General features: G+C 62.4%; 43 protein-coding genes (2 of these 43 only partly in view). 19 read left to right on the top strand and 24 right to left on the bottom strand.

Annotated elements, in window-relative coordinates; translation table 11 throughout:
- Nucleotides 1-1146: the 5' portion of an acyl-CoA dehydrogenase family protein gene (locus tag HG718_RS15385; RefSeq protein WP_160586481.1), read on the bottom strand. 33 nt of this gene lie to the left of the window's left edge; only the first 1146 of its 1179 coding nucleotides appear in the window; the start codon lies at nucleotides 1144-1146; the stop codon falls past the left edge of the window.
- Between the two features lie 59 nt (nucleotides 1147-1205).
- Between HG718_RS15385 and HG718_RS15380 the strand changes: the two genes are divergently transcribed.
- Nucleotides 1206-2225: an NADP-dependent oxidoreductase gene (locus tag HG718_RS15380; RefSeq protein WP_160586480.1), complete on the top strand. Its 1020-nt coding sequence runs from the start codon at nucleotides 1206-1208 to the stop codon at nucleotides 2223-2225.
- 6 nt (nucleotides 2226-2231) lie between these two features.
- Nucleotides 2232-2846, top strand: coding sequence for an NUDIX hydrolase (locus tag HG718_RS15375; protein WP_244624765.1), 615 nt, complete (start codon nucleotides 2232-2234; stop codon nucleotides 2844-2846).
- A gap of 18 nt (nucleotides 2847-2864) precedes the next feature.
- On the opposite strand, the gene HG718_RS15370 is transcribed toward HG718_RS15375, so the two are convergent.
- Entirely contained in the window at nucleotides 2865-3230 is a 366-nt protein-coding gene (locus tag HG718_RS15370) for a hypothetical protein (protein ID WP_205345614.1), read from the bottom strand.
- Between the two features lie 141 nt (nucleotides 3231-3371).
- Here HG718_RS15370 and HG718_RS15365 point away from each other — a divergent pair, with 141 nt between their 5' ends.
- The 6 genes from HG718_RS15365 (at nucleotide 3372) to HG718_RS15340 (ending at nucleotide 8983) form a co-directional block, all read left to right on the top strand.
- Nucleotides 3372-4007: a glutathione S-transferase family protein gene (locus HG718_RS15365; protein ID WP_160586479.1), complete on the top strand. Its 636-nt coding sequence runs from the start codon at nucleotides 3372-3374 to the stop codon at nucleotides 4005-4007.
- 10 nt (nucleotides 4008-4017) lie between these two features.
- Nucleotides 4018-5046 carry a glutathione S-transferase N-terminal domain-containing protein gene (locus tag HG718_RS15360; RefSeq protein WP_160586478.1) on the top strand — a complete coding sequence of 343 codons (1029 nt, stop codon included), beginning with the start codon at nucleotides 4018-4020 and terminating at the stop codon, nucleotides 5044-5046.
- A 32-nt stretch (nucleotides 5047-5078) separates the two neighbouring features.
- Entirely contained in the window at nucleotides 5079-5957 is an 879-nt protein-coding gene (locus HG718_RS15355) for a crotonase/enoyl-CoA hydratase family protein (RefSeq protein ID WP_027840554.1), read from the top strand.
- Between the two features lie 29 nt (nucleotides 5958-5986).
- Nucleotides 5987-6412, top strand: a complete 426-nt coding sequence (locus HG718_RS15350) for a DUF1330 domain-containing protein (RefSeq protein ID WP_160586477.1) — start codon at nucleotides 5987-5989, stop codon at nucleotides 6410-6412.
- A 125-nt stretch (nucleotides 6413-6537) separates the two neighbouring features.
- Nucleotides 6538-8058 carry a CHASE2 domain-containing protein gene (locus tag HG718_RS15345; RefSeq protein WP_160586476.1) on the top strand — a complete coding sequence of 507 codons (1521 nt, stop codon included), beginning with the start codon at nucleotides 6538-6540 and terminating at the stop codon, nucleotides 8056-8058.
- A complete protein-coding gene (locus HG718_RS15340; protein WP_160586475.1) occupies nucleotides 8033-8983 on the top strand; it encodes a hypothetical protein in 951 nt (316 codons plus the stop codon). Before HG718_RS15345 ends, HG718_RS15340 begins: the two co-directional genes overlap by 26 nt.
- Nucleotides 8984-9020: 37 nt before the next feature.
- Here HG718_RS15340 and HG718_RS15335 read toward each other — a convergent pair whose 3' ends face one another.
- From HG718_RS15335 to HG718_RS15325, 3 genes are read right to left on the bottom strand one after another with little or no spacing between them, the layout of a single operon-like run.
- Nucleotides 9021-12071, bottom strand: a complete 3051-nt coding sequence (locus HG718_RS15335; RefSeq protein WP_160586474.1) for a CHAT domain-containing protein — start codon at nucleotides 12069-12071, stop codon at nucleotides 9021-9023.
- Nucleotides 12068-16372, bottom strand: a complete 4305-nt coding sequence (locus HG718_RS15330) for a beta strand repeat-containing protein (RefSeq protein WP_160586473.1) — start codon at nucleotides 16370-16372, stop codon at nucleotides 12068-12070. The genes HG718_RS15335 and HG718_RS15330 overlap by 4 nt, the downstream gene beginning before the upstream one ends.
- Complete coding sequence (locus HG718_RS15325) at nucleotides 16372-18159, bottom strand: ShlB/FhaC/HecB family hemolysin secretion/activation protein (protein ID WP_160586472.1); 1788 nt, start codon at nucleotides 18157-18159, stop codon at nucleotides 16372-16374. The genes HG718_RS15330 and HG718_RS15325 overlap by 1 nt, the downstream gene beginning before the upstream one ends.
- 395 nt (nucleotides 18160-18554) lie before the next feature.
- Here HG718_RS15325 and HG718_RS15320 point away from each other — a divergent pair, with 395 nt between their 5' ends.
- Nucleotides 18555-18989: a tellurite resistance TerB family protein gene (locus HG718_RS15320; protein WP_160586471.1), complete on the top strand. Its 435-nt coding sequence runs from the start codon at nucleotides 18555-18557 to the stop codon at nucleotides 18987-18989.
- 78 nt (nucleotides 18990-19067) lie between these two features.
- Nucleotides 19068-19853, top strand: coding sequence for a hypothetical protein (locus tag HG718_RS15315; protein WP_160586470.1), 786 nt, complete (start codon nucleotides 19068-19070; stop codon nucleotides 19851-19853).
- An 18-nt stretch (nucleotides 19854-19871) separates the two neighbouring features.
- On the opposite strand, the gene HG718_RS15310 is transcribed toward HG718_RS15315, so the two are convergent.
- Together HG718_RS15310 and HG718_RS15305 are read right to left on the bottom strand one after the other, a co-directional pair.
- The gene (locus tag HG718_RS15310) at nucleotides 19872-20960 is read right to left on the bottom strand and encodes a M14 family metallopeptidase (protein WP_160586469.1); all 1089 of its coding nucleotides are present in this window, start codon (nucleotides 20958-20960) and stop codon (nucleotides 19872-19874) included.
- Between the two features lie 126 nt (nucleotides 20961-21086).
- A complete protein-coding gene (locus tag HG718_RS15305) occupies nucleotides 21087-23024 on the bottom strand; it encodes an alkyl/aryl-sulfatase (protein ID WP_160586468.1) in 1938 nt (645 codons plus the stop codon).
- 132 nt (nucleotides 23025-23156) lie between these two features.
- On the opposite strand from HG718_RS15305, the gene HG718_RS15300 reads away from it, so the two are divergent.
- Nucleotides 23157-23741 carry a class I SAM-dependent methyltransferase gene (locus HG718_RS15300; RefSeq protein ID WP_160586467.1) on the top strand — a complete coding sequence of 195 codons (585 nt, stop codon included), beginning with the start codon at nucleotides 23157-23159 and terminating at the stop codon, nucleotides 23739-23741.
- 57 nt (nucleotides 23742-23798) lie between these two features.
- Here the strand turns inward: HG718_RS15300 and HG718_RS15295 are convergent, their stop codons facing one another.
- The 4 genes from HG718_RS15295 to HG718_RS15280 form a co-directional block, all read right to left on the bottom strand.
- Nucleotides 23799-24986, bottom strand: a complete 1188-nt coding sequence (locus HG718_RS15295) for an acetyl-CoA C-acyltransferase (protein ID WP_160586466.1) — start codon at nucleotides 24984-24986, stop codon at nucleotides 23799-23801.
- 65 nt (nucleotides 24987-25051) lie between these two features.
- Nucleotides 25052-25894, bottom strand: a complete 843-nt coding sequence (locus tag HG718_RS15290) for a hypothetical protein (protein WP_205345613.1) — start codon at nucleotides 25892-25894, stop codon at nucleotides 25052-25054.
- A gap of 6 nt (nucleotides 25895-25900) precedes the next feature.
- Nucleotides 25901-26296, bottom strand: coding sequence for an MAPEG family protein (locus HG718_RS15285; RefSeq protein ID WP_160586465.1), 396 nt, complete (start codon nucleotides 26294-26296; stop codon nucleotides 25901-25903).
- A gap of 110 nt (nucleotides 26297-26406) precedes the next feature.
- Complete coding sequence (locus tag HG718_RS15280) at nucleotides 26407-27651, bottom strand: Glu/Leu/Phe/Val family dehydrogenase (RefSeq protein ID WP_160586464.1); 1245 nt, start codon at nucleotides 27649-27651, stop codon at nucleotides 26407-26409.
- 297 nt (nucleotides 27652-27948) lie between these two features.
- Here HG718_RS15280 and HG718_RS15275 point away from each other — a divergent pair, with 297 nt between their 5' ends.
- Both HG718_RS15275 and HG718_RS15270 read left to right on the top strand, forming a co-directional pair.
- A complete protein-coding gene (locus HG718_RS15275; RefSeq protein WP_160586463.1) occupies nucleotides 27949-29058 on the top strand; it encodes an efflux RND transporter periplasmic adaptor subunit in 1110 nt (369 codons plus the stop codon).
- Between the two features lie 91 nt (nucleotides 29059-29149).
- Entirely contained in the window at nucleotides 29150-32275 is a 3126-nt protein-coding gene (locus HG718_RS15270; RefSeq protein ID WP_160586462.1) for an efflux RND transporter permease subunit, read from the top strand.
- On the opposite strand, the gene HG718_RS15265 is transcribed toward HG718_RS15270, so the two are convergent.
- Nucleotides 32276-34648, bottom strand: coding sequence for an efflux RND transporter permease subunit (locus tag HG718_RS15265; protein ID WP_244617566.1), 2373 nt, complete (start codon nucleotides 34646-34648; stop codon nucleotides 32276-32278).
- 179 nt (nucleotides 34649-34827) lie between these two features.
- Between HG718_RS15265 and HG718_RS15260 the strand changes: the two genes are divergently transcribed.
- Nucleotides 34828-35922 (top strand): carboxylesterase family protein, encoded by a 1095-nt coding sequence (locus HG718_RS15260; protein WP_244617565.1) that lies wholly within the window; start codon nucleotides 34828-34830, stop codon nucleotides 35920-35922.
- Here HG718_RS15260 and HG718_RS15255 read toward each other — a convergent pair.
- Nucleotides 35919-37148 (bottom strand): porin, encoded by a 1230-nt coding sequence (locus HG718_RS15255; protein WP_160586461.1) that lies wholly within the window; start codon nucleotides 37146-37148, stop codon nucleotides 35919-35921. The genes HG718_RS15260 and HG718_RS15255 overlap by 4 nt on opposite strands.
- A 161-nt stretch (nucleotides 37149-37309) precedes the next feature.
- Between HG718_RS15255 and HG718_RS15250 the strand changes: the two genes are divergently transcribed.
- On the top strand, nucleotides 37310-38923 hold the full coding sequence (locus HG718_RS15250; protein ID WP_160586460.1) for a BCCT family transporter: 1614 nt from the start codon (nucleotides 37310-37312) through the stop codon (nucleotides 38921-38923).
- 81 nt (nucleotides 38924-39004) lie between these two features.
- Here HG718_RS15250 and HG718_RS15245 read toward each other — a convergent pair whose 3' ends face one another.
- The 9 genes from HG718_RS15245 to HG718_RS15205 all read right to left on the bottom strand — a co-directional run bounded on the left by HG718_RS15245 (nucleotide 39005) and on the right by HG718_RS15205 (nucleotide 51465).
- Entirely contained in the window at nucleotides 39005-40267 is a 1263-nt protein-coding gene (locus HG718_RS15245; protein WP_027840239.1) for a cytochrome P450, read from the bottom strand.
- A gap of 312 nt (nucleotides 40268-40579) precedes the next feature.
- Nucleotides 40580-41845 carry a cytochrome P450 gene (locus tag HG718_RS15240; RefSeq protein ID WP_160586459.1) on the bottom strand — a complete coding sequence of 422 codons (1266 nt, stop codon included), beginning with the start codon at nucleotides 41843-41845 and terminating at the stop codon, nucleotides 40580-40582.
- An 81-nt stretch (nucleotides 41846-41926) separates the two neighbouring features.
- Entirely contained in the window at nucleotides 41927-42115 is a 189-nt protein-coding gene (locus tag HG718_RS15235; protein WP_160586458.1) for a hypothetical protein, read from the bottom strand.
- Nucleotides 42115-42873: a hypothetical protein gene (locus HG718_RS15230; RefSeq protein WP_160586457.1), complete on the bottom strand. Its 759-nt coding sequence runs from the start codon at nucleotides 42871-42873 to the stop codon at nucleotides 42115-42117. The genes HG718_RS15235 and HG718_RS15230 overlap by 1 nt, the downstream gene beginning before the upstream one ends.
- Nucleotides 42874-43034: 161 nt before the next feature.
- Nucleotides 43035-44012, bottom strand: a complete 978-nt coding sequence (locus tag HG718_RS15225; protein WP_027840235.1) for an NAD(P)H-dependent flavin oxidoreductase — start codon at nucleotides 44010-44012, stop codon at nucleotides 43035-43037.
- Nucleotides 44013-44149: 137 nt separating this feature from the next.
- Nucleotides 44150-45610 (bottom strand): efflux transporter outer membrane subunit, encoded by a 1461-nt coding sequence (locus HG718_RS15220; RefSeq protein WP_205345612.1) that lies wholly within the window; start codon nucleotides 45608-45610, stop codon nucleotides 44150-44152.
- 168 nt (nucleotides 45611-45778) lie between these two features.
- Nucleotides 45779-46906, bottom strand: coding sequence for an acyl-CoA dehydrogenase family protein (locus HG718_RS15215; protein WP_160586456.1), 1128 nt, complete (start codon nucleotides 46904-46906; stop codon nucleotides 45779-45781).
- Nucleotides 46907-46937: 31 nt separating this feature from the next.
- Nucleotides 46938-48146 (bottom strand): acyl-CoA dehydrogenase family protein, encoded by a 1209-nt coding sequence (locus tag HG718_RS15210; RefSeq protein ID WP_160586455.1) that lies wholly within the window; start codon nucleotides 48144-48146, stop codon nucleotides 46938-46940.
- Nucleotides 48147-48159: 13 nt separating this feature from the next.
- Nucleotides 48160-51465: a carboxyl transferase domain-containing protein gene (locus tag HG718_RS15205; protein WP_192928057.1), complete on the bottom strand. Its 3306-nt coding sequence runs from the start codon at nucleotides 51463-51465 to the stop codon at nucleotides 48160-48162.
- A gap of 266 nt (nucleotides 51466-51731) precedes the next feature.
- On the opposite strand from HG718_RS15205, the gene HG718_RS15200 reads away from it, so the two are divergent.
- On the top strand, nucleotides 51732-53270 hold the full coding sequence (locus HG718_RS15200) for a flavin-containing monooxygenase (RefSeq protein WP_160586454.1): 1539 nt from the start codon (nucleotides 51732-51734) through the stop codon (nucleotides 53268-53270).
- 121 nt (nucleotides 53271-53391) lie between these two features.
- Here HG718_RS15200 and HG718_RS15195 read toward each other — a convergent pair whose 3' ends face one another.
- Nucleotides 53392-53781, bottom strand: coding sequence for a VOC family protein (locus tag HG718_RS15195; RefSeq protein ID WP_036263707.1), 390 nt, complete (start codon nucleotides 53779-53781; stop codon nucleotides 53392-53394).
- A gap of 169 nt (nucleotides 53782-53950) precedes the next feature.
- On the bottom strand, nucleotides 53951-54436 hold the full coding sequence (locus HG718_RS15190; RefSeq protein WP_027840228.1) for a YHS domain-containing (seleno)protein: 486 nt from the start codon (nucleotides 54434-54436) through the stop codon (nucleotides 53951-53953).
- A gap of 374 nt (nucleotides 54437-54810) precedes the next feature.
- Here HG718_RS15190 and rfbB point away from each other — a divergent pair, with 374 nt between their 5' ends.
- The 3 genes from rfbB to HG718_RS15175 form a co-directional block, all read left to right on the top strand.
- The gene (gene rfbB / locus HG718_RS15185; protein WP_244617564.1) at nucleotides 54811-55827 is read left to right on the top strand and encodes a dTDP-glucose 4,6-dehydratase; all 1017 of its coding nucleotides are present in this window, start codon (nucleotides 54811-54813) and stop codon (nucleotides 55825-55827) included.
- Between the two features lie 126 nt (nucleotides 55828-55953).
- Nucleotides 55954-56826, top strand: coding sequence for a glucose-1-phosphate thymidylyltransferase RfbA (gene rfbA / locus HG718_RS15180; protein ID WP_160586452.1), 873 nt, complete (start codon nucleotides 55954-55956; stop codon nucleotides 56824-56826).
- A 6-nt stretch (nucleotides 56827-56832) separates the two neighbouring features.
- A protein-coding gene (locus tag HG718_RS15175; protein ID WP_160586451.1) for a hypothetical protein crosses the window boundary here: on the top strand, nucleotides 56833-57671 show its 5' portion. 556 nt of this gene lie beyond the right edge of the window; 839 of the gene's 1395 nt are visible here — the first part of the coding sequence; its start codon is at nucleotides 56833-56835; its stop codon lies off the right edge, out of view.

The following is a 57671-nucleotide window of genomic DNA, read 5'->3' as shown; positions in this document are numbered from 1 at the left end:
GTTGCGCTGCATGTTGGACGACCCGCCGACAATCGGCATCCCCAGAATGTCCCGCACATGACGCTCCATGTCATAGCCGTCCGACAGGGCATAGGCCCCCATCACCCGCTGGCAAATGAGCGCGATCTCAACCGCCGTGTCGCCGATAAAGAGCTTGGCCATGCTGGTCTCAACCGAACAGGGCCGCCCCTCCTGCGCCAGCCAGACCGCGTGATAGAGCATGTGCCGGCAGGCCTGCAGTTTGGTCTTGGCGTCCACTAGGGCATGCCGAACCGATTGGTGGCCGGAGATCACACAGCCGAACTGCTCACGCTCCTGGGCATATTGCCAGGCCTCTTCCACCGCTGCCCGCGCCAGCCCGTAGGCCACCGCCGTAATCTCGATCTTCTCCACATCCAGCGTGCGGCCCGCAAGCTGCCCCCAGCCGCGGTTCCACATATCCGGCCCGCCCAGCACGCAGGACGCCGGCACCCGCACATCATCGAAATAGACATCCGACGACAGCGTGTAGCGCAGATTGGCATGCTCGATCGGCTGCATGGTGATACCCGGCGCTGACACCGGCACCAGCACGACTGAGAGGTTCTTGTACTTCTTGCCGTCCGGGTCCGAATTGACCAGGCAGTAGATGACATCCGCAAAATCCGCCCCGGTGCACCAGCGCTTGGCCCCGTTGATGACGATCTCATCCCCCTCCATGCGGGCCCGCGTCTTCACATTGGGAAGGTCGCCGCCCACATCCGGCTCCGACAGCCCATAGGCGAAGAACATCTCCCCCGCCGCAAGCTTCGGCAGCATCTCCGCCTTCTGGGCGTCAGACCCGTTCTCGGCCACATTGGCACCGCCGTAAAAAGCCGCATGGATGAACGGCCCGGCCAGAAACGCCCCCGCCTGCGCCAATTCTTCAATGGCTGCCACCGCCGCCATGAGGTCAACGCCGGCCCCGCCATAGGCTTCGGGAATCGTCAGCCCACAGATACCCAGCTGGCCCAGCTCCGCAAACACATCGCGCGGAAACTGATGCGCCTTGTCCCAGTCGCGCCGCTTCTCGCGCGGGGCTTTTTCGGCGACGAAGCGTTTGAGCGTGTCGCGCAACAGGCCCACATGCTCCGGCTCATCGATGAAACTCTGCGCGGCATTGGTCATTTCCGTTGTCCCTGAAGCTTGCTATGTCGTTTTCAACAACAAAGCAGGGAGACACGAAAATGGGAAGCACGACATCCCGCCGCTGGGTTCTGGCCGAGCGCCCCGCAGGCATCCCCGACGGCAACACCTTCAAGCTCGAGGAAGCCCCGCTGCCGGCACTTGAGGACGGGCAGGTCCGTGTCCGCGTCACCCATTTCTCCCTCGACCCCGGCATGCGCCCTGCTCTGTCGCGCGACACCTATGTGGGTGCCACGCCCATCGGCAGCCTCATCACCAGCGCCGGCGTCGGCGTGGTCGAGGAAAGCCGCAGCGACAGGCTCAAGGAAGGCGACTTCGTATCCGGCGGGTTCGGCTGGCAGTCCGCTTTGGTGGCGCGGGACAAGCATTGCGTCAAGCATGACCCCCGCCTGTTCAACGGCAATGTCACCCCCACCGCAGCCATCGGCATTCTCGGCATCCCCGGCATGACGTCCTGGTTCGGCCTCAAGGACATCGGCCAGCTCGCCGAAGGCGAAACCGTGCTCATTTCCTCAGCCTCCGGACCGGTCGGCGCCACCGCGGGCCAGCTGGCCAGGCTGATGGGCGCAGGCCGCGTCGTCGGCATTGCCGGCTCCAAGGCAAAATGCGACTGGCTGACGGCGGAAGCAGGCTTCGACGCCTGCCTCAACTACCGCGAAGCCGATGACCTTGAAGCCGCCATGCGTGAGGCCTGCGATGGTGGTGCAGACATCTATTTCGACAATGTCGGCGGTGAGATGCTGGACGCCGCCATCAATGTGCTGAAACCCGGCGGGCGCATCGCTGTCTCCGGTCAGCTGTCGGAATATAACCGCGCAGAACCGCACGGCATCCGCAACACCCTGCCCTTCATCACCCAGCGCTTGACCATGCGCGGCTTCGTGGTGCTGGATTTTGTCCGCGAGTTCGGCACAGCCGCCATTCAGATGGTTGAGTGGATCAATGACGGCAAGCTGATCTACCGCGAGGAGATCATCGACGGCATCGAGAATGCACCAGACGCCTATGCCGGCCTGTTCAAGGGCGACAGTTTCGGCCGCCGCCTCATCAAGGTCAGCTGATCGCCCGTGACTGATGCTGACACGCTCCGCACCCGGATGAAGGCGCATTTGGACGCCTTCACCCCCCGCCTCATTGCCGAGACGGAGTTGAAGCGCGCCAGCGTGGCCGTCATCGTCGCGCCGCATGCGGTAACCACAGCCCCTTCCGTCATCATCACCCGCCGTGCACCCCGCCTGAGCGGCCATGCGGGCCAATGGGCCTTTCCCGGCGGGCGGCTCGACGCAGGCGAAACAGCCCTAGAGGGCGCGGTGAGGGAAACCCAGGAGGAACTTGGCCTTACGCTGGAACCGGCGCACCTCCTGGGCCGGTTGGATGATTACGAAACCCGGTCAGGCTACGCGATCGCAGCCTTCGTCTTCTGGCATGACGCCCCGCGCCTCACGCCCAACCCGGACGAAGTGGCCTCAATCCATCATTTCAACGTCACGAGCCTTGATAGGCCGGATTCACCGGAGCTGCTCAAGGGCCCCGACCTCGACCGTCCGATCATCCGCATGCATGTGGACGACACGCAGATCCATGCACCCACCGGCGCGGTGCTGCATCAGTTCCACGAAGTGGCGGTGCATGGCCGCCCGACACGGGTCAGCCATTTCGACCAGCCGGACTGGGCGCGCTAAGCGCGCCAGCGCAATGACCTAGGGGTCAACAAAGGTGTATTCGCCGAGATCACAGAGATTGGCGTCATACTCCACATATTCGCCGCCATCATCCCATACCGCGCGAAGATCATACTCGCAGATGTCGCGCCCATCCGCGACAATCACCACAATCTCATTACCCGACGGCAGGACATAGCCTTCCGGAATGAGATTGCTGTTCCAGACATTGCTCTCCGGATCAGACACCTGGAACTCGACGATGTCAGCGTCTGAATCATTGATGATCAGGAATTCGAGATCTTCAGCCAGGGCACTTCCCGCAGGCAGAACCGCCGCAAGCGCTGCGATCACCGCTGATGTCGCGGCCTTCCCCATCCAGTTGGTCATGGTGCTCCCCCTCATGAACCTGTCCGCCAGCCCAACCGGCCGACATCCTTCACGGTAATCTCACTTACTACCCAAGGCAAAACGGTAAAGAGTCGCCAGCGCGTGTTGGTTCATTTATAACACCCGGCAAACAATTGACACTCAGGGAGCCAATAGATGCCGCTTACATTCTACGACTTCACCCCTGCCCCCAGCCCGCGGCGGGCACGCATTCTGCTGGCGGAAAAAGGGATCGACGTGGATACGGTTCAGGTCGACATGACCAAGGGTGAACAGCTTTCGGACGACTACAAAAAAATCAATCCGAGCTGCACCATTCCGGCCCTCGTTCTTGAAGATGGCACAGTGCTGACCGACAACGCCGGCATTGCCGCCTGGGCCGAGGCCTACAAGCCAGAGCCTGCTTTGCTGGGCACGACGCCTACCGAGAAGGGCATCGTGATGAGTTGGAATGCCCGCATCGACTTCGAAGGCTTCATGCCCGTGGCGGAAATTCTCCGCAATACGTCCAAGGGAATGCAGGATCGCGCCATCACCGGCCCGACGAACTTTGCACAACTCCCGGAGCTGGCGGAACGCGGCCGCGCCCGCCTCCCCCTGTTCTGGGACGCGCTTGAACAGCGCCTCGTAGGGCGTGAGTTCATTGCCACCGACAATTATTCCATCGCCGACATCTCCGCCCTGGTCTGCATCGATTTCTCCGCCTGGGTGAAGATGGCGCCGGGCGATGATCACCCCAACATCAAACGCTGGCACGCGGCGGTTTCCGCACGGCCCAGCGCAAAGGCGTGAGGCAAGTGCCATGACATTGCCAACACCCGTCACGCTCGCCGGCGCGCCGCCGTCGCCCTATACGCGCAAGATGCTGTCGGTGCTGCGCTACCGCCGCATTCCCTACAAGGTGATCTGGAAGCAGCCCCGTGAAATAGACGATCTGCCGCAACCCAAAGTGTCACTCCTCCCCACGTTCTACCTGCCCAACGAGGCGGGTGAACTGGAGGCGGTCGTCGATTCAACACCCCTCATCACCCGGTTCGACGAGGCCGTTACCGAGCGCTGTGTGCGCCCCACGGACCCGGTCATCCGTATGCTGGACGACCTTCTTGAGGACTATGGTGACGAGTGGCTGACCAAGGCCATGTTCCACTATCGCTGGTACTATCAGGCCGACATCAAGCAGGCTGGCGATGTGCTGCCGCGTGCCCGGATCAAGGCACCAAAGGAGAAAGACGCCCGCAAGCTGAGCCAGATTTTCAGTGAACGGCAGATCTCTCGTCTTTACGTAGTGGGATCAAGCGACACGACAGCCCCCGTCATCGAAGACAGCTTCAAGCGCCTCATAGAAATGCTGCGCGATCACCTGACCGCGCACTCCTTTCTGATGGGCGACAGACCCGGTGCGGCGGACTTCGCTTTCTACGGACAACTGACCCAGCTCGCCCAGTTTGACCCGACACCGACCCGCCTCGTGCTGGACATCGCACCGCGCGTCTATGCCTGGGTCCTGTTGATGGAAGACCTGTCAGGCGAAGAGCCCCACGATGATGGCTGGTTCACAGGCGACACGGTACCCGCGACGCTCAAGGCCGTGCTGACAGAAGTGGGCCGCGTCTATGCCCCCTTCCTGCTCGCCAATGCGACGGCTCTGATGGAAGGAGCCGAGGAAGTGCGCACAGAGATTGGCGGCGCCACCTGGGTTCAGAAACCATTTCCCTATCAGGGCAAATGCCTCGACGCCCTGCGCCGCTCCCACGCAGCGCTGAGCGAGGCGGACCGGACACGCTTTGACGATCTCATTGCAGGCACCGGCTGCGAGGCTATTTTCGCCTGAGACGCAATTCAGAACCCCGAAGGAGACACCCAATGAGCGAAACCACTACCGAGTGCTTTGCTGTTTCTATCGAAAACAACATCGCCCATATCCGCCTCAACCGGCCCGAAAAACGTAATGCCATGAGCCGCGCCTTCTGGTCCGAACTGCCGGAAATCGTGAACCGCATCGACCGCGAGGCACAGGCCCGGGTGATCGTGCTATCATCCACCGGCCCGCACTTCACCAGTGGCCTTGATGTCTCTGCGTTCGCAAGCCCGGAGATTTCCGGTGACGGCGACGACGCGGATGCCGACGCCAGACGCAAGGCACGCCTGTCGGCAGGGCAGACCTTTTATCAGAACGTGCTCGGCATGCAGGAGTCCTTCTCGGCCCTGGAGAAGTGCCGCATTCCCGTGCTGGCCGCGATCCAGGGCGGCTGTATTGGCGGCGGCGTGGACCTGACCACGGCCTGCGACATGCGCTACTGCACGGAAGATGCGTTCTTCACCATCTATGAGACCAAGATCGGCATGACCGCCGATGTCGGCACCTTCCCGCGCATCGTGAAGATCCTGCCGGAAGGGGTCGTACGCGAGATGGCCTATACGGGCCGCCGCATGATGGCCGCCGAGGCGAAGGATGTCGGGCTCGTCAACCGCGTCTTTGCGACCCAGGACGAGATGCTGGACGCCGTGATGGACATCGCGCGCGAGATTGCAGCCAACGCGCCGTTGGCCGTTGCCGGCTGCAAACGCCTTATCAATTACTCCCGTGACCACTCGACTGCGGATGCCCTGGACTACATCGCCATCTGGAATGCCTCCCACCTGCAGACGGAGGAAATCATGGAGGCGATGACGGCCAATGCCGAAAAACGCGAGGGCAACTTCGCACCCCTCCCACCGAAGCGAACCATCGGCGCCGCCTAGGTTGGAAACAGGAATTCAGGAGAGAGACCATGAAAGTCGAAAACCGGGTGATGCCGGACGAGAACCAGATCAAGGCCATGATGAACGATCCGGGTCCGGACGGCCCCATTGTCATGGTCAATCTCCTGAAGTTCCGCGACAAGGCGGCCTACAATGACGGCAGCGATGCCGACCTGTCCGGTCGGGAGGCCTATGCGCGCTATGGTGCAGGTGTGGCACCGCTGATCGAGAAGCATGGCGGGCGCCTGATCTTTGCCGGCCCTGTCACCTTTCTCACCCTGGGCTTTGCCGAGGAGAAGTGGGACCAGATCGCGCTTGTGGAATATCCCAACCGCAAGGCGCTGTTCGATATGTCCACCTCGGAGGCCTATCAGGCCATCTCGCATCACCGCGACGCGGGACTAGAAGGCCAACTCAATATCGAGACGACGCCGGACTTCGTGCTCGGCAGTTAACCAGCCCCTTTGATTGCCAGTGACCGCGCCGGTGCCAAGCCCCTGCGCGGGTGCCCTTCCCCGCCCCTTGCGCTAGTCTTGCTTTCGACAGAGAGAACAAGGCCATGCAGGGGAGCGTGGGGCGCGTGACGACGACCGTCGTGGATAACCATCAGAATCCGACAGAGAACAACCCGGACAAGGGCGGCGACACCAGTGGTGTCACGCGGCTGGTTGATACCGGCAAGGGCATGTTCGACGGCAACTTCCTGCTCAGCCTCGTGCTGGCGCTGGTGGTCTGGGCCATCTTGCGGACCCCAGAGGGGTGGCAGACATTTCTGGGTGAAGCTGATCGCGAAGTTCTACAGATCGCCTTCGAACTCAGGGTCAATCAAACCGTAAAGGGCACTGGCCCCATCCTCTTCCTCAATCTGGATGAGAGCGTCTGGCAGTCCGATGAGACCGACGGACCTGCCCTGGCTTACGCACCGCGCAAGGTGGTAGCCGACATGCTGGAAGCGGCCTACGGCATTCCAGGTTTCCCGCGACCGAAAGTCGTCGTGGCTGATATCGACCTCTTCTGGCGCACGCCGGAAGAAGCTGAGGAACAGCGCATCGACGACATTCTTACCCGCTGGGGAAACGACCCGGGCGCCCCCCTACTGGTCATGCAGCGTGAGGTGGTGGACGGGGACGGCCACCGCGACCAGCCGGCACGGGCGCGCGGCAGCGGGCGGGAGGCCATCATGGCCAATGCACCCGCAGGCAATCTCGTCTGGTCCGTTGCGCAGATCACCGGCGACGAGGTGGTCGGTGCCCGCTACATGTCTCACTATCTCTGCATCAAGACGCCCGCGGGCATCGACGTGGTGGCGGCCACACCGGTCTATGCGATCGCCGCACGAACAGCACCGGATGCCCGCAGCGCCGTGGCGCTGGTTAACCGGGCCATGGAAGAGCCGCGCCGCCATTGCCGCGGCGAGCGGCAGGAGACAGCCTTCGTGCTGGAGCGCACGGACCGGGCACCGATCAGCTTCATCCAGCAGGAAAGCTTCATCAATTATTCCGCCCACCCCGGCGGTGACCCGGTATCCGAACCCACCCTCGTTGCCGCGGACATGTTCTATATACCCGCGGGTTTCGCCAACGCGCCAATGGTATCCGGCCTTGCCTCAAGCAATGGCGTGGTCATTATCGGGTCCGCCGCCTCCATGGCTCGCGACCGGCACATGACACCCTATGGCCTCATGGGGGGAAGCATGGTCATCGCAAACATGATCCGCGGCCTTGAGGAAGGCGGCGAGATCGACCGCATGTATTGGCTGGCCGACGCAAGCCTCCTCACAATATTCGTCACGCTTATAGTTGCTTCCTTCTGGTACGCACGTATTGCGCGTGACTGGATTGGTCCGACATCACATCTGCCGTTTTTTGCCAGATTGATACGTTTGCCAATCAAATTGCTGACAAACCCTGTTATTGTTAAGCTCCTGATCGGGGTGGGGATATTCTGGATCAGCACTTTCGCCAGCTATCTCCTGTTGGACAACGGAATCTGGGTGAGCTTCGCCGCACCCGCCTATGTGGCGGCCTTGAACGAAGCGCGCGAGGATTTTGAAGAATTGATGGAGAGCCTGCGCAATGCCCGCAGCGAAGCCGCTTCTTGAGATCACCCGCACCTGCAAGGCCCGGTTGACCGGCACCACTGCCGCAGCGCTGGGTGCAGCCTCGCTCATGGTGCTGGCGGGCAGCATTGCGGCCCCCACAGAAGCTCTGGCCGCTGTTGGCCCGTGCACCTCGCCCACCGTCGCTTTCGTCAAGGATGTTCAGGGCAAGGAAGACAGCGTGCGCATTGCCCGCAATGGTGCCGAGGGAGCCCTTGGCGTCTTTTCGCCGCTGTGCACCGGCGACGTCATCAAGCTGGGGTCTTCCGCTGATCGGGTGGTAATCGCAGTCGCTGGCGCTGCTGGTCCGCGCGAGCTGCGCGGCCCCTCATCCCACACCGTCGGTGATGCCGAAACCGGCTCGCAGTCAGTTTCCGAAATCATCGAAGGCCGGCTGATGCCGCTGGGCGATCGCATGGTGGCGCAGGGGTTGGGCCGCTCCGCCGAGGAGTTCGGCTTCGCCCTTCTGGATCTCGAAGCCGAGTCCGCCCAGATCAAGGCTGGCTTCCGCCCGCTCTGGGTCGGCTGGATGGGTGGCCAGGCACCGTTCGAGCTGCTGGTTCTGGACCCGGAAGACCGGATCTTCGCGTCCACCACCCTATCGGACACATCCACCACCCTGTCGGCCCGTGACATCCTTCCGGGCCGCTATTCGATCGTGGTGAAAGACAGCTTCGGCCGTACCAAGCAGACCTTCTTCGATGCAGTGGACGCGGCACCGCCCGTGCCCGCCGTGGAGGCGCCGACCTGGATGGGTGCAGACACAGCCGCCATGTTCTCGGCCTTCTGTGTTGCGTCGGAAGACCCGTTCACCTGGTCCTATGAAGCCGCGCAAATCCTAAACCAGGCATCCGACAACGGCCTCGACCGCGAAGCTGCGATCGCCCTGCTCGCGTCTGGCGACACAGCCGCCCTCTGCCCGCTCTAGGCTATACGGCGTTTCATCAGCTGCTCCTGAAGAGTGATCAGCCGCCCAGCGTGTGGGTAGCATCGCCGATCACAACATAGGGCGCCCAGTAATAGGGATGTGCCGTCGCTTCAGCGTCCATCAGCTTGCCCTGGGCCTGCTTGAGAGCTTCATGCATGGGGGCTGACCGGGCCTGTGCGAAGAACCGCGTGGTGAGTTCATCGGCCGCCTTGTCGTCTGCCACCCAGTGCGTCGCAAGCACGGCGCGCGCGCCGGCATAGATGAAGCTCCGCACAAGACCGTCAAGCTGCGCCCCGTCAAACAGGGCCGCCAGACCTTGCGCTCCCTCCGCAGCTCGCGCCGTGTCGCAAGCAGCCAGAAAGACGAGATCAGCGGAGATATTCATGTCGAGGATCTCGGTCGCCGACAAAAGCGCGTCCCCCTCGCTCCCGAGGCTTGTCAGAAGCGACGGCTCGGTAATGCAAAACCCATCACCGAAAAAACCATGGGTGACAAAAACCAGCACCTGCTGATTGGCAATCTCCGGGTCCTGAAGCACGCTCTGCTCGGTGAAAGCAGCACCCGATATCGTCCGCCGACGGAAGTTCTGTGCAACACGCGGAGCAAGCGGTGTCAGTTCGGCCTGCAACGCTTCCTGCCCTGCGAAGATGCGACCGCATCGTTCCGGACGACCTTGAGCCACCATGCGCTCCGCATAACGATTGATCCACGGATCCGTTGCGCGCGGCGGCTGCGCAGGTCCGAATACTGTCAGCCCGCCGGTAGCGGCGGCCCGCTCGGCCCGGCGCGTCGCAACGAAACTGCCCGCACTCGGAGACGAAATAAACGCATAGTGCCGCCCCAGAAAATCCACCTGCCGGTAATCGCGGCTGCGCAACCCGCCATCCCCACCGGGCACACCGGCGACCAGCGCTGCAGGAGGCATGGATCCAAGGGAGCCCCGGGGCGAGAAGATGAGCGTTTCGACACCGGAGGCTTTCATCTCTTCATGCACCGGACCGAACACGCCCAGGAACAATTCATGCGCCTGCCCCACTGCGAACGGCACCGTACCGCCGCGACGGCTGCGCAAGGTTAGGCGCACGCGCCGCACAAGCTTGGCGGCATCAGCGCTTGTCAGCTCTGACTTGAACGGCCGCACCTTGCCGTTGAACACCGCATAGCCGAACCCGCCTGACCGCGTTGCGGTGAATGCCACAAAGGCCTCGCCCGGTCTTACTGCATCGACGAGGTCGGTCGCCGTCGCGCCCTTGTTGACCAGCTGCATGTATTTGGGTTGGGCGCGGCGGGCGGCATCCTCTGCCACATGCAACGCGTCCTCCGCTTCATCCACCGCCTTCCGCAAGGCCGCAAGCCGCTCCGGGTCAGCTGACCCGGCTTCTTCCTGCAATGTCTTCTGGGCCTCAGCAAGGGCGCGCTCGGTATCCTGCAGCACACGGATTTCAACAGCCGCTGTGTCCGACGACAGGCGCGCTGCCGCCTGCGCCATGGCGACGGCGGCACGAGGCTCCACCACATCCTCAAAGGCATTGATGAAATCGATCGTGGCGGGCCCGTTGGCCCCGCCATCAGCCCGCGTCACCAGCAGCGACAGATATTCACCTGCCCTATCCGGCGCAACGCCGAAAGACCCTTCGACGCTTGAAAAAAGGTCAAACGCCTCGCGGTAAGAGGCCAGCGCATCGACCTCTCGCCCATCCGCCTTGAGGGCCCGGCCGAGGCTTGTCAGCAATTGGGCCGTCAGAAGTGAGCGTGGCTCACGCCGACGCCAATCCGCCAGGATGGAGGACAGCGACGAAACAGCAGCCCCCGCCCGTCCCTCTTTGAGCGTTGCAAGGGCCTGCTTCTCACCGATCAGCGCCTGCAGCCAGGGCGCCGAGCCCGGCGGTGCGGCTGCTACCCTGCGAGCTGCTTCGGCCAGCGCCTCCGCTCCGCCCTCACGTCCCCGCAGGTCGAGAAGCGATGCAAGGATGTAGGCCCGGTGCGCACGCAGGATAGTGGCCCGGATATTGGGTTCGAGTTCGGTGTCTGAATAAAGCGGTGGCACCTCACTGCCGCGACGTTGATTGACGAACTCCGCCTCCCGCGGGCTGATCACCGTGATTTGCCCGTCATCAACGAAATCATCGAAGGCAGCCACAGCGCCCGTCGTCTCCGCACTGAAGGGGGATTCAGCCAATGCCTGCGCGTCGCGCAGATCCCCCTTATTGAGCAGATGCACCGCGCGATAGTTGGTCAGCTTGTCACGCAACCAGGCGATATTGAGCGTAGCAAGGGCGGCATCCGTATCATCCAGCAGCGTCTCGGCTTCCGCGAACCGACCCTGACCTGAAAGGTTGAGAGCCAGGTCCAGGGCAATATCCGCCCGGCGCTCCGGATCACCGCCAAACAGACCATCCTGGATAGACACCGCGCGTGCAAAGTCATCCGCGGCAAGCGCGAAGCGAAACGAAGCGTTGCGCTTATGCCCGCGCCGCCGCAATACCTCCTGGTCCTGCAACGCCACAACGCCGGGCAGGCCTTCAACCTCGCTCATCGACAATTCGACCGGTGCTTCCTTACCCGCGAGACCGGCCACGCCACGCCGCAGCACCGGCAACAGTGCCGGTAGTCCACGGCCCGCAGTCACAAGGCCATTACCTTCATCACGCACCGCGACGTCGCGGAAAAGCGCGCCGGACGACTTGCCCGGGCAGGTCAACTGATCGGACAGAATGCCGTCTCCATCCGCAACCCCGCCGGTGACGCTCCGCCCCCGGACGCACCCATCAAGAAAACCCTCAAGTGAGGCGGCACTCTCCTGCGGATAGACTTGAATTATTCCTGCAGGTCGCCGCCACGCGCCGCAGAAGACGTCATACTGGGCACCAAGCCCTGCGAGCTGAACATCGATGCGGCGGCTGGCGCGGCAGGCCTCCCCGTCCGCGCTGGCACCCAGATCAAGCGCTTCCGGCAGGCCGCGCCCGGATGCGACACCGCCACCAAATCCGGCACCAGCGCTGATCGTCTCGCACCCCGCAAGGACACCGGCCATCAGCAGCACTTTAACGCGCGAGGCAAGCCCGGCTCTGGAAGCAGCACTCCTCATGGCAGGCCGATCCCCCACAGGCTTTCATTACCCGCACCGGCAACGCCGCCAAGATCATCCTCATCGTCTTCATCATCGAAGTCATTGTCTTCGAAGCCGAGAAGAGTGTTGTTGGTCAGCGAACTGAGCGCGCTGTTACGCGAGCGGGCGCTTTCCTGCGCCTCACGCAGAATGGCGATGGAACAGCTCGCGGAATTGCCGATCACGCAGAGATTGAGCCTCAACTCGCCGTTCTGCACCACGCCGGCGTCAAGTAGGTTGGGTTCCAACCCCGCATCGAAACTGCTGATCCGTTCACCGGCTGCGTTGATCACGACACCGAACAGATTAACCCGGGTGGGACCGCCTTCTGCAGCTTCGATCGTGGCGTCACCACCTGTCGCCTCCTGAAAGACGACGCCCTTGCCTTCCTGGCCGGTACCCGTATTGAGCTGGACGATCTCGCCAGGCGATGCCAGACGCAGCTGATCCGCTGCGATGAAGACATGTCCTTCAGTGGCCTGGAACTGACCCAGATTGGGTTCAGCGAGGGTCGCCAGATCAAGGTCACCATTGGAGGCATCATAGGCGTCGAAGAATGCCTGGGTGCCGATCACGATGTCTCCCCGGCTCGACAGGCGCAGGGATTCGATCCGTCCGCCCGTTGAGTCCTCCCCCAACGAGCCGCTAACGAGGATCAGCTCCGGACGGGCATCGGTCCCGCCCTCCTGATAACCAAGCTGCAGGCTCGGCAGCCCACGCACGTCACCTCCGGCGATGATGCGATAGGCGGCTCCAGTTCCAAGCTGCAGTTCCCGAAGCATCGCTGGGTCGAAGGTAGCGCTCAGCAGGGCAAGGTCATTGTTCCCTGCATTGAATTGGAGCTTCGACGCGCTGATGCGCGTGATCTCCGAAGCATCGAGCGTGAACCCCTGCGGCAGCCTGAAAACAACCCCGTCCGACCCGCCCGAACCGCCCAGAACGATTGTACGTCCCGTGCCTGCCGGCGTCAGGTTGAACTGGTCACCGGCGGAAATCGTACCGGTGAGATCAAGATCAAGCACGACGAGCGATACATCCGAACTCGACGCGATCTCATTGATAACCGCAGCACCGGACGGTGCCTCGATCAGGAGAATGCCGCCGACCGCATTAAGGTCGCCTGCCACATGCACGTTGCCGGACAAGGCCTGCAGGCTCGCAGTCCCGCCCACGGTCGACGACCCGGTGACAGTCACCGCACCGCCAAGAGCACTGAGGTCGTTGCCGATGTTCACATCATTGAGGGTCACGGTGCCGCCAATGGCGCGGGCCGTCAGCCCTGCATTGGGCCCGGTGATGCTGCTCGTGCCGGTGCCGGTGACCGACCCGGTAAACGCCTCGAGAAGGATCTGTCCCTGCGCGACGAGATTGCCGATGAAGGTGACAGCAGCGCCACGCAGGGTGAGATCACCCGGTGACGATACCCCGTCCAGCGACACCACCGCGACCGGGGCGGACACGTCCACAGTACCGCCCGTCGCCGTCAGCGACCCGCCGCTGGCTGTCACACCGCCCGTGGCAGCGTCTATGTCGATACCGCCGCCAGCGGTGACCGGCCCCGACAGCAGAACCGCACCTGCATCAACGTCAAACAGATTGGGCGTCGAGATATTGCCGGCGGTAGCAGTGAGTGACGCGGTGCCCGTGCCGCCATTCACCGCTCCGGTAAGGTCGACGTCCCGGGCGGCGACAGTAACGCCTGTCGCGCCGGAGAGGCTTGTTACATCCACATCGCCATTGGCCGCCTCAATGACGACGGACCCAGTCGTAGACGAGACGGAACCGGTTGCCTGGGCATTACCCGTGCTTGCGGTTACCGCCACATTGTTAGAGGCTGTCACGGGGCCAGAGAGCGAAACACTGGTGCCGTCGACGTCGATCGATGTCGCAGACGAGATGTTGTTTGCCCCGCCGCCACTAGCCGTCAGTGCCACCGCGCCGCCCGTCGCCAGCAGGATACCGCCCGCACCGGTGAGATCGATGTCGGTGCCGCTGACGGTGATGCCGCCTGGTGCCGTGACATTGCCGACATCTACCGCGTCGCCGGTGGAGGTGACAGAGGCTGTAGTCGTGGCCGTCACGTCACCGACAGTGATCGTCCCGGGCGCATTGAGGGCAACCGAGCCGGATGTGGTGGACACCATGTCCCCGGTTGAAGTCGTGGACGAAATCCAGGAGGCAGTGGAATCCACAGTGATATTGTCACCACCGCTCAGATTGCCGTGCAGGGCCACGAAACTGTGCGCGTCGATATCGATAGCACCGGCGGACAAAATGCCATCCGTTGCTGTTCGTGCCGTGAGTTGAACGAAGCCGTTGGCCGACCGGACGGACCCGTTTGTCCCGACGAGATCGATATCCGTGCCAAAGAGGCCGACGCTGGTCGCACCGGAAATGTCGCCCACATCAATTGAATCGGTGTTGAGCCCGGGCCCGCCGATGACAACGGTGCCGCTCGCAGTAACATCGCCCAGGGTGATGTTGACCGGCGTATCAACCCGCACATTGCCGGCAGTCGCCGTGACATCACCGGCCGTCACGTTGCCCACATCAGCCAGGATATCAACGCCTGTCCCCGTCAATGGGCCGGAAAGGGTTACAACGTCACCATCGATATCAATGGCACCCGCGGCAGAAATGTTGTTAGCACCGCCGCCGGTGGCCGTGATAGCAACCGTGCCGCCAGATGACTGCACGGAACCGCCCGCACCCGTGAGGTCCACATCGGTGCCGGAGATAGTGACACCGCCAGGGCCCGTCACATTGCCGACATCTACCGCACCGGCGGATGACACGACCCGTGCTGTCGTCGTTGCCGACACGTCATCCACGTCGACCGCACCAGTTGCATCGATTGACACGCTTCCGGCGGAAGCGGTCAGCCCATTAGCCGCCACACCACCGTTGTCCGCATCAATATCAATGCTGGTCGCCATCACCGGTCCCGAAAGGCTGACGTTGTCGCCGTCGATATCAAGCACACCGGTTGAAGAAATATTGCTGGCCCCACCGCCGGTAGCCGTCAGCGACACGGCCCCGCCGGTCGAAGCGATACTGCGGTTGGTGCCGACAATGTCGATGTCCTGAGCCGTGAGCGTGATATCACCCGTCGCCGTCAGATCACCGGCATCAATAGCGCCGTTTGAAGCGATAAACGAGATCGTGCCCGCCGTTGCATCGAAGTCGCCGCTGGTGGTGATGTCGCCAGATGTGGCCGTGAGCGCAATGTTACCGGTGCTGCTGGCACCACCGCCGGTGCTGGGCGGTCCCGCATTGCCGCCGATGGTGATGGCGGTGCCTTTGCCTGTCGCCGTATCCGGAGCGACGATGGTCATGTTGTCGGTCTTGATAGCGTCTGTGGCCGTGGCGCCGAGGGTACTACCTGTGATGTCCACACCGCCGAGCAGGAAAACGTCTCCGGAAAGGGCGCCCACGTCTTGGGCCTCCACGAGGCCTTCCATGTTGAGGAAGGCGCCGCCGCCGGCCCGGGAGGCATTGGCGATTACCCGCCCGCCAATGGCCCGGCCTGCTGCCGTCTGGTGCACCACATCACCGCCGGCACCAACACCGGAGGACGCAGTATCGATAATGAAATCAGTCACCAGAAGCTCATCAAAGGCCGCGCCGTTGTTGCGTGCCGTACTGACAAATTTCAGCCGATAGGCTTCCGCCCCGCCCAGCAGCACATCGCCGTGGGACGAGGTCAGATCACCAGAATTGGTCACGACTGGCGCCACCAGCGCCATCAGACCCTGCGCATCAAGGTCACCCGAATTGGTGACAGCACCGGCACCACCGGCGAAGGCATAGGTATCTGTGGTCGGATCAAGGGCAATGAACGTGGCCGGGTCAATGTCGGCACTTGTGGCAAGCAGGCCACCCACATCCACATTGGCATTGCTGCCGAAGGCAATGCCGGACGGATTGAGCAGCCACACATGACCGTTGGCCTGCAACACCCCGTCGATGACGCTCTGAGGAATGGGGCCGCCACTGCCGATTACCCGGTTAAGGGCAATGGCCTGATTGCCCGGCTGCAGAAACGTAACGCTCTGCCCGTTGTCGATCGAAAACGTTTCCCAATCGATAGCAATCCGGTCGCTGCCCTGAGTGATGACGACAGCGCCGGGCGCTCCCCCAATGGAATTGGCGGCCGCGTCAGACGCCTGCACGATAGAGCCGCCGCTTGGGTCAGCCAGCGCGGGCGCAGACGGGGCGGCAAACCCCGCTCCGGCCAGCAGCGCCACAACCGATACTCTGTGGAGGCGAGCGCGGCGCATCAGCTTCCCTCCGCCGCGGGAAACAGATCCGCAACCGTCTGATACGCGTCCTTGGCAAGCTGCCCCACATTGGTGGTGAGCGAGAACAGCACGCGCGGACCGGGAACCCCTTCGTTCAGGCCCAACGGCTCGCGCAGCGGCTCCGCATAGGTGAATTCGGCGCGGGCATAGTCATCGATATTGATGCGCACGCCGGTGCCCCACGAAGCCAAAGTGCGGTTCTGCACAGCCAGCCTGTCGCGGTTCCAGTACTCGCCGATATCGAAAAAGCCGAAGAATTCCAAATGGGTGCGGCTGTTGAATGGCCGATAGCCGAGCCCGGCGATTTCTGCCGCGACGGCGATGGCTGCATCGCCGGTGGCAGCGCCGGGGTCATAGCCGCGGACGATGGTGTAGTTGCCGAAGGAGAACTCCTCCACTGCCATCAGCGGGTCACGCGCATGCTGACCTCGCGCGGTCACATCCAGACGCAGGGTTTGGAAAGACGGGGTGGTCACGTTGACCTCGCCCAGCAGCGACCAAGCATTGGGCCGGGCTTCCGTTCGCGCCAGGGTCCGGTCGCCTTTCTTGCTGGCCCGCAAGATACCAACGCCCTTCCGCGCCTCGATATGGCCGCGCGCCGAAAAGCCGTCGACCTCGGCTTCGGCTTCGGCACCCAGATAGGCAACACGCGTGCGGTCATCCGACAGGAGCACTGTCTTCTGGAACAGCTCGCCCTTGAGGTTTGCATAATCAAGGCCGCCATAGAGATCGACGAGCAAATCACGGTCCCGGTAGATCGGGTGGCTGACCTCCAGATTGGCGGTCACGCTCTCCGTGGTCGCGCCCAGGGTCGCCACTGTGCCGGACGGCTCTGCCTGGCCATAGGTACCCTCCACCCGAACCTTGAGCCCGCCGGACGTGAGGGTTCGCTCATAAGCCAGCTGGCCGACAAACTGCTCTCCCCACTCACGCGTGGTAAAGAAGGAGGCCTGAAACTCATCGCCGAACAGAGCAAGGCCCGGCACCCGCACCAGACCGGTAACACCTTCCCGGCCCAGGTTCTCGGCCCCCCAGTTATGCGCGTTGATCAGGAAACGTGGCTCTTCGCGCTCCGCCTCTGCGATGATGCGCATGGTGCCCGGCCCCTCGGTGCCGCGCGCAAGAGACACACGAGCATTAAGCCCCGGCACATCGGAGAGAGCTGTTACGACCTGCTCCACCTCTGATACCGGCACAGGGCCAAGACCATTGAGCCGCGCAAGCTGTGCTTCCGCCTGGCGCTTGGCAGTGGGCGACGAACCCAGGACGACCACACCTTCGATTTGCCCTTCAATGACCTGCAGGCGCACGGTGCCCGCTTCCACACGCTGCGGCGGGAGCACGACACGCACATAGGGATAGCCCTCATCTCTGAAGATCCGCTCCATGCCAGTGGCAATGCCGCGCAGCTCTTCGAGGGTTACGTCCGTGCCCAGCTTGCCGTCCGCAGCAGCAAGCAACTTGTCATCTGTCACCGCGCTTTGCTGCGGCAGCTCACTAACCCGTTCAATGATGATCTGCTTGAGCGGCAATCGCGGCGCGGCTTGCGCGGGCGCTGCGGCAGCTTCGGCCTCGCGGGCCAGCTGTGCCTGCTCCGAGGGCGGAATGGTGCGACGGGCACCTTGGGCTTCACCCCTGTCATCTAGTGCTGCAGAGGCAGGCGCAGGCCCGGCATCGGCAGGCCCCCGGGAGGCGGACAGGGACGTACACCCGGCCGCTCCCGTGGCCAGACCGGCCATCAGTGCCAAAATGGCATAAACCCGCACGAAATTTGCCCCCCAAAGGACCAGAACGCCGTAATGCCTCGCATCTCTGCAAGGCACATACCGTCGTCCCCAGTGCCGGCAGCCATCCCCAAGCGCGGCCACCGAATGCTCGCGCACCCCAAAATGCGCGGCCTGAAGGGCGAAAATGTAAAGAAGTCACAACCGAATCATAGGCGTAAATGAAAAATCTCTTAACGCCGTCTCATTTTTGCACGCGCTATTCATGCGGCGCCCTCCGGTCATTCGCCACATGAATGTCACCAAATCTTCACGCACGACACGCCCCGTGACGCTCGCATGACACAAGCGCTCGCCGGTATAGTCCCGCCGCTTGCCAACTGGCACCAGAGGAAGGCCCGGCCGGGCTTGAATGTGCCGGAAACCGGGGGATCAAGATGATCGAGGCGCTGAAACAGATATTTTCCGGCGCGGCCACGCTGCCGGACGAACACACCGTGGCCGTTGGCCTGCTCCTGGAAGTCATCCGCATGGATGATGATTTCGACGACATGGAACGCGCCGCAGTGGCCCGGATCGTCTCGCGCCGCTTTGATGTGACCGAAGATGAGGCCATGCAGAGCGTGGCCGAAGTCGCAGACATGCCCCGCACCACCTATGACGATGCAGAGCTTCTGAAGGCAATCAACGAAGCCTATTCGCCCGCACAGAAGACTGCACTGGTCGAGAGCCTGTGGGAAATTGCCCTGGCCGACGGTGAACTGCATCGCTTCGAAAACCATGCCATCCTGGCGATTGCCAACAAACTTGGCATGGGCCAGGCAGAGCTCGACGCCACACGGGCGGCAGCCAAGGCGCGCCTCGCGGCGTGAGTCACCGCGCAGCAGAACCACAACAGAGAGGGGACGCTACCCGGCGTCCCCTCTTGATGCCGGAAAGCAAGATCAAGAATGAACTTCGTCAGGATTTTCGACTGGCACGTACTGCTTGTGACGGCATTCGCCTGCGCTGCCACCTATCTGTGCATCGACAACGAGATCGCGGCTGATCTGCCCACAAGCCTGATCGCCGTCGCCATCGTCTTTCCCATCGTTTTCTCGATCAATGCGGCCTATACGCGGCGCGAAGAGGCCTTGCGCTACCTGGGATTGGTGCGTGCCACCATCGCCTCGCTCTACCTCGCCCACCGTGACTGGGTCGGCGCACCCCAAACACACGGGCCTCGCGCTGCAAAGATTGGCCGAAAACTCTATGCGTCTATCTGCGAGGCGCTGGCGGCAGACACACAGGACCAGCCCACCGCCCGCCTGAAGGTGCGCGCCTGTTTCTCCGCTTTTTCACACTCTATCGAGGATTTGCGGGCCGCCGGCCTGTCATCCACCGAGGTGTCGCGCGTCAACAATTACCTCAACCTTGCAATTACAGATTTCGAGAGGCTCCGCGCCATCTCGGACTACCGTACACCGGCGTCACTGCGCGCCTATTCCAAGGTGTACCTCAACATTTTCCCGATGCTGTTCGCACCGCTCTACGCGAGCATCGCTGCCACCGCAGGTGAGCCGTTCGGCTATGCCATGGCCGTTGCTTTCGCCTTCGTTCTGGTGGGCCTCGACAACATCCAGGATGCCCTTGAAAACCCGTTCGACGGCATCGGCGTCGACGACGTAGATCTTGAAGCAGACGGTGAGCTTTACTGGTTACCCGAGGACAAGCCCCACACCCGGGCTCCCGATTGATCGTCAGCCAATCGACAACTAGCTTGCAGAAAGCCCTTGCCGCACCGCATCCCGCGCCAGTTCATGGACGCGAACACGCCAGCGATCATCGTCGGGATGAAACGCCGCTTCGATGGTCGCCTTGATCTCTGCCGCTTTCTGCAAGTCTTGTTTCGCGTTCGGATCGACCTGCGTGTAAAGCCAGTTGTCAAGCCGCAGAGCCTTCAGGACAGCTACGCCATCCACCGTACCGAACTCCAGCGCGATGGCCGTGCCCTGCGCGCCTGCAGGAAGCTCCTCGAAGAAGGGCACGCTGATATCACCGCTGACAGGCGCGGAATTGCTTTCGCCGCCTGCCAGATTGGTGACATCGCTGCCCCATATCCGTCGGGCCCGCTCGATGGCAACCTGGTTGCCTAGACCGATCTTCTCAAGCTCACCAAACGCGCCCAACCCGGTATGGATATCCATCAGCAGGATGTCACGGGCGCTGCCAGCCGCCTCCCTGACAATCTGGCGGAATGTCCTGGCAGACCAGGACGGTGCCGAACCGCCGTAGAACAACCCGTCGGGCCGTGTGTACTGGCCGCTCGAAACGGCTGCCTGAAAGGCTGGAAAACCACGCGCCTTGATCCACTCCCCCACTTGCGCGTCCCAGTGCGCGGGACGCAAGCCATAGTCTTCAGGCGCAAGCACCGGGTGAAGGTCTTCATAGTCAGTGTTGGTTGGCACACCTGCGGCAAAGTCCAGGCAGTTGCGGTTGAGGTCGATATTGTCCTCATTCACCCGCCGCTTGTGGGCAAAGCCATAGGGATTGAGGGCATGAACCAGAACCACCCGTACATTGGATGGCAGGACGTCGAACTCGCCCGCCGATAGGAGCGCGACCTGACACCCCGACCCGCAATAGCCCTCGATTCCATGGGTGCCGGACGACAGGATCACCACCCGATCAGCGTCCGCGGGGCCCTTGACCGCCACATCGGTGACGAGCACCTCACCCTCCGGGCCCGTTGCCCGGTCATTCACGTATTCGGTGAGCGTAAAACCCGCCTGCGTAGCCGCGGCCCGAAATCGCTCGCGCGCCTGGCGGTAGCTGGATGAAAAAGCCGCGTCGAGATCTGCCACGCTGGAAGTTGCCATCCCCGGTCCCCTTTTTGTTTCGGAGCCGAGCCTAGTACGCCCGATGCCGGAACGGAAAGGGGCGGCATGCCCAACAGGCAGCCGCCCCCTTATCACCAGTGTGATCCGGCCTCAGTCCCAGGCAGGCCGCGGCGTCACGATGGGCCAGCGCGGGGAAAACTGGTCGAACAGGCTGCCCAGATCAGCAAAGGCCAGCGCGTCGCCTTCGATCACCAGCCGCCCGTCGCCCATCAGATCGCCCGCATCCCGCACCCGCAACATCAGAAGCTTGAAGTCGAGCGACGAAATCCTGAGCGTTGCCGTGGGGTTGGCGTCATGGCGGCCGGGGAAGGTGTTGAGCACACAGTTTCCAAGGGTCAGCGTGTATTTCTCACCGGTGTCCGTGAAGTCGAAATTGAACGCATACGCCTTGCCGTCCGCCTTCGGCCCGTTGAGCCGCACGGCCATGGCCTGAAACAGGTTTTCAAGCGGCATGCCCGCAGCCATGCCCTCGCTCACCTGCAGCGGCCGGCTTTCCGGCACCCCGTGGCGCAGCTCCATGGCGGCAGACAGATAGAAATTCCGCCAGACGCCGGATTCGGCCTGATAGCCCAGTTGCTCATGGGCATCGGCCAACAGAAGCCGCGCGTCCTGGTTGGTCTCGTCTGCCATCACCACATGGTTCAGCACTTCGGCAACCCAGCGATAATCGCCTTCCTCGAAGCTCTCACGGGCCTGGGCGATGACATTGTCGGCTCCGCCCATGAACTTCACATAGCGGGTGGCCGCCGCCACCGGCGGGTGCGGGAAGAGATTGGCGGGGTTGCCGTCGAAATGGCCCAGATATTTGACGTAAACCGCCTTCGCATTGGCCGCGAGCGCGCCGTAATAGTCCCGGTTATAGAACTCCTTGGCCAGCGATGGCGGCAGCGCCAGCTGCTCCGCCACCTCTTCCTTGTTGTAGCCAAGATTGGCCAGCCGCAGCGACTGGTCGTGGATGTATTTGTAAAGATCGCGCTGCTTCTTGAGGTAGTCGACCGCCCGCTCCCGGCCCCAGATCGGCCAGTGATGGGACGCGAATTCGACCTCCAGCCGGTCACCGAACAGATCAATGCTCTCCTGGATCTGTTCAGACCAGGCAAGCGCGTCGCGCACCTGCGCCCCGCGCGGCGTATAGACATTGTGCAAATGGTGGGAGGTGATCTCCGACATGCACAGCGCTTTGAACTGCGGGAAATAGAAAACCATCTCCGCCGGCGCTTCGGTGCCCGGCGTCATCTGGAACTCGATTTCGATGCCGTCCAGCACCCGTGTCTCACCAGTGGTGCAGATGAGGTCATTGGGCGGCACGAAGCCCGTCGACCCCATGGACAGAGCCGCCCCCAACCCGGTTGTCAAAAAGCCTTTCGGGTCCGGCTTCAGCAGATTGCCGTACATATAGGTGGCGCGGCGCTGCATCACCGGCCCCGCCAGCACGTTCTCCGACAGGGCTTCCTTGGTGAAGCCTTCAGGCGCCACCAGCGGGATCTTGCCGGACGCCACATCGGCCGGATCCACCACGCCGAGCGTGCCGGCGAAATGATCCGCATGGCTGTGGGTGATGATGACGGCGGACACAGGCCGCTCGCCCAATTCCTTGTTGGCCAGCGCCAGCGCCGCAGCCGAGCTTTCCGACGACGTCAGCGGGTCAATGATAACCCACCCGGTCTCGCCCTTGATGAGGGTCATGTTGGCGATGTCGAAGGAGCGCACCTGGTAGAGCCCCGGCACCACCTCATAAAGACCGTGATTGAGGCCATTGAGCTGCGCCTGCCGCCACAGGCTGGGATTGGCATGGTCCGGCGCATCGCCCGCGAGGAATTTTGATGCCTCGAGGTCGTAGGTCACCTTCCCGTCGCTTTCACGGGTGATCGTCATCGGATCAAGGGTGGCGATAAACCCGCGCTGCGCATCCTCAAAACTCTGCTGATCGGAGAAATCAAGAACCCCTGACTTCACCGCCGCATTGGCCTTGGCCGTTGCTGCGCTCGCGTCCTTCTGGCTCATACCCGCTGTTGCTGCGTCGCTCATCCCTGTCCCTCCTGGTGTTTTTTCGGCGCTTTTTCGCTGCAAGCCGAGACGGGCGGACGGAAAATCTGGCACAGTCCCGTCCGCGCCCATCACTGCAACCGCGCGCCTTGCCCCTTCTATAGCACCGATTTGATGACCGTCATTAGTTCCGCCGACGCAAAAGCCTCACCGCTTGCCTTTCTCAAGGCCTTTCTGCGCAATCCCAAGAGCATTGGAGCCGTCGCACCGTCGGGCCGGGTGCTTGCCGGGCTCATGGCGCGCGGGCTGGGAGCGGGTCAGACGGTGCTGGAACTGGGCGGCGGCACGGGCACCCTAACGCGCGGCCTGGCACGGGCAGGCGTCACCGGAGAGCGGCTGAACGTCATCGAGATGAACCCGGATTTCATCCAGAGCCTGCGCGCCCAATTCCCCGGCGCGCGCATTCACGACCATTCAGCTTTCGAGATCGATACCCTGCCCGACGATGTGCGGGACCTGGATGCGGTGATCAGCGGGCTGCCGCTGGTCAACATGTCCGGCGACAACCACCGCGCCATCATGCGCGGCAGCTTCGCGCGGCTGAAACCCGGCGGCTATTACCGCCAGTTCACCTACAAGCCCCGCTGCCCCATCAGCCAGGACGTGCTGGACGCGTTCGGCCTCAAGGCAACCTATGAAGGCATGGCCCTGCGCAACATACCGCCGGCCTTCGTCTACCGGATTGAGCGGGCCGCCTGACAAAAAGCCCCGCACCGGTTGATCCGGGCGGGGCTTTTGTCTTGAAGGTGCGGAAAGCTAGTTCAACATCTCCAGTGCAATCGCCGTGGCTTCACCACCGCCGATGCACAGGGACGCAACGCCCTTGGTCCTGCCCTGGCTGCGCAGCGCATTGATCAGCGTCACCATCACGCGGGCACCGGACGCCCCGAGCGGATGGCCAAGCGCACAGGCGCCGCCATTGATGTTGACCTTGTCGTGGCTGAGGCCGAGATCATGCATCGCCGCCATGGGGACCACGGCAAAGGCTTCGTTGATCTCGTAAAGGTCCACCTCATCCGTCGTCCAGCCGGCCTTCGTCACCACCTTCTCGATGGCCTTCACCGGCGCCGTGGTGAACCATTCAGGCGCGTGGGAGTTGGTCGCATGCGCGCGAATGGCCGCAATCGGCGTAAGGCCCCGCTTTTCTGCTTCGGATTTGCGCATCAGCACCATGGCAGCCGCCCCATCGGAGATCGAGCTTGAGTTCGCCGCCGTCACCGTGCCGTCCTTGCGGAAGGCGGGCTTAAGATTGGGGATCTTCTCCGGCGAGGCCTTGAAGGGCTGCTCGTCGGCTGAGACCGTCACCTCGCCCTTGCGGGTCTTCAGCGTGATCGGTGCGATCTCGCCCTTGAAGGCATCGCCCTCATTAGCTGCCTTGGCGCGCTTCAGGCTCTCAATGGCATAGGCGTCCTGCGCCTCGCGCGTGAACTGGTACTTCTCCGCCGTGTCTTCGGCGAACGTGCCCATGGCGCGGCCTTCCTCGTAGGCATCCTCAAGGCCGTCCAGGAACATGTGGTCCTTCACCTGCCCATGGCCCAGCCGCATGCCGCCGCGGGCATTGGGCAAGAGGTAAGGCGCATTGGTCATGCTCTCCATGCCGCCGGCGACAACCACGGTGGCATTACCAAGCAACAGCCCGTCATGCGCCAGCATTGCGGCCTTCATGCCGGAGCCGCACACCTTGTTGATGGTGGTGGCACCGGCCTCATCGGGAATCCCCGCATGGCGCGACGCCTGCCGCGCGGGCGCCTGACCGGTGCCGGCCGGCAGCACCAGCCCCATGATCACCTCATCCACCTGATCAGCCCCAAGGCCCGCATCTTCAAGCGCTGCCTTGATGGCATGGGTGCCCAGTTCCGGCGCGCTGACCGATGACAGATCGCCCTGAAAACCGCCCATGGGGGTGCGCTTGGCGCCGACGATGACAACAGGATCCTGATCCATTGCAGGGTCTCCTTCGACAGAGGATTTCGATGTCAGATTGGCGGCGGTTCTACCCCATCGCCCGGTCAATTGGAAATGGGCGCGGCAATCGAAAAAGAAAACCCGTCATCCCGGTCAAGCACCAGATGCGCGCGGGCAGGCATCTCCGCCCAGATATGCCGGGTCAGCCGCTCATAATGCGCCACGAACCGGCGCACGGCCGCTTCATCCATCCGCGGCTTCAACGGCTCAGCCGCCGCAAGGCCTGCCTCCTGTACGAGGCGCGACTGCACGACGCTCTCAAGCCCCGGCACACGAATGAGAATGAGCGGCGCCAGATCCTGCCACAGCGGCCAGTAGTCCCGGTCAAGACAGCCATTCCACCAGCGCCGCCAGACCCCGTCCGCATCCTCGGAGGCTTCCAGCGCATTGGCCGGCGCCTCGAGGGCAGATGCGGCAAGCGGTGACGCCCCAACGCACCAGCCCTCAAACAGCACGATGTCAGGCCGCCCCGAGATCCGCGGCCAGTCCGCGAAAGGCACCCGGTCATCATCAAGCTTGGAGAATTGGGGGACGGGTGCCTCGGTGCCAGGCGCTGCGGCAGCAAGCCCCCTCAACACTTCCGCAAACAGCGCCATGTCATGGGTACCGGGCACACCGCGCGTCGCGCAGAGCGGGTGTACATCCTGCGCCAGCAGCAGACGCTCCGCCTTCGGAAGATAGAAATCATCCAGCGACAGCGTCAGGGCCCGCACGCCTTGCGCGGCAAGCTCAGCCTCAAGCGCATGGGCCAAGGTCGTCTTGCCGCTGCCTTGAGCCCCGCAGATACCCGCAACAGGCAGGCCGAAACGGCCGGGCACAGCATGCAAAAGCCCCGCCGCCATATCAGGCAGCAGGGCTTTCAGGCTTGGATGGATATTCGCAGCCAAGGCGGCTCAGGCGACCGTCAGATAGGCTGCGACACACATGGCGATGCCGGCGAGATAGGTGCCCAGCGCACCCACCGCCTTCAGCACATGCGGCTTTTCAAGTGTCTTGCAGGTCAGAAACCCGATCACCACCAGATAGCGGCTGACGGCAGCAACCACCATCGACCACATGACCCAGTCCGCCATGTCGGCCTGCAGCCCCAGATAGAGCATGAGAACCGCAAGGATCGGCACATATTCAGTGGCATTGCCATGCGCCCGGACGGCCTTGTTGAGACCGCTGGTCGGGTCATCCTGGATACCGGTGATAACGCTGGTGCGCCCGCGCTGGATAGAAACCCAGAAGCCGAGCAAAAAGATGAGCAGCGCCATTGCGGCGATGCACAGGACAGCGACAGTCATGAAAATCCTCCCCCGGTTCGTGCCGGTTCAGCCCGGCTTTGCCGTGTCGAATGCTAGCACAATCCGGGGAGGGACTTGATAGAAGGCAGAAGATCGAGGCCGGCCGGCGCCTATTCGTTGAACAGCCGCCGTGTCCCCATGCTCTCGATTGCTTCGGCAAGGCGCGCGGCAGCTATGCGGTAGGCCGCCGCCCGCAAGCCGACACCATCATCAGCCGCCCGCGAGGCGACCTGGCGTGCGACCCGCTCCATGCGCCGGTCCAGATTGTCGAAGACCTGTTCCTTGGTCATTTCTTCGCCGGAGCGGTTCTGCACCCATTCGAGATAGGAAACGCTCACGCCGCCCGAATTGGCCAGGATATCCGGCACCACGTGGATACCGCGCTCTTCCAGCCGGTCGCCGCCACCAACCGTACAGGCCTGGTTGGACACTTCGACCACGACGCCGGCCTCGACCGTCTCAGCGCTGTCGCCATCGATCCACCCGCCCAGCGCCGCCGGGACCAATATGTCTGCCTCAGCCCGGCGCAGATCATCTCCCGGCGCTTCATCAGCGAAGCCCTTGAGCCCCCGATGCTCTGCCTTGAAGGCTTCTGCCTCCGAAGGGTCAAACCCATCGGCTGAGTACACGCTCCCGGAAGAATCCGACAGGCCGACGATCTTGTATCCGGCTTCATGCATGTCATGGGCGTACTGAACGCCGGCATTGCCGAAACCCTGGATCGCAATGCTTGCACCATCCGCAAGGCCAAGATGGTCTTTCAGCGCCATGGTGACTTTCGCCGCCCCCCGGCCCGTGGCCTCGGCACGTCCCGGAATGCCCCCCAGCACGATCGGCTTGCCGGTGATGCTGGCCGTGTGCGCCGTGCCTTCGAGCGCCGCCAGCTCATCCGCCATCCAGGCGAGGACCGTTCCATTGGTATTGACGTCCGGCGCCGGGATGTCCCGGCCCGTGCCGAGATCATGCTTGAGCGCCCGCACATATCCACGCGCCAGACGTTCAAGCTCATGCCGGGACAGCATGCGCGGATTGACCGCCACGCCGCCTTTGCCGCCACCGAAAGGCAGGCCCGCAAGGGCATTCTTGAAAGTCATGAGGAAGGCCAGCGTGTTGACCTCGTGCTCGTCCACCGTCGGATGAAAGCGAATGCCGCCCTTGGCGGGGCCGAGAGCATTCGAATAGATCGTACGCCAGCCCGGAAATGTCTTGAGGGAACCGTCACCCATGCGCACCGTGATACTCGCAGAAACCGAACGGGTGGGATGCATGAGCACTTCCCGCACATCCTCGCTCAGGTCCAGCGCATCCGCTGCGCGTTCCAGATAGGCGCATACATCCAGGGCTTCGGTCGTCATCTTGTCTGTCTCCGGATCATTCGGGTCGATGCAGAACGTGCTTCGGGAAATGGCGCCACTTTGCAGACAGTCCAGTCACAAGAAATTGTCATTTTCCCATTTTCCCGTGCGTACACTATTATGTGGAGCTTGAGTGAAGGCTGACGGTCATAGGCGAACGACGGCATTGCCGCCCCCACACCGTATAACCGTCTTATAAGTCCCCTACGATGCCGGGGCCTCACCCGATTTCCCGGGTCCCGCATCTGGCCGCCGCCATGCCCGTTTGGCGGACCCCAAGCCGGTTCGGAACATTTTATGCGTTATTCAGTTTCTCTTTTCGCGGCCGTCTGTAGCGCCGTCAGCATTGGCGGCCTGGCAGCCCCCGCTCAAGCACAAGGCCGCGGCGGCCCCGTCCCTGTTTTTGTACAGGAGGCCGCCGAGACTGAATTCGTCGACCGTATCGAAGCGATCGGCACGCTGCGTGCCAATGAGACCGTCGAGATCACGGCGACCGTGACTGACACCGTGACCGGCGTCTATTTCGACGACGGGGCCCGCGTTGCGGCAGGCGACACCCTGCTGACCATGGCGGACGGCGAGGAACGCGCCCTCCTCGAAGAAGAAAACGCCGCCGCCAATGAAGCTCGCCGCCAGCTGAACCGCGCCCAGAGCCTTGTCGGCCAGGGCACCATCTCCCGCTCGGTGCTGGATGAGCGCAAGCGCTCCTACGAGACCGCCGTGGCAAGACGCCGGGCGCTGCAGTCGCGTCTCAAGGACCGCGTCATCACGGCACCCTTCGACGGGGTGGTCGGCCTGCGCCGGATTTCCGTCGGCGCCTTGGTCGCGCCGGGTGACGTCATCACGCGGATCCATGACGACAGCGTCATGAAGCTCGATTTCTCTGTCCCCACCGCATACCTCTCCACCATCGAGCCCGGCCTCGCCATCCGCGCCCGGGCCCGTGCACTGGAGGGCCGCGAGTTCGAAGGTGAGATTTCAAGCCTGGACAACGAGATCGACCCGGTCACCCGCTCCATCATCGTGCGCGCATTGCTGCCCAATGATGACCGCGTGCTGCGCCCCGGCCTGCTGATGACCGTGGAACTGCTGCGCAACCCGCGCCGCGCCGTCACCATTTCCGAAGACGCCATCGTACCCATCGCACGCGAGACCTATGCCTATGTGGCCGTGGAAGAAGACGGCAAACCCGTTGCCGAACGGCGCAAGATAACTCTCGGCACCCGCCGCCCCGGCGAAGTTGAGGTGATCGACGGTCTTTCCGTCGGCGACCGGGTCGTGACCCGTGGCGCCAGCCAGCTCACCCCCGGACAGGCCATTGAGGTCAAGGCCGTGAGCAAGAGCGGCGACACGCTGGAAGAGCTTCTGGGTCCGGACGCAGCCACCAGCCAACCTGTCGGCGGCTGAGCTCCCGCGCCCGCAAGAAATTTCCCTGCATCACACACGGTGCAGGCCCCGCTAATGTGAAACCGCTGCTGCCGCCCGACGGAGTGCGCCCATGTTCCTGTCCGATTTGTCCGTGACCCGCCCGGTCTTTGCCGCCGTGCTGGGCATCCTGCTGGTTGTGTTCGGCATCGTGTCCTTCACCCAGCTGCCTCTTCGTCAGTATCCGGACATCGATCCGCCGGTCGTCACCATCGAAACCGCCTATCCGGGGGCTGCAGCCTCGATCGTTGAATCCCGCATCACCGAGATCATCGAAGACCGCATTTCCGGCATCGAGGGCATCGATTTCATCCAGTCTTCAAGCGAGGACGGCGAGAGCAACGTCACCATCCAGTTCAAGACCGGCCGCGACGTGGATTCAGCCGCAAATGACGTGCGCGACCGCGTCTCGCGGATCGTCGACAACCTGCCTGATGAGGCGGATCCGCCGGAGGTGCAGAAGCGGGACGCAGATGAAAGCGTAATCGTCTGGCTGTCGCTCTCCAGCCCCAACATGTCGACGCTGGAGCTGACCGACTTTGCAGAGCGCTACGTGGCCGACCGCTTCTCGGTGCTGCCGGGTGTCGCGCGCGTGCGCCTCTCCGGTGCCAAGAGCTACGCCATGCGCGTCTGGCTTGACCGGATGGAAATGGCGGCCCGCGGTCTCACCGCGTCGGACGTGGAGCGCGCACTGCGCGCCGAGAACGTGGAATTGCCGGCCGGCGCTGTTGAGAGCCTCGAGCGCCAATTCACCGTGCGGGTGGCACGTTCTTTCAACGATGCCGAGGACTTCTCCCGCCTTGTTCTGGCGCGTGGTGAAGACGGATACCTGGTGCGTCTGGGGGACGTGGCCCGCGTGGAACGCTCCGCCGATGAGGACCGAACCTTCTTCCGCGGCAACACCCTGCCGCGCATCGGCATCGGTATCGTCAAGCAGTCCACAGCCAATACGATCGACGTAGCCCGCGCCGCCAAGGCAGAGGCGGACCGCTTGAACCCGACCCTGCCGGAAGGCATGGAAATCACCGTCAGCTTCGACACCTCCATCTTCGTCGAAGGCGCCATCAACGAAGTCTACAAGACACTGGCCATTGCCATGGTGCTGGTGGTGCTGGTGATCCTTGCTTTCCTTGGCAATATCCGCGCGATGCTGGTGCCGGCCGTGACCGTGCCCATCTCGATCACCGCCAGCTTCACCCTCCTGCTGATTCTCGGTTTCTCGATCAACCTGCTGACCCTGCTCGCCCTGGTACTGGCGATCGGCCTGGTGGTGGATGACAGCATCGTGGTGCTGGAAAACATTCAGCGGCGCATGGACGAAAATCGCGAAACAGCACTCGTGGCGGCCTTCGAAGGCACCCGCCAGGTGGGCTTCGCTGTCATCGCGACCACAATGGTGCTGATCTCGGTCTTCGTGCCGATCGCCTTCACAGAGGGGGACATCGGCCGTCTGTTCGCCGAATTCGCCCTGACCATGGCTGCAGCCGTCGCTATCTCCAGCCTCGTGGCACTCACAATCTCGCCGATGATCGCCTCCAAGATCCTGCGGCCCAACTCGGCGGAAAGCGGAATCAGCGCCCGCGTTGAAGCCCTGCTGCGAGCTTCCCGGGACTGGTATGCAGGCGCGCTCGAATGGTCGCTTACGCGCCCCCTCATCGTGTTTGCAACGTTTGTCGCCCTGCTGGGTGGTACAGCGCTGCTCTACAACGCGCTGCCTGCGGAATACTCCCCGCAGGAAGACCAGGGCGCGTTCTTCATCATCGTCAACGGACCTGAGGGCGCGACCCACGCCTTCATGAACGAGTACATGGACGAGATCGAAGCCCGCCTCGTGCCCTATCTCGACAGCGGCGAGATGGAAACGCTGCTGGTGCGCAGCCCACGCAGCTTCGGCAACATCACCGCCTTTAACACCGGCATCGTCATCTCGGTGCTGGCGGACTGGTCCGAACGCCGGTCGGCCTTTGTCATCATGGATGAAATCCGCGCCAGACTATCGGACCTTCCGGGCGTGCGGGCTTTCCCCGTTATGCGGCGCGGCTTCGGCGGCGGCACCAACAAGCCTCTGCAATTCGTCATCGGCGGCGGCACCTATGATGAGCTGGCCGAATGGCGCGACATCATGCTCACTGAGCTTGAGACCAACAATCCAGGCCTGCAAGGCATTGACTGGGACTACAAGGAAACCCAGCCGCAGGTGGAAGTGGATGTGGACTATGACCGTGCCGCCGAACTCGGCGTCACCGTCTCTGAAATTGGCCGCACGCTGGAGACCATGCTCGGCGGCCGCAATGTCACCACCTACATCGATGGCGGCGAGGAATACCCGGTGATCCTGGAAGGTGAGCGCGAAAGCCAGCGCACCCCGACTGACCTTCAGAACATCTATGTACGGTCAGAGCGGTCCGGCGAACTCATTCCCCTGTCGAACCTCGTGACGATCCAGGAATTTGCAGGCTCCACGACCCTCAACCGCTACAACCGCATCCGCGCCCTTACCCTTGAGGCCAATCTGGCCGACGGCCTGTCGCTCGGCGACGCCATCGCGCACCTCAACACGATCGTTGACGAAAAACTGCCGGAAACAGTGGTGGTGGACTACAAGGGCGAAAGCCGTGACTACTTCACGGCGGGAGGCGCCCTTCTCTTCGTCTTCATGCTGGGCATCGCTGTCGTGTTCCTGGTGCTGTCGGCCCAGTTCGAAAGCTTTGTCCATCCGCTGATCATCATGCTGACCGTGCCGGTCGTGATCGGCGGCGGGCTGTTCGGTCTGTGGCTGGCAGGGGCAACCATCAACATCTACAGCCAGATCGGCCTGGTGATGCTGGTCGGCCTCGCCGCCAAGAACGGCATTCTGATCGTGGAGTTTGCCAACCAGTTGCGCGATCAGGGTGTCGAGTTCGCCGAGGCGCTGCGCGAAGCCTCCGTCACCCGCTTCCGCCCGATCCTCATGACCGGCATCACCACCGCAGCCGGCACCGTTCCGCTGATTATCGGCTCGGGTGCCGGCGCCGAAAGCCGCGCTGTCATCGGCGTGGTGGTGCTGGCCGGTGTACTGGCATCCGTCGCCCTGACCCTGTTCGTCGTGCCGGTAGCCTACAATCTGCTCGCGCGCGGCACGGGCTCGCCCGGCGACGTCCGCCGCCGGCTGGAGCGTGAACACCCGGAAGCACGCACAGGCCACCAGCCAGCGGAGTGACTATGCCTTCTGCCGGCGCGGCAGCAACCACTCCAGAGCCCAGGCCAGCGCCGGCAGCAACGTCACCGCGCCCACCATGTTCACCAGGAACATGAAGGACAGAAGCAGGCCCATATCCGCCTGGAACTTCAGCGCCGAGAACGCCCAGCTGGCAACACCTATGGCAAGCGTAAGGCCGGTGAAGACCACAGCCATGCCCGTCTCCTGCATGGCGAGCGGGAAAGCCTCTTCCAGTGCCAGCCCCTCATCCAACCGGAACTGCAGCCGGTTGTAGATGTAGAACGCGTAGTCCACCCCGATACCCACCGCCAGCACGAGGACCGGCAGGGTGGACGACTTGAGGCCGATGCCCAGCTCCGTCATGAACCAGTAGCCCATGAAGGTGGCGACCAGCAGCGGCGCGCAGCAGCAGATGACAGCCCGGATATCCCGGTAAGCGAGGCTGACAAGAATGATAATGGCGCCGAAGACATAGAGCAGCATCGGCAGCTCATTCTCCGAAATGACCTCATTGGTGGCGGCAATGATGCCCACATTACCCGTGGCAAGACGGAAGGTGAGCCCCTCCAGCTTGTCATAATTGGACGCGATGTAATTCTCCGCTGCAGCCACCACCCGCTTGACTGTCTCCGCCCTGTGATCCGACAGGAACGCAATCACCGGCATGGTATCGCAGCGCCTGTTGATGAGGCCCGTGCTCGTGGGAATAGGCGCCGTCACAAGTGCCAGGGTGGATTGCGCGCGCGGCAGCGTGCGCCATTTGAGATCATCCTGCATCCACAGGCGCATATTGTTGCGCGCCACCGTGGCGGCCGACACAACACCGACAACACCCGACACGTTTTCAAGGTGCCAGCCATAATCCTCCATCGCCACCATGTAGCGATGGTCGATACAGGCTTCGTTGGGCAGTTCCATCACAGTGACAAACGCATCGAGCGAGATGCCGAAATTTTCCGTGACGAACTCGACATCCTGATTGTAGCGCGCATCAGCCCTCAGCTCCGGCAGGCCCGCATGCAGGTCACCCACATGACGGTCGCGGGATTCATAGATGGAGACGGCAAACAGGACTGCGCTGACACCAAGCACCAGCTTGGCCGGCCCCGGCCGCGCAACGCCACCCAGCCGGCGCATCATCCGCGCGCGGCCTTCTCGCAGGCGCTGCACCTGAGCGACGAATTTCGGGCGCGGCGTCATGTAGGACGCAAGCAGTGGCAGCATGATGAGGTTGGAGACGATCTTGAGTGCGATGCCGACCGTGGCCACCACCGCCATTTCCTGGATTATGGGGATGGGCACAAGAGCAAGCGTGAGAAAGCCGACCAGATCTGTAATCAGGGCCATCGACCCCGGCAGGAAGAGCCGGCTGAAGGTCGCCCGCGCCGCCTGCTCCGCACTCGACCCGTCAATCACCTCGGAGGTGAAAAGGTTGATCTGCTGAACCCCGTGGCTGACGCCGATGGCATAGACAAGGAACGGCACCAGGATCGCCAGCGGATCAAGCCCGTAGCCAAGCAGTTCAAGGACACCGAACTGCCAGATGACCGACGCGAGCGAACTACCGACCGCCAACAGGGTGAGACGCACGGAGCGCGCATAGAGATAGACCGCCAGCGCCGTCAGCAGCAGGGCAATCCCCATGAAATAGACGACGCCTGCGGCTCCATCCGCGATGTCGCCAATGCCCTTTGCAAAGCCGATGATGCGGATCGTCGTGACTTCATCCTCGAACTTCTGGCGAATACCGGTCTCAAGCCGGTGTGCAAGTTCGATGTAATCCAGCCGTTCCCCGGACACCGGATTTATCTCGGCCAGCTCAAACCGGATCATCACCGACCGGTTGTCGTGGCTGACGAGTTGCCCCGCAAAGCCGCCGCGCACTGTATCAATGCGGATCCGCTCGAGCGCTTCCGGGGTTATGCCGTCGCGCGTTACCGCAGCCGGGATGAGATTGTAGGCGAGGAAGCCCTCTTCGGTGATCTCCATCACCCGTGTGTTCGGCGTCCACATGGAGCGGATCGTGGCCCGGTCAACGCCCGGCAGATAGAAGACCTCATCGGAGATATCGTAGTAGCGGCGGAAAAAGTCCGGCGTCCAGACGTCCCCGTCATTGGCCTCCACCACCACCATGACCGCGTTCGCACCGGGAAGTTTTTCCCGGTAGTCGGTGAATGTCTGGATGAATTGATGCTCGGATGGGAGCTGCTTCAGGAAGCCTGCGTCCACTTTCAACTGAGTCGCCAGCATGCCGGTGATCAGCGTGAGACACGCAAACAGGATCAGCACGAGCCGCCGATTGGCGAACAAAACCCTTTCGGCCCCTGCGACAATCGCCGCAAGCGGCCCTTTCATGGCAGCTGGTGCTGGCATGATCCCTCCCGCAATTGCTTGTTTTTCAAGCGGTTTCCCCGCTTTCTCTTATATCCGTGCTGGCATAACGAACTCTTAGCGGCAAGCCTGATCACAATGAGCATGCTTTTGCGCCTGCCGCCATTTCATGGCCAACTGCCCCCGCATTGTGATTCCGACCGTTGCCAGGCAGATCTCCCATGTCCGACACGCCCGACCAGAACACCCAGCTCATCGAGGCTATGACGGCCATGCTGCCTCCTTTGCTGGTGGCGCTCGACACGTTGGAAGATGTCACACGCAAACTGCACCCGCCGCAGATCGATGACCTCGTGGACCATGCGGCTGGCGTGGACATGGGTATCCGAGATGCCCGCCCGGTATTTGAAGCCGCCCCATGGCCGGAGCATTTGCTGCCGGTGCGCGACCGTGTGCTGACGGCAGCGGAAGAAGTGTTATCCGCTTACGGAGAACTGGCCGCCGCCAAGCACGCCGAGAATTTCATTCTCGAAGCCTTCAAGGCCCTGCGCCACGCACCACGCGCCAACGAAGCCCTTTATCCACTGGCGGCGATCCTGCCGCCGGTCAGCCGATACTTCCTCGAACCCGGCATGCGCGATGACCAGGAGCGGCTGGCAGCCCTTGCAGATGGCGCCAACCGTGCCGAGACGGGCGTCATCGAAGCAAGCAATGACAAAAAAGAGCGCGGCGGGTTCTCGCTCTACGTGCCGGAAGACTATGACCCGTCACGCGCCTACCCTCTGGTGATGGCGCTGCATGGCGGGTCCGGCCACGGGCGCAGCTTCCTGTGGAGCTGGCTGCGGGAGGCCCGCAGTCGCGGTGTCATCCTCGTCACGCCCACATCACGTGGCGACACATGGTCACTGATGGGCGATGACATGGACAGCCCGAACCTAGACGCCATGCTGGCGCACATTCGAAGCCGCTGGAATGTCGATGCCACGAAACTGCTACTGACCGGCATGAGTGATGGCGGCACGTTTTCTTACGTGACAGGCCTGCGCGACGAGAGCCCGTTCACCCACCTTGCCCCTATGTCGACCGCGTTCCACCCCATGCTGGGCGAGATGGCCTCGGCGGATCGACTGGATGGCCTTCCTGTTTATGTGGTGCACGGCGCGCTCGACTGGATGTTCCCGTCCAAAATGGCCGAGTTGGCAGCTGAAACACTTGACGCCAAAGGTGCCGAGGTGAAACTCGAGATTATTCCCGACCTGTCCCACACCTATCCGCGCGAAGTGAATGCGCGTGTGCTCGATTGGTTCATGGCCTAGTAGTACAGCGCCACATTGAGGTTGATGCGGCTGTCCCACTCATCGCTGCCCGCAGCCAGCCCGTTGGTGAAGTCGCGGGTGATGAAGGGGCTGCCCTGCCCCACGCCATAATCGAGCGTAATGAACCACGGCCCCTTTGAAAAATAAGCGCCGGTGATGTTGTGGATGGTATCTTCAAAGCCCGACGGATCTTTCGTCAGCACACTGAAATTGTTGTAGACGGTCCAGCTTTCGAAGAAAGGCAGCTTGTACTCAGGCGAGTAGCGCAGATTGGCCAGATAGATCTCGCCGCCTGACGCCACATTATAGGGAAAATCAAAGGCACCCATCTGCACGACGTCAGGGTTGAGACCGGCAGGCACTTTCTGGTTGATGTCGTAGGTGACGAATTCGAGATCGTAACCGAAGCGTCCTTCTTCCCCGCGCAGATGAACCGCCGCTGCCCAGTGATCGCCATCCTGGCCGGTTATGTCGTTCGGCACCTCACCCCATTGACCTGACGCGCCAAGTTCCAGCGACCGGTCGTCATCTCCTTGAAAGAAAGTGCGGGCCACCCGAAGGTTGAACTGGTTTTCCTCGTCATTGCCGTTCGCACCTTCATCGACAATGTCATAGGAGTAGCGGGCACTGTCTTCGGACCGGCCGATACCGTCCCCTTCATCGCCAATGTACCAGGCCGCCTGAAGCGACCAGCCGTCCCAGTCCGGCGACACATATTTGAAGCCGAGATCGTAGTCGTCCTCCAGCCCCACATAGTAGGCGATGGAGAAGAACCAGTTGTCAGACGCATATGGAAGCAGACCGAACGGCACCTGATGCACACCCGCATGCACCACGCTTCCGTCATCGAACCGGTAACCGAGCCATGCATGGTGGACGAAGGCCGTATCGTGATCCTGCCCGTCCTGATGATAGTAGTATAGACGTCCCTGGGCGGAGCCGATGAAGCGGCCGGTATCGAAATCAGCACGGGTAATCAGCGTATCAAACTCGAACCAGTCGTCGAACTCGTCCGGCGTATTGTAATCGCGATAGGTAACGTTGCCGCGGATCGCGCCACCGAATTCGACAGGCCCAACTTCAAAGAGCCCATCGGCCTGGGCGGGCGCCGCCATCATCGGCAATGTCAGCGCGGCAAGAGCGGCAATTGTAAACCGGCTCCGGAACAGCGTCCGACCAGTGTCGGCCCGCCTGGCTTCTAAAGATGCCCCGGCTCCTTCAGCCATGATTTCTCCCCCTGCCAGTTCCCTGGTCCGTTCTGCTCAATTTGCGTCCACGCGCGCCCGTCTGCTAGGGCGGCGACACAGATGGAACAAGCGCGCGCCAAGATTGTTCCCCTATGGCAGTCGTGCGGCCACACGCGGGGCGAACAAGACATAGAGGATCCATGCCGACAGACACTGACCTGACCCCCGAGGGCAATACGGGCCTGATCGACACCGACTATGAGATCGGCCAGGACAATGTGGAAGCAAGCGTTGGGCCATTTGATTTCGACATCCACAATCCGGTCTTCGTCGTCTCCGGCCTCACCATCGTCCTCTTCACCACGCTGACACTGCTGTTTCCGGAAACCGCCGGAGCTTTCCTGTTCTGGCTGCGACCGGAGCTCACCAGCAGCTTTGACTGGTTCTTCCTGACCGCCGCCAACATTTTCGTGCTGACTGTCGTCGGCATCATGATTTCACCGCTCGGGCGCATCCGCCTCGGCGGCCCGGATGCGACACCGGACTATTCCTATGCCGGCTGGTTCGCCATGCTGTTCGCCGCCGGCATGGGCATCGGCCTGATGTTCTTTGGTGTCTCCGAACCAATTTCCCACTTTTCGGCTGCCCTGGTGGATAATGCCGGTGCGCCGGAAAGCTGGGCGCCGCTGGCAGGTGCTGCCGGCGATGAGGAAGCCGCGCGCCGGCTCGGCATGGCTGCAACGATTTTTCACTGGGGGCTGCACCCCTGGGCAATCTACGCGGTTGTCGGCCTGTCGCTGGCGCTGTTTGCCTACAACAAGGGCCTGCCCCTGAGCGTCAGGTCGATCTTCTACCCCATCTTCGGTGAGCGCATCTGGGGCTGGCCGGGCCATGTGATCGACGTGCTGGCCGTCTTCGCCACATTGTTCGGACTCGCAACCTCGCTCGGCTACGGGGCGGAGCAGGCAAATGCGGGTCTCGAGTTCCTGTTCGGCATTCCCGTCAGCGAAACGTCGAAGGTAACGCTGATTGCCGGTATCACCGGCATCGCCCTCATCTCGGTTGTCGCGGGTCTCGATGCAGGCGTGAAGCGCTTGTCGGAAATCAACCTCGTACTGGCAATCATGCTGCTGGCCTTTGTCATCCTCGTGGGCCCGACACTGGCCATCCTGTCGGGCTTCGTTGCCAATCTCGGCGCCTATATGACGGAGCTTGTTCCGCTATCCAATCCGTTCGGCAGGGAAGATGACAATTTCCGCCAGGACTGGACGGCGTTCTACTGGGCCTGGTGGATTTCGTGGTCGCCTTTCGTCGGCATGTTCATCGCCCGCGTCAGCCGCGGACGCTCGGTGCGCGAGTTCATTTTCTGCGTGCTGCTGATCCCATCGATCGTCTCCGTCCTGTGGATGACCGCATTTGGCGGCACCGCCATCACCTTCGTCACCCAGGGATTTGAAGCCATTGTCGACGCACCGACGGAACTTCGCCTCTTCACCATGCTGAGCGAGCTTCCGCTGGCAGCGATCACGTCTTTCGTCGGCATCGTGCTGGTGATCGTGTTCTTCGTCACATCGTCCGACAGCGGATCACTGGTGATCGATACAATCACGGCAGGCGGCAAGGTGGATGCACCGGTGGCGCAGCGCGTGTTCTGGTGCCTGTTCGAAGGACTGGTGGCCATTGCCCTGTTGCTGGGCGGCGGCCTTGCGGCACTGCAGGCAGCCGCCGTTTCCACGGGGCTTCCCTTTGCAGCGGTCCTGCTGCTCGGCTGCGTGGCCCTGGTGAAGGGGCTGAGAGCCGAGCCGCGAGACTGACATCCGACGATACTCACCCGACCACGAAAAAGGGCGCTGCGGTCTTCCCGCAGCGCCCTTTCCATTTCAGCATCGAGAGCTTCAGGCCGGGATGCGCACCGGCATATACTTGTAGCCCTTCACGAAGCAGCCCGGGGAGCGTTCCGGCTCTTCCATCACTTCGATCTTCGGGAAGCGCTTGAGGATTTCTTCCCACAGGATGCGGATCTGCAATTCGCCAAGGCGGTTGCCCACGCAACGGTGAATGCCGTAGCCGAACGACATCTGACGGCGGGCATTGTCGCGGTCGATGATCAGCTTGTCGGCATCATCAAACACGTCCGCGTCACGGTTGCCGGACACATACCACATGGCCACCTTGTCGCCCTTCTTGATCATCTGGCCGTTAAGCTCGATGTCTTCGAGCGCCGTGCGGCGCATGTGAGCCAGCGGCGTCTGCCAGCGGATGATTTCCGACACCATGTTCGGGATCAGGTCCGGGTTGGCGACCAGCTTGTCATACTCGCCCGGGAACTTGTTGAGGGCATAAAGACCGCCCGTCATCGAGTTGCGGGTGGTGTCGTTGCCGCCGACGATGAGCAGGATGATGTTCCCGAGATATTCCATCGGGTCCATGTTCTTGGTGCTCTCGCCCTTGGTCAGCATGGTGATCAGGTCATTGCCCTGCGTGTCCGAGTTGACCCGCTCGTTCCACAGATTGGTGAAGTATTCGAGGCAGGAGAGCATGTGGCCCTTCCACTCTTCCTCACCGCCTTCCAGTGTCTTGGAGTCGGTCGTCACCATGTCGGACCAGAAAGTCAGCTTGCGGCGCTCCTCGAACGGGAAATCGAACAGGGTCGCCAGCATCATGGTGGTGAGCTCGATCGACACATTGTCGACCCAGTCAAACACCTCACCGCGCGGCAGCGATTCAAGCACCTTGACGGTCCGCTCACGGATCAGCGGCTCCCAGTTCTTGAGGTTGTTCGGCGCCACGATCGGCTGCACCGTCTTGCGCTGCTCGTCATGCTTGGGCGGGTCCATGGCGATAAACATGGGCAGCTGGAAATCTTCCGGCCCGTCAAACAGCGTGATGCCGCCATGGGTCCAGTCAGACGAGAACACGTGGTGGTTGGTGTCGACCGCCATGATGTCTTCGTAGCGGGTCACCGACCAGTATTCGCCGAATTCCTCGTCATAGCCCTTATGCACCGGCGCTTCCTTACGCAGGCGCTCGAAATAGGGCCAGATCACGTCGTTCTGGAACAGATCGCGCTGGGCCGGATTGATATCCTTGAGCGGCATGCTCCAGGCGCGCTCGGTGTGATCGATATCCGGCGTGGTTTCGATGGCTGCTTGCGACATGAAATGTTCCTTCCGCTTGTCTTGCGTGGCCGGGCGGCATGCGGCCGATACGCCATGCAACAAGGCCGGACCCCGACGCGCGATGAGGCGTCGGCCCCGGCCTGCTCCCGTTTTAGGGATGCTTCCTAAAGACCACGATAACGCGAGGGAAATCAGCCTTCCAGATAAAAATGACGCCAGCGTCATTTTTATTGCGCCGCAATACTTCCTGGACGCTGGGCAAAAAGAAAGCGCGGCATCCCTGAACTCAAGGGATACCGCGCTTTTTTGGCGGGCTCATCTGAAGGCGAGCGCCGCCGGCCGGGGACCGCCTCAGGCGGGGATACGCACCGGCATGTAGGTGTAGCCCTTCACGAAGACGGACTTGGTGCGGGTCGGCTCTTCCAGAACCTCGATCTTCGGGAAGCGCTTGAGGATCTCTTCCCACAGGATCTTGATCTGCAGCTCGCCCAGGCGATTGCCCACGCAGCGATGGATGCCATAGCCGAACGACATCTGACGGCGCGCATTGGCGCGGTCGATGATCACCGTATCCGCGTCTTCAAACACATCCGCATCCCGGTTGCCCGAGACGTACCACATGGCAACCTTGTCGCCCTTCTTGATCATCTGGCCGTTGAGCTCGATGTCTTCCAGCGCCGTGCGGCGCATGTGGGCCAGCGGTGTCTGCCAGCGGATGATTTCCGACGACAGGTTCGGGATCAGGTCCGGGTTGGCGAGCAGCTTGTCATACTCACCGGCGAACTTGTTGAGCGCATAGACGCTGGCTGTCATCGAGTTGCGGGTGGTGTCGTTGCCGCCGACGATCAGCAGGATGATGTTCCCGAGATACTCCATCGGGTCCATGTTCTTGGTGCTGTCGCTATGCGTCATCATGGAGATGAGGTCATTGCCCGGCGTGTCCGAGTTGACGCGCTCATTCCATAGATTGGTGAAATATTCGAGGCACTCAAGCAGTTCTGCCCGCCACTGCTCATCGCTTTCCACGATGTCCGGATTGTTGCGGCCGGTCGCCACGTCGGACCAGCGGGTCAGCTTGCGGCGCTCCTCGAACGGGAAATCGAACAGCGTGGCCAGCATCATGGTAGTGAGTTCCACCGACACATTGTCCACCCAGTCGAATGCTTCCCCCCGCGGCAGCGAATCCAGCACATAGCCGGTGCGCTCGCGGATCAGGTCTTCCCAGTTCTTCAGGTTGTTGGGTGCCACGATGCCCTGCACGGCCTTGCGCTGGTCATCATGCTTGGGCGGGTCCATGGCAATGAACATGGGCAGCTGGAAATCGGAAATCTGGTCGAACAGCGTGATGCCGCCATGTTCCCAGCTCGACGAGAACACGTGGTGGTTGGTGTCCACCGCCATGATGTCCTCGTAGCGGGTCACCGACCAGTAATCACCGAAGTCAGGCGACGTCGCTTTATGCACCGGCGCGTCCTTACGAAGGCGCTCGAAATAGGGCCAGATCGCATCGGCCTGGAAAAGGTCCGGGTCGGCGATGTTCAGCTCTTCGAGCGGCATGGTGCGCGCACGCTCGACATGATCGATCTCAGGGGTGTCCTGAATGGCGGCCTGGGACATGGATGCACTTCCTTCCTTTACTGCGTGGGGCCCGATTAAGGGGAGAGGGCTACCGCACGGCGTGACGCCGCACCCCCTCCGTTATGTGCGGAAGGTGGTCACGGCTTGCCGCAACTGACTTGCGGCCATTTGCACGGATGGTAACGCAGGGGAAATGCCGGTTTCAATTGAAAATGACGCCAGCGTCACTTTTTGCTGCGGCGCAACACCTTTTTCCAGCCGAATGGCAAAACCCCAAAAAGCGCTGCTTTCCGGGGTTTTGCCGTACATCAGATGGCGAAAGACACTTGATTGAGAGAATATGCCGGACGGGCGATCTCCGAGAAGGCCCTTGGCCGGCTATCTGCAGTCTCGATGTCACCGCCGGCATCGCCGGCCATCACGGCAGCGACACGCAGGCCGTCAGAGACCTTGTAAAGGCGAAACTCAACATCATCCGAGCCTTCCGCCTTGTGCCAATCGGCGAGCGCCACAAGGCTCAGTTCCGAAGGATGATAGAGCGCAGTCACGTTGCGCAATGCAGGGGTACCGTCGACGGATGCGGGCATGGCCGCTGTCATGCCGATCACCACATCCCGGAGGCCATCGAGTTGCGCCCGGGTAAGGGCAACGTCAGCGCGGGCCTCGGACCCGGACGTGCAGATATCGATCTGGGAGGGGCGCAGCGCGACCGTACGCAGGAACGAGCCCGCTTCTCCCTGAGATTCGTAGGAAATGACAATGTGTTCGACCCGGCCGCGGGCCGTGGTCACGACGTCCACGATGGACCCGTCTACAGCCTGACCTGCGGCCGTGACCCGCGCGTCGCGCACCTCGGCAAGCGACAGGGAGCTGGGAAGGTAACACCCTTCTGCCAGCACCGGTGACTGGAAGGCAGCCACACCGGCTGCGGCGAAAAGCGTGCCGCCGATGACGCCGACCCTGCCCTCTCGCGAGGTCAGGATGGGGCGAACGCGGTCGCGAAGCTGTGCAACTCTCTGCCCCAGCGCGCTCGTCTTGAAATCGGATGTCCAGCCAGCCCAGTTCATGGTTTTCGCCCCGTTCGGGAAAGGGTCCTCTTGCCGTTGAAACTCGACAGGAAAACCGGGGCGGGGCCGGATGGTTCCGAATCAAAACACCCCGGGCCTGCACGGGCGGCAGGTCCGGGGTGCAAAATCGTGCGTCGTGCTGCCTTGCAGCAATGTACGCCTTACGCGGCGCGGAAGGTCTGCAGGCGCTTGGCGATGATTTCTTCCGCTTCGCCCATGATCCGGTCCATCAGTTCCTGACAGGTCGGAACGTCATGGATCAGGCCGGCGACCATGCCGCAGCTCCAGCCGCCCGCATCCATGTCGCCATCCTTCATGATCTTGGGATAGACGCCCGCAACTTCCTCGGCGATGTCGGCGAAGGACAGCTTGTCACCAAGCTCCTGCTCCTTCTGAAGCAGACGCTCGACCGCATCATTATTGAGGACCCGCTCCGTGTTGCGCAGCGGACGCATGATCAGGCGGGTATCGAGTTCCGAAGCCTCAATCAGCGCCTGCTTCACGTTCTCATGCACCGGTGCTTCCTTCGTCGCGATGAAACGGGTGCCCATGTTCATACCCTCGGCACCCAGCGCCATCGCTGCCACAAGGCTGCGCCCATCGGCCATGCCGCCGGACGCCACGAACGGGATTTTCAGCTCTTCGGCGGCACGGGGCAGCAGGATGAAGTTGGGAATGTCGTCTTCACCGGGATGACCGCCGCATTCGAAACCATCGACGCTCACAGCATCACAGCCAATGGATTCGGCCTTCAGCGAATGGCGGACGGAGGTGCATTTGTGGATCACCTTGATGCCCGCTTCCTTCAGCGTCGGCAGCCACTGGGCGGGATTGTTGCCCGCCGTCTCCACGGCTTTCACACCACTCTGCACGATGGCATCAACCAGACCCGGATAGTCAGGCGGCGTCACCGACGGCAGGAAAGTGAGGTTCACGCCGAACGGCTTGTCGGTCATGTCCTGGCAGCGCTTGATCTCCGCGGCGAGCTTTTCCGGCGTGCCCTGAGTCAGGCCGGTGATGATGCCAAGGCCGCCCGCATTGGACACCGCCGCTGCCATTTCGGCGAAACCGACAAAGTGCATGCCGCCCTGGATGATGGGATGCTCGATACCGAAGAGTTCTGTAATTCGCGTGCGCATGGTCGCCGCCCCGTGTGATGTTTGAAACAATTATGCGGCCACCCGGGACATGCACCCCGGGGCAGCCTCTCGGCCTGCATTGTGGCCATTCACACGCGAATTGCTAGTCAGTTTTAAAAATAAACTATGGCCGCGAGCTAGATACCCGCAGTTGAGATATCCGCTGCATCCCACGTACCACCGAGGGCACGGAACAGCTCGATCTGGAACTGGGTCGTGCTTGCCTGCGACTGGGCAAGGGTGATGTCCGCCTCGGCCAGCGTGCGCTCCGCGTCGAGCACGGTGATGAAGTCATCGGCGCCCAGCTCGTAGCGCTCGCGGGCCATCCGGGCCGACTGGGCAGCAACATCCCGCGCCTGCTTGAGCGCTGCCTGGCGCTCAAGCTCAGCGGCGTAGTTCTGCAGCGCCGTTTCCGTCTCCTGCAAGGCCACAAGCACGGCCTGATCAAACCGGGCCAGCGCCTCGGCCATCGTCGCTTCAGCGGCCCGGATACGGGCCCGTGCGGCGGTCTGGTTCGGAAACGACCATGAGATCAGCGGCCCGAAATTGAACCCGACTGCACCGTCTTCCTTGAGGCTGGCTACCTGCAGTGCCGTCACGTCGACGGAGCCACCAAGGGTAATGCGCGGATAAAGCTCTGCCGTCGCAACCCCCACCCGGGCCGCTGACGCTGCCAGCGTTTTTTCTGCTTCCTGCACGTCCGGACGGCGCGCAATGAGCCCCGCCCCGTCGCCCACCGGGATTGTTGACGCAACAATGGGGGAAGACATGCACTCCGCCGCAGCTTCCACCATCTCCGCAGGCGGTGTGCCGACAAGTGTCGCAAGGCGGAAGCGCGCATTTTCCCGCGCGGCCCTCAGGCGCGGCAGGCTGGCCCGCGTATTCTCTACGTTGACCCGAGCGCGGGCAATGTCGAGCGTTGTTCCCTGACCGCCTTCGGTCAGCTGACGCGTGAGATCTACCGTCCGGGCCTGCAGGTCGAGCGTGTTTTCTGTGACAGCGATCTGCTGGTTGGCAGCGCAGATATCCGCGTAAGCCCGCGCCGTCTCACCCGCCACGGTAATGCGGGCCGCCTGAAGTGACGCGGCAGCAGCCTCGGCATCAGCCCGCGCCGCATCGACGCCATTGCGCACACGGCCAAACAGGTCGATCTCGTAGGACAGGCTGAAACCCGAATTGTAGGTCAGGTCTTCGTCATTGCGCGGCGAGGTGACAATGCCCCTCTCGTCACGCTCATAGGTCACACCCGCCGAAATATCCGTGCTCGGAAAAAAGTCAGCCCGACTTTCACCAAGCGCTGCCAGCACCCGGTCGAGATTGGCCAGCGCCGCCTTGAGGTCGTTGTTCTGTTCGAGTGCGCGGGCGACATAGCCGTCAAGCTCGGCGTTGTCGTATAGGCGCCACCAGCGAGCATCGGGAGTGGACGCGTTTACCGGTGCCACCTCCGCAGTGACAAACTCCGCCTGGGCCTTGGGAGATTGAACCACCGGCGATTGTGGCACGTCTGGCGAGAAGGAGCAGGCGGCAAGGCCGACGGTCCCGAGCATCGCCAGAAGCTTTGCATTGAGCGGTTCCAGGGTCTGTCTGCGGCGCACCATCTGTCCAACACTCCGGCCGGTTTCCGGCCTTTTTCGGGGCGAATTCGTTCTGAAGTCTGACGGAAAAGGGTTAATGGCGGACTTACCAAACGCCCTCATACGGCCACGAAAAAGCCCGCCCCCTATTGGGGAGCGGGCCTCTTCGCCGAGCAAGTCAGCCTGGCTGGATCAGAACATCAGCTCCGCTAGCTTCTTGCGCTGATGCGCAGCATCGCCATGCAGCGCATCCCCCCAGAAGGCGCGGCGGCGATAAAGCTGGGCATCACAATCATAGGTGAAGCCGAAACCGCCATGGAACTGGATCGCGCGGTCGGCCGCAAAGCTCATGGCAGTCGCGGCCTGAGCCTTGGCCATGCGCGTCGCAATCTCGCCTTCGCCCTGTTCGCCGAAGCTGTGCGCGGCGGCATAAAGATGCGACCGCGCGGCTTCATATTCCAGCAGCGCATCCACCGCCGGATGCTTCAGCGCCTGATAGGACCCAATCAGCTTGCCGAACTGGGTACGGGTCTTGAGGTAGTCCACCGTGTAGTCAATGCAGCTGGCCGTGCCGCCGCACATCTCAGCCGCCGCGAGCAAGCTCGACACCATTTCAATGTGGGCAAGCGTCTGCGTCGCCGGCGCACTGCTCAGGAGGTTCGCGGCTGGCACGGTGACGCCATCAAGCTTCACCTTGTAGGAGCGGCGCGTCTCGTCGATCACCACTTCGCGGGTCAGCGCGTCGGCCCCCAGCGCTGATTTCGGCACCACGACAAGCGCTGCCTCGCCTTCAAGGGAAACCGAGACCGCCAGCCACTCAGCCACCGCAGCATCAGTCACCAGAAGCTTCGTGCCCTCAAGCTTCAATGTATCGCCGTCACGGGTGGCCGTGCAGGTGACGGCGGTGAGGTCCCAGTTGCCATCGGCTTCCATCAGGGCAACCGTCGCCGGGTTTCCGCCGCAGACGCCGGGAAGCAGGTCGTTCTTCTGGGCTTCCGTGCCGCCGAAGAGCACCGCCTGTGCCGCGATGGTGGTGGATACGAACGGGCCACCCATGAGGCTGCGACCCATCTGCTCAACCACCGGCACCACTTCGGCCATGGTGAGACCAACGCCGCCGAACTCTTCGGGCACCGCGATGGCAAGCCAGCCGAGTTCTGCCAACTCTGCCCACACGCCCGGGTCATGGCCCGTCTCGTCATCGATCAGGGCCCGAACCTTGTCGATGGGTGATTTTTCCCGTGCGAAACGCTGGGCAACTTCCAGCAGCTCCGCCTGCTCTTCCGAGAAGCCGATGCTTCCGCTGTTGTTGAATGTCATTTGTTGAACTCTTTGAAGGGGGGCTGCGCAATCAGGACTTGGGAAGTCCGAGCACATGCTCGCCGATAATGTTGTGCTGGATCTCGCTGGTGCCGCCGCCAATGGTGGCCGAGAACGAGTTGAGATAGCCGCGCTGCCAGATGCCCTGCTCAAGCGCATCGTCGTCGCCCACATAATAGGCCGCCCGCATGCCCTGAAGCCGTGTGGCGAAATCCGCCATACGCTTCATGAACTCGGTCGAGGCAAGCTTGGAAGACAGCGGGATCGAGAACGGACGGTCCTGCACCAGCGGCTGGATACGCCCGCGCTGGGACGACAGCCGCAAGGCGCGCGCCTCCATCAGCAGCGACACCATCTCGTCGCGGATCATCGGGTCATCCAGCGCCGGCTTGCCGTTGTATTTGGCGGTTTTTGCCAGCGCCACCACATCGGCAATGTCCGGATAGGTCATCACATAGCCGCCGGGCTGGCCGCCGCGGGCACCCCGCTCATATTCGAGCGTCCGCATGGCCACTTTCCAGCCTTCGCCCTCTTCGCCCATCAGGCAGTCCGCCGGAATGCGGGCATTGTTGAAGAAGGTTTGGGTAAACCCGTATTCGCCGGTCAACTTGCGGATCGGCACCGTCTCAACACCTTCAGCACCCATTGGCGCGAGGAAGAAGGACAGGCCCTTGTACTTTGTCGGCGCATCCGGATTAGTGCGCGCCAGCAGGATCATGTATTTGGCGAAATTGCCCTGGGTGGTCCAGATTTTCGACCCGTTGATGACCCACTCATCGCCGTCCCTGACGGCCTTGGTTTGCGCATTGCCTAGGTCGGACCCATGCTCCGGCTCGGAGAAGCCCTGGCACCAGATATCTTCCGCAGACAGAATGTTCTTAAGATAGCGCAGGCGCTCCTCCTCAGTGCCGGTGTCGAGGATCAGCGGCCCGGCCCAGTTGAGGCCGATGGCATTGAGCATGATCGGCCCGTTGGCGCGGCCCATCTCCTTGGTGGCGATGTCCTGGAACGCCTGATGCATGCCGCGCCCGCCATAGGCTTCCGGCCACGCCGCACCGAGATAGCCCGCGGACCACACCTTGTTCTGCCAGTCACGCAGGAAGTCGAACTGCTGCTGCGTGCCCACTTCCATGAAGGTCAGCGGCAGCATGAAGCCGGGATCGGCAACGGTGTTTTCTTCAAACCAGGCCCGCGCGTCGGCGCGGAACTCGTCCAGCTCCTGCTGGGTGGGGGTACTCATCGGCGTCGCCTCCTTACCATGTGTCCACGAAGTTGCGGCGCCGCGTTCTCAGCGCGGCATCCACCGGCACCGTCCGGATGCCGTTCACAATCCATTTGCGCGTGTCGATCGGGTCGATCACCGCGTCGATCTCATGCAGCGTCGAAACGCTCAGCGCCTTGCCATGCTCGTAATAGGCGGCAAGCAGCTTCTCAAAGAGCGCGTCCCGCGCTTCGGGGCCTTCAGCAGCGGCAAGCTCCTTGGCATAGCCCAGCCGCACCGCGCCCTCGAGGCCCATGCCGCCATATTCACCCGTCGGCCAGGAGACGAGGAACACCGGCGATGTGAAGCTGCCGCCCGCCATCGCCTGCGCCCCAAGCCCGTAGCCCTTGCGGAGGCACACCATGAACAGCGGCACCGAAATGCTCGCACCGGTCACCAGCATGGAGGACGCCCGACGCACCGTCGCCAGTTCCTCATGGTCCGGCCCCACCATGAAGCCCGGCGTGTCACACAGGGAGATGAGCGGAATGCCGAACGCGTCACACAGCTGCATGAACCGACCGGCTTTCTCAGATGCTTCCGCGTCAATCGCCCCGCCGAGATGATGCGGGTCATTGGCGAACAGGCCGAAGGGCTTGCCTTCGATACGCACAAACGCCGTGATCATCCCGCGACCATAGCCGCGCCGCAGTTCCAACACCGAACCTTCGTCGGCGATGAGATCTATCGCGTCGCGCATGTCATAGACGCGCTTGCGGTCCTCCGGCACCACATGCCGCAGCCGCCGCTGGTCCGCGCAGGTCCAATCCGCAACCGAACCCTGAAAGTATGACAATAGCTGCTTGGCCTGCGCCACGCCGTGTGCTTCGTCATCTGCAACGAGGTCGACCACGCCATTATTGGCCTGCACATCGATGGGGCCGACTTCGTCAGGCTTATAGACACCAAGCCCGCCGCCTTCGATCATCGCCGGACCGCCCATGCCGATGGCGCTGGACTTGGTGGCGATCGTCACGTCCGAACAACCGAACAGAACGGCATTGCCCGCAAAGCAGCGGCCATTGTTGATGGCGATGCGCGGCGCGGCACCGGATGACTTAGCATAGGTGGCGAAAGTCTCGACATCGAGGCCCGTCGCCGAAACATTGCGCACATCCGTGTCGCCCGGCCGTCCGCCGCCGCCTTCGGTAAAGAAGACGATGGGCACATGCCACTTGTCGGCCAACTCCAGCACGCGGTCCGTCTTCTTGTGATTGAAGTAACCCTGCGTGCCGGCCAGCACGGTGTAGTCATAGGCCAGCACGGCGGCACGGCTGGTGGTCTCGTCGAACGTCCCGCCATTGATGGCGCCAAAGCCCGCAACCATGCCGTCGCCCGGCGTGTTGGCGATCAGGTCATCCAGCTCGCGGCGATTGCGCTGGGCGGCCAGCACCATCTGCCCATACTCCATGAACGACCCGTCGTCGCACAGATCCGCCACGTTCTCGCGTGCAGTGCGGAAGCCGAGCTTGTGCCGCTTCTCGACCGCAGCCTTGCGCTGATGGTCGAGGGTCTTGTCGATACGGTCGAGCAGTTCCTGCAAATCCGGCCGAATGTGATCAAGGTCAACCTCGGCGACCACAGCGTCTGCATCCGCTGCACTGTCACTGGGCTCGATGAACAGCACAGCAGCCCCTTCATCCAGCACCACGCCTGGCTCCGCAGCAACAAGCCGCACCCGGCCCGCCCGCGGCGCGGTCACGCCATGCTGCATCTTCATGGCTTCCAGCACCGCCACTTCCTGCCCGGCGGTCACCTCGTCGCCGTCTGTCACCAGAACCGAAACCAGCAGCCCCTGGAGCGGCGCAACGGCCCCTACCGTGCCGTCTGGTGCCTCGATGCGAGGCCCGTGCTGCGGCGCGGATGCAGCGGCTGTGTCAGCAACCCGCAGCAGCCCGTCATCCCGTGCTGCAGCCTCCACCAGCGACGCCCCTTCCCGCTCGATGAAGCGGGTATCCACATCCCAGTCGGCAAGTCGCGAATCCGCCAGCATGGCCCGCAGGAAAGACTGGTTGGTGTCAACGCCGCTGATGGCGCACTCGCCCAGCGCCCGATGCGCCTGGCGCATGAGCGCCGGCCAGTCCTGATCACCCCGGCGGATGATCAGCTTGGCCAGCAGCGAGTCGAATTGCGGGTTGGTCGCGTAGCCGGCAAAACCATGACTATCGACACGAATGCCCGGACCGCTGGCCATGTCGAACCGCGTGAGTGTGCCGCCCGCCGGGCGCACGCTGCCATCCGCCTGCATGACCTCCGTATTGATCCGGAGCTGGATAGCCGAAGCACGCGGCACCGGCAGGTCCGTGACGCCGCACGCATCAAGACGCGCGCCCGAGGCCAGCCGCAGCTGAACATCAACAAGGTCGAGCCCGGTGATTTCCTCGGTGATGGTGTGCTCCACCTGAATGCGCGGGTTGCACTCGATGAAGAAGAAAGGCTGCGTGTCGCCCGGCTGGCTGGCATCGACCAGAAACTCGATGGTCCCAAGGCCGCGATAGCCGCCCGCCTTGCCCAGCGCCACGGCAGCATCAAGGATGCCCTGCCGAACTTTCGGCGCGAGTGCCGGCGCAGGCGCCACCTCGATCAGCTTCTGGTGGCGGCGCTGCAGGGTGCAGTCGCGCTCCCACAGATGCACGACATCCGTGCCGTCCCCGACGATCTGCACCTCGATATGGCGCGCAGACGCCAGATAGCGCTCCATATAGACAGAGCCATCGCCAAAAGCGCTCTTGGCCTCGGCGCTCGCCTGAGCAAAAGCATCGGCGACCTCGTCCGCAGACTGAACGATGCGCATCCCGCGCCCGCCGCCCCCGGCAACCGCCTTGAAGATGCCGGGCGCGCCACCCAGCGTGTCCAGGAAGCTGCGTGCATCAGCCACGTCCGCCAGCACCGGCGAGCCTTCGATCACCGGCAGGCCGTTGGCCACCGCCAGATCACGCGCGGCGACCTTGTCGCCCAGGCGCGTGAGCGTTTCAGGCGCAGGCCCCACAAAAACAATGCCGGCCGCCGCACACGCCGACGCCAGGTCCGCGCTTTCACTCAGAAGGCCATAGCCCGGATGCAGCGCGTCACATTTGTGGGTGCGTGCGACTTCAACAAGCGCTGCCGGGTCAAGATAGGCCGCCACGCCCGCGCCCGGCAGCTGCACAGCCTCATCGGCAAGCTGAGTGTGCAGGGCGCCTGCATCATCCGGCGAATAAACCGCCACTGTCGAAAGCCCGCGCGCCGCCGCGCTGCGGATGACGCGCACAGCGATTTCGCCGCGATTGGCGATGAGAAGTCTGGAAATGGCTGTCAATTTTCCGTCCCGGAAACAAACTTATGATTTTTTCGCGCGCATACTGACAGGGCCGCCGGGCGATCAAAAGAGTCCATTTCAGGCGGATTCCCGGGCTCTTTGACGCGCCATGGGCAGGCACGACGGGGTCATCACCTTGCCAGAGGGACTGACACCACGTCACCTGACATCTTGTCAGTTGCCGAAAAATGCGGTTCACTTTTGCCGAAGAATACAAATCCCCTACGTCAATGCCTGTAACCGGCAGGCCAGAACAGGTGAGTGAAATGACCTTCCAACCGCAAGCTGTGACATCCGGCGACCCCACCCGGCCGGAACATACTGATGTGCTGATCATCGGCGCGGGCCTCTCCGGCGTCGGCGCTGGCTATCATCTGCAGGCCAACTGCCCCGGCAAGTCCTACGTCATCCTCGAGGGCCGCGAGACCATGGGCGGCACCTGGGACCTGTTCAAATATCCCGGCATCCGCTCGGATTCGGACATGTACACCCTGGGCTATTCGTTCAAACCGTGGACCAACCCCAAGGCAATTGCCGACGGCCCCTCCATCCTCTCCTACATCAAGGAGACGGCACAGGAATACGGCATCGACAAGCATATCCGCTTCTCCCACAAGGTGGTGAAGGCTAACTGGTCCACCGACGATGCCCTGTGGCATGTCACCGCCAAGCGCGGGCCTGAGCAGGAAGAAGTGCGCTTCACCGCCAACTTCCTCTTCATGTGTGGCGGCTACTACAATTACGACGAAGCCTTCACGCCTGATTTCGAAGGCCGCGACGACTTCAAGGGCGACGTCATCCACCCGCAGTTCTGGCCGGAGAACTACGACTACTCCGGCAAGAAGGTGGTGGTGATCGGCTCCGGCGCCACGGCAATGACGCTGGTGCCATCGATGACCGACAAGGCAGAGCATGTGACCATGCTGCAGCGGACACCGACCTATGTGGTGTCCCGTCCGGGCAGCGATGCCTTTGCCAACACCATGCGCAAATATCTGCCGGCCAAGATGGCCTATGGCATCACACGCTGGAAGAACGTGCTGATGGGCATGTATTTCTACCGCATGTGCATGAACAAGCCGGCCAAGGTGAAGGACTACCTCCTCAGCATGGTGCGGGACTCGCTCGGCAAGGAGGAAGTGGAGAAGAACTTCACCCCGCCATACGACCCGTGGGACCAGCGCCTGTGCCTGGTGCCGGATGATGATCTCTACACCTCCATCAAGTCCGGCAAGGCGTCGGTGAAGACTGACCATATTGAGCGCTTCACCGAAACCGGCATCAAGCTCAAATCGGGCGAAGAGCTGGAGGCAGACATCATCGTCACCGCCACAGGCCTCAAGCTGCTGCCGTGGAACGGGCTGGATGTCGCCATCGACGGCAAGCAGGTCCAGGCCAGCGACACCATGGCCTATAAGGGCTTCATGTATTCGGGCGTGCCCAACCTCGCCTCATCTTTCGGCTACACCAATGCCTCCTGGACGCTGAAATGCGACCTCACCTGCGAATATGTGTGCCGTCTGATGAATTACATGGACGAGCGCGGCTTCGATCAGGCCACGCCGAGCTTCAATACGCAGGAAGTGACCCCCGAACCCTGGCTCGACCTCAAGTCCGGCTACGTGCAGCGCGCCATGGAACAGTTCCCCAAGCAGGGCGACAAGACACCGTGGAAGCTGCACCAGAACTACGCCAAGGATCTGATGATGCTCCGCTACGGCAAGGTGGACGGCCAGGGCATGGTCTTCACCTCCAAGCCGGCCGCAAAGCAGGCAACCGCGCCGCGGAGCATCGCCGCTGAGTAAAGCCCGCACGCCAAGAAGGCCGTAGACGAACAAAACCCGCCCGCCTGGAGGAGAGAGCCAGGCGGGCGGGTTTCTTTTTGGGGCGTGTCACTTATCCCCGGCAGCGGGGAACCGAAGTGCCTTACGCCGCGAAGCCGTTGAAGATGACTTCCAGCTTGTTGCCGAACGGATCACGCGCATAGGCGGTGTGGACGTCCGGGTTCGGGTACCCGTCGCGCGGGCCCGGCTCACCTTCACAGGTGCCGCCATTCGCCACCGCGAAAGCGTGGAAGGCATTGACCTGATCCTTGCTGTCGGCCTTGAAGCAGATATGTGTGCCGTTTCCTGCGGAATAGGCCTGCTGGTTGAAAGGCAGCATGATGAGGAAGTCGACAGTCTCACGCCCATAGGCGGCGAAGCCGTCGGTCGTGGCCAGGCGGTTCGCGCCCAGCGTCTGAAGCAGGCCGTCATAGAACTTGGCGCCATCTTCGATGGAAGGCACGCCGACGGAAAGATGATCGATGATCTGCATTGTACTGGATCCCATTCGTATCAAGGGTGGTTAGGGAAGGAAGGGGAGAAAGATGCGGGCGCAGCGATAGGACTGGGTTTGCGGCAAGCCGCAATACCGCCACGCCCGCGGGAGGCCTCAGGCCCTAGCTCCCGAGACCTCCGGACCGGATGGTCGTCGGAACGCGGCCTTAGAGTTCGGTGGCCTTGGTGTTCTGGATCTTCTTCCAGTTGGCTTCGGCCTTGGCGATCGTGCCGGCCTTGTCCTTCTGGTAAGCCTTGAAGATTTCCTCGCTCAGGAAGACGTAGAGCTTGCCGTCCATCACATCCGCATAGGCAGGGTCGCCGTCGAACTTCTTGCCGACCGACACACCAAAGGTGCAGAAGCCGCCGTTCTGCGGCAGGTACTTGGCCGGGTTGGCTTCGAAGGTGTCCTTGTTGGCTTCAGACGTGAAGTAGTAGGCCACGCCATCATGGACGGCGGTGTGCACGGCCGTGCCTTCCTGGCGGTTGCCGATGTCGAGGAAGGCAACCGGGTCGATGCCATGCAGGCCGAGCGGTGCGCCGGCAGCGGTCAGGCCGGAAGAGGTGTTGTATTCGTCAGCGGCGATCGCCGGGACGGTCGCGGCCATGCCGGCCATGGCGATGGCGGCAGCAGCAATCAGGGTCTTGTTCATCAGGTAACTCCCGTGTGGATTGTCCGCCCCCGGATGGAAGGGTTGGGGCGTGTCGGTGACGACGGGAACGATCTGACCCTGTGCTGAGAAAGATTCAACGCGCCCGCCGGAGTTGCGGACGCACTGCATGGCATCTTGGACGGAAGGCAATAAATGCGCGGGAAACCTCACGAAAACGAGAGGTGTCGCGAGCTGTTTCAGGCGTGTTTCACCGGCCGTGACTGCAAACATTCCGCCCGGGCCCGAGGCCTAACAACCCGATGAGGTGCAGTGAGACGTTCTGTCTTCCGAAGCCGACAGCCGGCATAGGCGTGCCGGGCCATGGCCTGTATTGTCCAGCCATGAGTCAGCGGAATGAGTCGTCTGGGAAAATCATGGTCACCGGCGGTGCCGGTTTCATCGGCTCAGCTCTTGTGCGGCGGCTGGTGGCGGACGGTGAGACGCAGACCCTCAATTTCGATGCCCTGACCTATGCGGGCAATACGCACTCCCTGCCGGACCCCCGGACGACACAGCGATACCGCTTCATCAAGGGCGATATCCGGGATCACGCGTCGCTCAGCGGCGCCATATCCGCCTTTAAACCGGATATCATCATGAACCTGGCGGCGGAGACCCATGTGGACCGCTCGATAACCGGCCCGCAGGCCTTCATCGACACCAACATTGCAGGCACCGCCACCCTGCTGGAGGCGGCGCGCACCTATTGGGAAACGCTGGACGACACGCGCCGGCAATCATTCCGCCTGCACCAGATTTCCACAGACGAAGTGTTCGGCAGCCTTGGCCCGACGGGCCGGTTTTCAGAAACCACGCCCTACGCACCGAACTCACCTTACTCCGCAAGCAAGGCTTCCGCCGATCATCTGGTGCGTGCCTGGCATCACACCTACGGCCTGCCGGTCCTTGTCAGCAATTGCACCAATAATTACGGGCCTTATCAGTACCCGGAGAAGTTTATCCCGCGGGTGATCGTAAACGCGCTCGCGGGCGTCGACATCCCCGTGTACGGCACCGGCGAGAATGTGCGCGACTGGCTTTTTGTGGATGATCATGTGGACGCGCTGCTTGCAGTGGCAAGACACGGCAAACCGGGCGAAACCTATGCCATCGGCGCATCCGAGGAACACACCAACATCGAGATAGCCAATCGCATCTGCGCGCTGCTGGACGAGATGCGCCCCCGTGGCAGCGGGTCATATGCCGACCTCATAACCCACGTGACCGACCGCCCGGGACACGACGCGCGCTATGCAATTGACGCGACAAAGGCGCGCCGGGATCTGGGTTGGCAGCCGCGAAACACATTTGAGACCGGCCTTCGCCGGACGGTCTCCTGGTATCTCGACAACCGGCACTGGTGGGCACCCTTGCTGGACCGCGAAGCTTGAGCCCTGCCGAACCTCCGAGTGCCCACCGGGTGACGCGGCCAACCCGCGGGCCCTATGCTGTGCAACAGAATCACCGCACTGCAAGGCAGTGGCACGAAGGGGGAGAAGCGGCATGAGGCAAGGTGCATGAAGGGCATCATCCTCGCCGGCGGCAGCGGCACCAGGCTTTTCCCGGTCACCAAGGCTGTATCCAAGCAGCTTCTCCCGGTCTACGACAAGCCGATGGTCTATTACCCCCTTAGCACACTGATGCTGACGGGCATAAAGGACATACTCATCATCACCCGCCCGGAGGACGCCGACGCCTACAAGGCCCTTCTTGGCGATGGCAGCCAGTGGGGCCTGACCCTGAGCTACGTGACCCAGGCGCGCCCGGAAGGCCTCGCGCAGGCCTTCACCTTGGGCCGCGAATTCCTTGACGGATCCCCCTGCGCCCTCGTGCTCGGTGACAACATCTTCCACGGCGCGGGCCTGTCCGGCCAGTTGCTCAATGCAGCGCATCTCAACGACGGCGCCACCGTTTTCGCCTACTGGGTCGGCGATCCGCACCGCTACGGCGTCATCGAGCTCGATGATCAGGGCAATGCGCTTGGCGTTGAGGAAAAACCGCAAAACCCGAAATCCAACTACGTGCTCACGGGCCTCTATTTCTTTGACGGCGATGTGAGCGATGCCGCTGCCGAGCTGACCCCCAGCGCCCGCGGCGAGCTGGAGATCACCAGCCTTATCGAGATCTACCGAAAGGCCGGCCGCCTGAAAGTAGAGTTTCTCGGCCGCGGCTATGCGTGGCTGGACACCGGCACGCACGACTCGCTTCTGCAGGCATCGCAATTTGTGCAGACCATTGAAGAACGCCAGAGCCTTAAGATCGGCTGCCCCGAAGAGATTGCCTATCGCTCCGGCTACATTTCACGCGAGCAGCTTGTCGCCATTGCCGAAAGCTTCGGCGAAAGCAGCTATGCCGACTATCTCCAACTCATCGCCCGCAGCCGGGTGTAGACGCAGATGACGGCAGCACACACCGTTCGCGACATTCAGGCTGATCTCGTTGTTGTCGGCGGCGGCGTTGGCTGCCTTGTGGCCGCCATCTCGGCAGCGGATGCAGGCAGATCGGTCACACTGCTTCTGCCGGAGCGCGGCATAGGCGCCGGGTTCGCCACGATGGCGCGTAACGGCTTTCAGCTCGACATGGGTTGCCGCAGGCTCGACCTCACCCATGAGGGCGAAGCACCGCTTGAGACCTACCGCCCGGGAATGGGCAGCAGGCCGTTCGCACCCCATATCCGCCGCTTCCTTGAAGACCGCATCGGTCTTGAGATCACCTCGACCGCGTCTCCCAAAATGATCTATGCGGGCGTCCTCGCCGATGATTTCACAGCGTCCCTCGACCTGACGCCCCTGCCCCGCATGCTGGGCACCGAAGATGCAGCAGCCGTGGAACGCGAGACAGCAGCCCTTCTCTCCGCCACCCCGCCGTCAGCACTGACCCTCGGCCTCGGGTCGCCACCTGATCTGGCGGCAGGCATCCTTGAGGACGCCTCGCTCGCCAATCACGGCCTGACGCTCCACACGCGGATGATTGCACCATTCGCGGCCAAGCTGTACCCGGATAAATGGCGCAGCATTCCCGCCGACCTTGCCGCGAAGATATGGACGCCCCTGCTCTATCCACGCACCGTAAATGCCGGTTGCCGGGGCAACATTGAACGCGGGCGTGGCGCCGTCACCTATTTCTATCCGGCCAGCGGATATTTTGGTGAGCTGATCGAAAAGCTGCTGGCTGCCGCGGAGGCAACGCCTGGCCTTACCATCAGCCGCATCCCGGACCTGACCAACCTGTCACG

The sequence above is a fragment of the Pyruvatibacter mobilis genome (genome assembly GCF_012848855.1).
GTDB lineage: Bacteria > Pseudomonadota > Alphaproteobacteria > CGMCC-115125 > CGMCC-115125 > Pyruvatibacter > Pyruvatibacter mobilis.
This window is presented reverse-complemented; position numbering and strand designations above follow the sequence as displayed.

What these genes read in the sequence shown, in the direction of transcription:
- HG718_RS15350 (WP_160586477.1), top strand. Translation starts at nt 5,987, where the DNA reads ATGAAAGTCGAAAACCGGGTGATGCCGGACGAGAACCAGATCAAGGCC.
- HG718_RS15305 (WP_160586468.1), bottom strand. Translation starts at nt 23,024, where the DNA reads ATGAGCGACGCAGCAACAGCGGGTATGAGCCAGAAGGACGCGAGCGCA.
- HG718_RS15330 (WP_160586473.1), bottom strand. Translation starts at nt 16,372, where the DNA reads ATGCGCCGCGCTCGCCTCCACAGAGTATCGGTTGTGGCGCTGCTGGCC.
- HG718_RS15365 (WP_160586479.1), top strand. Translation starts at nt 3,372, where the DNA reads ATGCCGCTTACATTCTACGACTTCACCCCTGCCCCCAGCCCGCGGCGG.
- HG718_RS15360 (WP_160586478.1), top strand. Translation starts at nt 4,018, where the DNA reads ATGACATTGCCAACACCCGTCACGCTCGCCGGCGCGCCGCCGTCGCCC.
- HG718_RS15280 (WP_160586464.1), bottom strand. Translation starts at nt 27,651, where the DNA reads ATGACGACCGAAGCCCTGGATGTATGCGCCTATCTGGAACGCGCAGCG.
- HG718_RS15380 (WP_160586480.1), top strand. Translation starts at nt 1,206, where the DNA reads ATGGGAAGCACGACATCCCGCCGCTGGGTTCTGGCCGAGCGCCCCGCA.
- HG718_RS15250 (WP_160586460.1), top strand. Translation starts at nt 37,310, where the DNA reads ATGCCGACAGACACTGACCTGACCCCCGAGGGCAATACGGGCCTGATC.
- HG718_RS15335 (WP_160586474.1), bottom strand. Translation starts at nt 12,071, where the DNA reads ATGAGGAGTGCTGCTTCCAGAGCCGGGCTTGCCTCGCGCGTTAAAGTG.
- HG718_RS15275 (WP_160586463.1), top strand. Translation starts at nt 27,949, where the DNA reads ATGCGTTATTCAGTTTCTCTTTTCGCGGCCGTCTGTAGCGCCGTCAGC.
- HG718_RS15265 (WP_244617566.1), bottom strand. Translation starts at nt 34,648, where the DNA reads ATGCCAGCACCAGCTGCCATGAAAGGGCCGCTTGCGGCGATTGTCGCA.
- HG718_RS15190 (WP_027840228.1), bottom strand. Translation starts at nt 54,436, where the DNA reads ATGAACAAGACCCTGATTGCTGCTGCCGCCATCGCCATGGCCGGCATG.
- HG718_RS15370 (WP_205345614.1), bottom strand. Translation starts at nt 3,230, where the DNA reads ATGAGGGGGAGCACCATGACCAACTGGATGGGGAAGGCCGCGACATCA.
- HG718_RS15245 (WP_027840239.1), bottom strand. Translation starts at nt 40,267, where the DNA reads ATGTCGCAAGCAGCCATCGAAACCACGCCGGATATCGATCACACCGAG.
- HG718_RS15240 (WP_160586459.1), bottom strand. Translation starts at nt 41,845, where the DNA reads ATGTCCCAGGCCGCCATTCAGGACACCCCTGAGATCGATCATGTCGAG.
- HG718_RS15195 (WP_036263707.1), bottom strand. Translation starts at nt 53,781, where the DNA reads ATGCAGATCATCGATCATCTTTCCGTCGGCGTGCCTTCCATCGAAGAT.
- HG718_RS15295 (WP_160586466.1), bottom strand. Translation starts at nt 24,986, where the DNA reads ATGGATCAGGATCCTGTTGTCATCGTCGGCGCCAAGCGCACCCCCATG.
- HG718_RS15215 (WP_160586456.1), bottom strand. Translation starts at nt 46,906, where the DNA reads ATGACATTCAACAACAGCGGAAGCATCGGCTTCTCGGAAGAGCAGGCG.
- HG718_RS15210 (WP_160586455.1), bottom strand. Translation starts at nt 48,146, where the DNA reads ATGAGTACCCCCACCCAGCAGGAGCTGGACGAGTTCCGCGCCGACGCG.
- HG718_RS15285 (WP_160586465.1), bottom strand. Translation starts at nt 26,296, where the DNA reads ATGACTGTCGCTGTCCTGTGCATCGCCGCAATGGCGCTGCTCATCTTT.
- HG718_RS15255 (WP_160586461.1), bottom strand. Translation starts at nt 37,148, where the DNA reads ATGGCTGAAGGAGCCGGGGCATCTTTAGAAGCCAGGCGGGCCGACACT.
- rfbB (WP_244617564.1), top strand. Translation starts at nt 54,811, where the DNA reads ATGGTCACCGGCGGTGCCGGTTTCATCGGCTCAGCTCTTGTGCGGCGG.
- HG718_RS15220 (WP_205345612.1), bottom strand. Translation starts at nt 45,610, where the DNA reads ATGGTGCGCCGCAGACAGACCCTGGAACCGCTCAATGCAAAGCTTCTG.
- rfbA (WP_160586452.1), top strand. Translation starts at nt 55,954, where the DNA reads ATGAAGGGCATCATCCTCGCCGGCGGCAGCGGCACCAGGCTTTTCCCG.
- HG718_RS15200 (WP_160586454.1), top strand. Translation starts at nt 51,732, where the DNA reads ATGACCTTCCAACCGCAAGCTGTGACATCCGGCGACCCCACCCGGCCG.
- HG718_RS15225 (WP_027840235.1), bottom strand. Translation starts at nt 44,012, where the DNA reads ATGCGCACGCGAATTACAGAACTCTTCGGTATCGAGCATCCCATCATC.
- HG718_RS15300 (WP_160586467.1), top strand. Translation starts at nt 23,157, where the DNA reads ATGACCGTCATTAGTTCCGCCGACGCAAAAGCCTCACCGCTTGCCTTT.
- HG718_RS15320 (WP_160586471.1), top strand. Translation starts at nt 18,555, where the DNA reads ATGATCGAGGCGCTGAAACAGATATTTTCCGGCGCGGCCACGCTGCCG.
- HG718_RS15230 (WP_160586457.1), bottom strand. Translation starts at nt 42,873, where the DNA reads ATGAACTGGGCTGGCTGGACATCCGATTTCAAGACGAGCGCGCTGGGG.
- HG718_RS15315 (WP_160586470.1), top strand. Translation starts at nt 19,068, where the DNA reads ATGAACTTCGTCAGGATTTTCGACTGGCACGTACTGCTTGTGACGGCA.
- HG718_RS15270 (WP_160586462.1), top strand. Translation starts at nt 29,150, where the DNA reads ATGTTCCTGTCCGATTTGTCCGTGACCCGCCCGGTCTTTGCCGCCGTG.
- HG718_RS15355 (WP_027840554.1), top strand. Translation starts at nt 5,079, where the DNA reads ATGAGCGAAACCACTACCGAGTGCTTTGCTGTTTCTATCGAAAACAAC.
- HG718_RS15260 (WP_244617565.1), top strand. Translation starts at nt 34,828, where the DNA reads ATGTCCGACACGCCCGACCAGAACACCCAGCTCATCGAGGCTATGACG.
- HG718_RS15340 (WP_160586475.1), top strand. Translation starts at nt 8,033, where the DNA reads ATGCCCGCAGCGAAGCCGCTTCTTGAGATCACCCGCACCTGCAAGGCC.
- HG718_RS15235 (WP_160586458.1), bottom strand. Translation starts at nt 42,115, where the DNA reads ATGTACGGCAAAACCCCGGAAAGCAGCGCTTTTTGGGGTTTTGCCATT.